The organism is Desulfosporosinus acididurans (assembly GCF_001029285.1).
Classification (GTDB): Bacteria; Bacillota; Desulfitobacteriia; order Desulfitobacteriales; family Desulfitobacteriaceae; genus Desulfosporosinus; species Desulfosporosinus acididurans.
Genome location: NZ_LDZY01000002.1, coordinates 57,672 through 115,342, shown reverse-complemented (window position 1 = coordinate 115,342; position 57,671 = coordinate 57,672). Strand labels below are relative to the sequence as shown.

The following is a 57,671-nucleotide window of genomic DNA, read 5'->3' as shown; positions in this document are numbered from 1 at the left end:
ATTTCCTCCATCATGGGCAGCATTTTTTCTGCTTGAATCTCTCAAATTGCCAAATTGTAACTATTAACCGAACTCTTCTTCCAAAACCATCTTGGCTAAGGGGAACGGTTCAAGAGCTCTGCTCATCAATCCCTGTACATAAGCAATCAAAATTCCATAGTTGACAATAGGTACACCGAGAGCTTTAGCACTCGCTATTCTGCTGAGCATGCCGGTCCGGTTCATCATACAGGCTCCACAGTGAACGATCAGGGCATATTTCTTGACATCCTCGGTAAAGGTTACTCCGGATGTGAATTCAAACTCTATCTGTTTCCCTGTTCTTTGACGTATCCACCTGGGTATCTTCACACTGCCGATATCATCGGATTGGCGGTGATGGGTACAACCCTCGGCAATTAATACTTTGTCTCCATCCTGGAGGCGGTCAATGGCCTTCGCTCCTCGGATAAATTCGGTGAGATCTCCTTTTTGCCGGGCAAACAGAATTGAGAAGGAGGTCATTAAGATATCCTTAGGTGTATCTGCAGCAACCTTTAAGAACACTTGGGAATCCGTAATAACAAGTTTGGGTTTTTTAGCCAGATTGCTTAAGGTTTCTCTCAGCTCATATTCCTTGGTCACAATCGCCATGGCGTCGCTCTCCAAGACATCGCGGATCGTCTGCTGTTGAGGCAGAATCAGACGTCCTTTGGGAGCAGCTTTATCGATAGGAGTAACCAGCACAACAAAATCGCCAGGATTAATCAAGTCTCCGACAATTTTGAAAGTATCCTCGTTCTCCGGAATAACCGAGGTAATTGCGCTTTTTAACTCTTTGATTCCTTGTTTCGTGAGAGCAGATAGGGCTACTACCGGAGTATTTAAAGTTTCCTGCAGTTGAGACGCTTTTTTCCCCGCCTCTGAATTGTCCAGAGTATCCATCTTGTTTAAGACAACAATGACCGGCTTTTTCTTATCTCTTAACGTTTTTAGAATTAAATTGTCATCGTCACTGATTCCAAGATTAATGTCTATGATCAGCAGGGCAACATCTGTCTTATCAAGAACCTCCAGGGTCTTTTTGATCCTTAACTCTCCTAATTCTCCTACATCGTCAAAACCGGCAGTATCAATGATCACACAAGGCCCTATAGGTAAGATTTCCATCGCTTTGAAAACAGGGTCTGTTGTAGTTCCTTTTACCTCGGAAACGATAGCCGTCTCCTGTCCAGTCAGGGCATTGATCACGCTGGATTTTCCAGCATTCCTTTTACCAAAAAGCGCCAGGTGAAGTCTCACCCCTCTTGGTGCATCATTTAAGCTCATTAAAATTCCTCCGGCAAATCATTTTTCCAGTCCTCCCGGTATACCCGGTTTCGTTACTTCCCAAGGATTAAGAATTTCAGCAATCCGGGAGTCCGATAAGGTTGTTTCTTCTTTTAAGACGTCGCCTATAGCTTTATTTTCCCTTAAGGCTTTTCCCGCAAGTTCAGAAGCCCGATCATAGCCGATATGATGGACAAGAGCCGCAGCTAATGCTGTTGACCTTTCAAGATTGGCTCGGCATTTTTCTTTTTGAGCCTGAATTCCCTCGATACATTTTTCCCGGAAGATAATAACTCCCTGATTCAGCAATTCAAGGGATTCCAATAAGCTTTCTGCGATCAAGGGCATAAAAGAATTAAGTTCCAACTGTCCGGAAGAAGCCGCTAAAGTAATCGCATAATCATTCGCCATAACCTTCATGGCCACTTGACCAATCATTTCCGCAATGACAGGGTTTACTTTGCCGGGCATTATGGTCGAACCCGCTTGCCTTTGAGGAAGTTCTATTTCTCCCAAGCCCCCTTTAGGTCCGGAAGCCATTAGACGCAGGTCATTGGAAATTTTCAGCAAATTTGTACTGCAAGCTTTTAAAAGGCCGGATACTTCAACAAAAACATCATTATTTTGGGTTATGTCTATCGGATAGTCGGACCGGGCTAAGCCCAGTCCTGTCAGTTCCTGAATAGTATCCGTGATCATAAAAATATAGTCATGCGAAGCATTCATGCCAGTGCCAATAGCGGTACCACCCAAGTTAATTTGCCTAAGCCGCTCTTCGCCTTTGTAAACTCTCCAGCGGTCCCTTTCGATGCCCTTGGCATAGGCACCGAATTCCTGCCCCAACATCATTGGCAGAGCATCCATCAGCTCTGTCCGGCCAAGTTTAAGGACATCACTAAATTCGTTTTCCCTCTTCTGGAGTGCTTCCTGCAGATCCGCCAGAGAATAGCTTAACCTTCGCAGCAGACGTATGGCTGCAATTCGCAAGGCAGTAGGGTAAACGTCATTAGTCGATTGAGACATATTTACATCGTTTAAGGGGTGGATAAGATAATAATCTCCTTTTTTTCCGCCAAGAATCTCAATGGCTCTGTTAGCGGCGACCTCATTGACATTCATATTCGTGGAGGTTCCCGCTCCCCCTTGCAAAGCATTGACGACAAATTCCTGATCAAATTTACCCTCAATGATTTCTTCGCAGGCTTTAATGATAGCTTGTGCCTTGTCCTTCGTCAATTTCTTTAAACGATGATTAACCATTGCTGCTGCTTTTTTAATTAAGGCTATTTCATAAATCAGCTTTCGATTAACACTTCTCGTCCCTAAATCAAAGTTTTCAAGAGCCCGTTTCGTATTAACTCCGTAATAACTTGATTCTGGAATTTCCCGTTCACCGATATTGTCCTTTTCTATTCTAACGTTCACTTTACATCCTCCAGGAGTTAGAAGCGAAAATCTCGCTTTCCATCCTTAATTTCGTTCAAATGCGTTGAAGCAATTGCCCGAACCTTTTCATTAGGTATATTGGGAATTTCTTTTTCAATGACTGCCTCACCCTTTTTCTTGGTATCCGGCGAAGCATAATCCTCCAGATATTCTTTGAGAGTCATTAAAGCATTGGGCTGACAGCAGTTGGCAATCTGCCCGGACTTAACAAGTTTCATAAACCGATCCCCTGTACGCCCTTCACGATAACACGCCGTACAGAAGCTGGGGATATACCCCATTCCCAGGAGCCAGTTTAAAATCTGATCCAAGGTACGGGTATCATTAACTTCAAATTGTGCTGAATTATCATCCTCTGTTTCCGGTTCAACATATCCGCCAACACTGGTGCTTGAGCCTCCGCTTATCTGGGATATGCCCAAGCCCAGTACACGCTCACGGGTTGCTTGCGATTCACGGGTGGAAATAATCATTCCCGTATAAGGGGTGGCAATACGAATTACGGCTACAATCTTTGCAAAAATATCATCTGAGATGGCATTGGAAAAGTTTTCAGGATCGATATCATCGGCAGGACGGATGCGCGGAACGCTGATAGTATGCGGACCCACGCCCATTGCTGCCTCTAAATGCTCAGCATGCATGAGTAGACCAACAAAGTCATAACGATACATATTTAAGCCGAACAAAACTCCGATTCCCACATCATCAATACCGCCCTCCATGGCACGATCCATTGCTTCAGTATGATAGGCGTAGTCGTGCTTTGGTCCGGTGGGATGCAGTTCCTCATAACTTTTTTTGTTATAGGTTTCCTGGAATAGAATATACGTACCGATGCCTGCTTCTTTCAGCTTACGATAGTTTTCCACGGTTGTTGCAGCAATATTAACATTGACTCGACGAATAGCTCCGTTTTTATGCTTAATACTATAAATAGTCTTGATACTCTCCAAAACATATTCAATGGGATTGTTCACAGGATCTTCTCCTGTTTCTAAAGCTAAGCGCTTGTGTCCCATATCCTGTAAAGCGATAACCTCTCGCTCAATATCCTCCTGCGATAGTTTTTTACGAGATATATTTTTATTTTTATGGTGGTAAGGGCAATACACACAGCCGTTTACACAGTAGTTTGAAAGATAGAGCGGAGCAAACATGACAATACGGTTGCCATAAAGCTTTTGCTTAATCTCTTTGGCGAGTTTAAACATTTTTTCATTCTCATCTTCCAGATCGCATTCCAGCAGAACGGCAGCCTCGCGATGAGTTAAGCCCTTGCAGTCTCTGGCACGTTCTATCAGAGCATCAATCAGTTCACGATTTCTTTTGTTTTCCTGCGCATAGGCAAGGGTGGCCAGAATTTCACTGTCATCTATAAACTCTGTTGCAATTTTTGACTTACAATTATACATAGTCTTTACTCCCCCGTCTTTTTAGTTAAAGCTGATTTGACGTTAACTCCTTTTATTTTTCCAAGTCTTCCTGTGAGAGCACTGATTTCATCAGTAGTGCCTTCAACAATCAGCGAAATAATCGCTATTCCTCTCTCCTTGCGTGGAATCCCCATTCTCCCAACAATTATGCTCGCCAACTCATGCAGCGTCTCGTTGACCAGATTTGCGCTTTCAAATTCTTCAATAACGATCCCTACCACTCCGATTCTACTATCCATGCTTTCAATTCCTCCAAATAAAGAAAGCCTCCCACAAAAGTAAGAAGGCTTTCTAACATTAGCTTTAATTTCACCCTTCTCCTCTTGCTCAGATTTATCTTCGCAATTAGATCATTGTTCTAATGAATCCACCATGACGGGAAACTCCCAACACAGTCGATGATTAATATGAAATTAGTCTCAGTTCTATGGGGTAGACATGGCTATGATCGGAGACAACCATTAAATTTTTCTGCGTGCCGTATAACTGGTATGCAGTAATTTGTGAGCTCTCTCTCCATAGGGTTCGCCTAAGTAATCCTTATACAAAGCGACTATTGCCAGGTTTTCGTGAGATTTACGCAATGGTTTGGCACGGTCTTCGCGGTAAATAGCAGCTGCACGGGATTTAAGAATTTCCATATTGCCATGATGATAGGGCTGACCGCCGCCGCCGATACATCCTCCCGGACAAGCCATGATCTCAATTACATCATAATCGCTTTCACCGGCCCGTATTTTCTCCAGCACAGTGCGAGCATTGCCCAGACCATGAATAACAGCGATTCGATAGTCTTTTCCTGCGATAGGGATAACGGCTTCCTTAATTCCATTCATACCTCTGAGGGCTTCAAACTCTACTTTTTCCAGAGCCTCTCCTGTCAGCATTTCATAGGCTGTTCTCAGGGCCGCTTCCAGAACTCCGCCTGTTGTTCCAAAAATAATGGCTGCACCTGTTGATTCCCCTAACGGGTGATCAAACTCTTCATCCTTAAGATGATCAAAATGGATGCTGGCTTCGCGAACCATGCGAGCAAGTTCACGAGTTGTGATGACGATGTCTACATCAGCAGTTTCGGCACTTTGAGCTAGTTCCGGACGAGCCGCTTCATATTTTTTAGCGACACAGGGCATTACGGAAACAACCGTGATGGATTTGGGATCAATACCTAACGTTTTAGCATAATAGCTCTTAATCAAACTTCCCATCATTTGATGCGGAGATTTACACGTTGAAGGGATGTCTAAGAGATCAGGGAATTGATGTTCAAAGAATTTAACCCAGGCAGGGCAGCAGCTTGTCAGCAATGGTAAACGGCCGCCATGTTGTATTCGGTGTACAAGTTCGCTGGCTTCTTCCATAATCGTCAAGTCTGCCGCGAAATCCGTATCGAAAACTCGATTAAATCCAAGGCGTCTCAGGGAAGCTACCATTTTGCCTGTAACAATCGACCCCGGTTCCATACCAAATTCCTCTCCCAGAGCAACCCGTACAGCCGGTGCAGTTTGAACAACCACAAATTGATTAGGATCGTTGAGAGCTTTCCAAACTTTATCCACTTGGTCTACTTCAGTCAGAGCACCAGTCGGACAGACCGCCAAACACTGTCCGCAGAACGTACAGGCCGTTTGGCTGAGGGGTAAATCAAACGCAGTTTTGATCACTGTCTCGAAGCCACGCCCCATTGCCGAGTATACTCCAACGGTCTGAACTTCATTACACATTGTTTCACAGCGGCGGCAGCGAATACATTTATTTGGATCACGAACAATTGATGAACTGGATTGATCAATTTCAAACTCGGATTCTACCCCTTCATAGCTGATGGCACGCACACCTAATTCTGCAGCCAGTTTTCTCAGATCACAATCCATGTTCTTGGCACAGGTTAAACAAGACTTTGGATGGTCCGAAAGCAGCAGCTCAACCATGGCTCTTCGAGCCTGAATAGCCCGCAAGGAGTCAGTTTTTACGACCATTCCCTCCATCACAGGAGTTGAACAAGAAGAGGCTAAATTGCGTCGGCCTTCAATCTCCACAACACAGACTCGGCAAGAAGCTATGTTATTATTATAATGCATTTCGTGGAGTTTCATATGACATAATGTCGGAATATCTATATTTATGGTTCGTGCTGCTTCTAAAATCGTCGTTCCTTCGGGAACGGTTAGGGGTATATCATTAATAGTTAGATGTATATCCACAGGGAGTCCTCCTTTACGGGCCTTAGTGACGAATAATGGCGCCATCGACTCGGCATTGTTCCATACAGGCCCCACACTTTAGGCAACGTTCTTGGTCAATAACATGACGTTTTTTCGGTGAACCGCTAATGGCGCGCGTGGGACATTGTTTGGCACAACGGCCGCAGCCAACGCATTTCTCGGTGATTTCGTATTTTAACAAACTCTTACATACGCCCGCCGGGCAGGTTTTATCAACAATATGAGCAATATATTCATCCCGGAAATATTTCAGGGTTGAAAGAATTGGGTTTGGAGCACTTTGCCCCAAGCCGCAAAGGGCAGTATCCTTGATGATATTGCACAGTTTTTCTAAGTTTTCCAGATCCTCCAGGGTGCCGCGGCCTTCGGTAATTTTTTGTAAAATTTCGTGCAGTCGTTTTGTTCCCACACGGCAAGCTGTGCAGCGTCCGCAGGATTCATCCATGGTAAATTCCAGGAAAAACTTGGCAATTTCCACCATGCAGTCATCTTCATCTAAAACAATAAGTCCGCCGGAACCCATCATGGATCCAATGGCCATTAATGATTCATAATCTATGGGAGAGTCCAAATATTTTGTCGGAATACATCCGCCGGAAGGGCCTCCGGTTTGAGCTGCTTTAAACGTTTTATGGCGTTTAATCCCCCCGCCAATGCCAAAAATAATTTCGCGCAGGGTTGTTCCCATAGGAACTTCCACTAAGCCAACATTATTTACTTTTCCGGCCAGAGCAAATACTTTTGTTCCTTTGCTTTTTTCAGTCCCGATTTTAGCGAACCATTCCGCACCCCTCAAAATAATGGGCGGAATATTAGCTAACGTTTCCACATTGTTGACACAAGTAGGCTTACCCCACAGTCCCTTTTGGGCAGGGAATGGAGGTTTGACTGTAGGTTCTCCCCTTGATCCCTCAATAGAATGAATAAGTGCCGTTTCTTCACCGCAGACAAAAGCACCGGCTCCGTATTTAAGTTCAATGTCAAAGTCAAAATCGCTGCCCAAAATCTGTTTGCCAAGCAAGCCGTACTCACGTGCTTGTTCAATAGCGATTTTCAAACGATGGATAGCGGCAGGGTATTCTGCCCGAACATAAATATATCCCTGTGAAGATCCAATCGCTGCACCTGCAATAAGCATTGCCTCAAGAACACTATGAGGGTCCCCTTCCAAAACTGAGCGATCCATAAAAGCACCCGGATCACCTTCATCGGCGTTGCAGATAATATAGCGTTGATCTGCTTCGCTCCTGCGAGTGAATTCCCACTTCACACCTGTTGGGAATCCAGCCCCGCCGCGCCCTCGCAGCCCGCTGACTTTAAGAGTATCGATAACTTCCAGAGGAGTCATGTGAAAAAGAACTTTGGCTAATGCTTGATAACCATCTGCAGCAATATATTCCAGAATATTTTCCGGCGCAATGTAGCCAACGTTGCGCAAGGCAATGCGCAGTTGGTTATTATAAAAGGGAATGTTCGCAGCAAAACGTTCTTTTGTGTTGGGATCCATAAATAGAAGGCGTTCTACTTGCTTCCCTTCAATTAAGTGTTCTTGCACAATAGTAGAGACATCCTCAGGAGAAACTTCACAATACGTAACATTATCAGGATGAATCTGGATCATAGGACCTTTTTCACAGAATCCAAAACAACCGGGTTCAAAAACCTTTATTTGATCCGCTAATCCTGCACGATCAAGTTCTTCTTCTAAAACTTCAGCAATTCGCGGACTGCCTGAGGAATGACACCCCGGTCCCCCACAGACCAATATATGTCTGACTAAACCGGCGGCATTTTTAGTATCCACCCCTTCTTTGGCTAGGCGGGCTTCAATAAGCTTGAGACTTTGAGCTTTCAAAACATTTAATTCTTCGGTATCTTTAAGTTTCATTTGGTTTCCCTTCCTTCGATGACGCTTCTCACACATCCATCTACTTTGTCAGCATATATTTATTTATCCTTCCGGACGATACTTCGCCAGAACCTCGTTGATTTCTTGGGGCTCATGCATTTTTCCATGGACTTCTCCATCAACGATCATGACAGGGGCAAGGCCGCAGGCTCCAACGCAGCGCAAAGTCTCTAACGTAAAGAGATTATCGGGAGTAGTTTCGCCGGCTTTAATCTTTAATTGATTTTCTAGTTCATTTTTTAATTTTTCAGCTCCACGTACGAAGCAGGCTGTGCCCATACATACGTTAACAACATGTTCTCCTCGAGGTTTCATAGTGAAATATGAATAAAAGCTCACCACTCCGTAAACCTTGGCCGAGGGTATGTCGAGCTTTTGAGCAATATGCCACTGAACGTTATCTGGTAACCAGCCATATATTTCCTGAGCATAATGTAGAATTGCAATCAAATTTTCCTTTTTATTAGGCAAGCTGTCAATATAATTATCTAACTTTTGCGCGAACTCATTTGGCGAATCGCTGTTGCACATTAAAATCCTCCTCCTCTTAAATTTATTTCAAAACAAAGTAGTGCTGTCCTTCATCTTCCTCCCCTAATCACTTTTTAGTTACTTGTTTTTCGCCCTTCGAGCAACCACTCAATAGATTGAAATTACTGAAAAGTTCCGCTGTATACATAGTTTAGCGTGATTAGTTTGAATTGTCTTGTTTGTTAACATAATTAAAATAATTAAAATGCTTTATTAAAGTGAGCTTAATTATTAAAGTCAATAAGACTTATATAATTCATACAGTTTTTAAGACCCCAACTTCTACAAGTGAGGGTAGAGTCCCAATGTTCAGTTCAATCCACAAATAAAAAGACGAGTAAAAATAAACTCGTCTTTTATTTCATAATAAAATAACCAGCTCCTTTGAGTCAATACCTCCCTAAATTCTCCGCAATGATTTTGTGCTCTATTTTTAAAGAGGGATGAAAATTTTCACAGGTCGTCCGACCGTCCCGCATTTCTGTTCAGATCTTAAAGCTCCACACTGTTCTAAAAATTCGAGGTAACGACGTACGGTAACTCGAGTCAGCTTAACCCCTTCTGCTACTTCTTCTGTAGAAATCGGCCGACGATTTTTTTCCAGATAGTGAACGATCTGGTTAAGAGTTGCTTTATTCAGCCCTTTGGGCAAGGCATCTGCTCCACTGTTCCATGGAGTATCCAGTCCAAATAATGGTTCATACTCTTGAGAGATAGTTTCTGTTGAGGGAAATTCATTACTTGGTTCAAAATCTTTGAGTTGCTCAAGCATAGTATTGAGGCTCCCTTTTGGCGGGCTGCTTTCATGAATGGTAGCTGTTGACTTATTGATTTCACCTGTTAAGGTTTGAATTTGCTCAGCCATCTGGATAAGAGCATCTTCAAGTTTCTCTATCTCCGCAGCACCAGGAGAACTGGATGGATTTTGCCCAGCGGCAGCTTCCTGCAGCGGCCTGCCTATGTCCTCCGGGAAAGAAGAGTGAATTAGTTTACGAAGAAAAAGTCCAGCGAAGAGCGCTATTAAGGCCGTTAAGGCCAGTCCTATCCCCCCCAGTGTTACCAAGGATCTTTTAAGAGATTCCTGCTCTGAAGCTTGAGAAATCCCAACATAGAGCATCCCAATAATTACGCCGTTTTCCGCTCGTAAGGGAGCATAAGCTGATTGGTACGGCTGGCCAATGACATCAGCATTCCCAAGATACACCTGACCATTTTTAAGAACTGTCGTAACTACATTATCTGAAGCCTTAGTTCCAATGGCTCGTTCACCATTGGAACTGCGAAGTGTAGTCGCCGATCGTGTATCTCCTAAGAAGACTGTGACAGTATCCCCCGTTATCTGGGAGATATGATCTACAATATCGCTGTTGAGACTCATTTTGGTAGTCCCTTTATACAGCTCACCGTCTCTTACGACCCATGAACCAGGATATTTCAAGTCAATAAATTCCTTACATATTGTCAAATCTGATTGAGCTTTTGAAGAACTATCAACTGTTAAACGGTCCTTCATATACCAGCCAAAAATCATGACTAAGCTCGCTGCCAAAATAATAAGTGAAACCAGCTGCAAGATTGACAGTTTATGTCTGAGCGAACGCAAGTGGGTGCACCTCTTTCGTTGAACCTAAAAAACTTTATACTTTATACAATATATTCACGAATTAATCAGAAAAACCTCTTTTTTTGAGAAATCAATAAATAATTTTATAGAGGGACAACTATTATTTAAGATTTGTCTCAAATTTCATGCGCCCTACTTGATTCGAAGATCACTTCGCTATCCGCATCATTCCGCTAATCACACAAAAGGGCAGGAACACTGCTTAATTTAAACAGTATACTCGCCCTTTGCCATGACCAGAAAACATATTGACTGACTACTTTTAACCTATAAGCCCTGTTGGAAGTTATTTAGTCTTATGATTGGAAAGGTCTTGCAATACCTTTAGTACCTCTTCATCATCCTCAAGTCCGATAACATTGTTCATAAGATGCTGATATCCCAGTGATGATTTAGATTGGTTTTCACTTCTGCTAAGAACCGTCCCTTCAGTAAACAACGCCTCCAGAGAAAAGGAATCCACTTGGGAATCTACCTGAGAATAATCTTCCTCAATCCCTTTGGAGTCGTAATGCTCATGAATACCATGGCTCTCGGAACGTTGCAGAACATCGCCGCTTCTCATCATGGCCGACTGTGGCAGAAATCTCTTCGCAGCGTGACAACATTTGAACATCATGCACAAGGCCTCTTTAATGAAATCATTTCGCAAATCCGGCTCAATTTGTTGCAAATCCTGCCAAAGTTCCGTGTCAGCCTCATTAAAATTCAGTAGAATAGAGGACGGTAAAGGCGTTATCATACTGTAGAATTTTCCTTCTTAGTTAATGAGTTGATTAAGGTCGAAGCCATTATTCTAAATCCCGCAGCATTCCCAAACTGTGGATTTTCAATTAAGGTTTTATTTTCTATTTGAATATGTGCAAATACCTTTTCGCCAACATTTCCGGCTACGAGAACCGTGTGTATTTTGCCAAGCATTGGTTTTAGGGTCTTCTTCACTTCTCGGGTAATATCTGCTCCCAGTTGAGCTAACATAGTTTGCATAATTGGATTAAGATTTAAGGAGCCATTATTCCATGGATATTGTCCTTGATTAACACGAAATATTTTATCCAGTTCTTTATCATCCGTCTCAATAGGATTGGCGTGAGAACTTGTCATTTCTTTAAGCTTTTCCGCCACACCAGTGTACGCCCATTTCAAGCCTTTCTCAATACTGAAAGAGTTTGGAGGATCAAGCATAACGCCGTCATAAAAAGTTGCGATATCCGTTGTTCGAAAACCGACATCGATGACAACAACATAGCCGTTAAAAAGCTTCTCATTCGTCGGAAGTCCGTATTCATCGAGAGTTTCTTTTATAAACACACCATAACTCTGCGGGAGCACTCGTGAGCGAAGAATATTTAGATGACGTGTTGTTCCTTCTAAAGGACCGGAGAGGAACTTTACAGAAAAGGATCCCTTTAACTCAGCTTCATACTTTTCCTTCAAGCTCGAATAGTATTTTACCGGTACACCTGTCCCCAGATAGACATTAACCTTTGGATTTTGTTGAGCTAGGGCTAAAGCAACTACTAATAATGAAGTAGCCTCCTCATCAGAAGATTTATCTTCATCCCAACAATAGTGAGCTTCATTAGGGTTTAAGCTTTCCGCCAAACTCCCCATAAAATAATGGTTTTCTACACCTGTTGAATTATTCTTAACAATTACATCAAGCGAAGAGACTTGGGTTTCAATGTCTGAACCCTTATCCATTATAATGTTCCCTAAGGTTGAGAAAATCCGTTCATTGCCTTTACAGATTACCGCAGGAAATAAGATCTTCGTATCGCGGGTGTCCAGTTTAATTGCTCCAAATCCCGGATCAGCTCCGGCTATGAGAATATCACTGTCAAGCACACTCGTTCCTCCTCGCCAAGATTCTATTAAAATCCACATAATCTTTGCCAAACTACTAATACTTACCATTATATATGAATTTTTGACGCTTGTAAAAATGCATGTATTTAATTTTGTAATCATTAAAGAATGTATTAAAATAGTATTGAAAAAAATAGTTATTGAGGTGACTGAGGATGAAAAAAATAGCAACGTTTATTCTTCTTTTTCTTCTGGTGGTTGGATTAACCGCCTGTAATTCAAAAACGCCATCTGACACTTCTCAAAATACGGTTACCTATATGAAAGAATTCTCATATTTTCCGGCTTATAACAATATGCAGTATCAGGGCTTAACCCAAATCGATCAGAGTCAAACCGCCAGGTATTTAATTAAAAATACAACCGTCGATAAAGTATTAACGGGATATGGGGATATCCTCAAAAACGATGGCTGGACTCTAAGCTGGAGTTATACGAAAGACAAAAAGCCCGCAAGCCTCGTTGCCCAGAAAAACAATCATACCATCGCCTTACTGCCGCGCCAAACGAATAAAGACGTTTTATTAATGATTTCGGGTCCTAAATAAAAACAAGATCAAACATGCCCACGACAAAGCATCTTCGTCGTGGGCATGTTTGATCTTGTTTTTAAGGCCCCCACTTCTATAAGTGGGGGTGGATCCTTCGTAAACTCTCTAATATTATTCCTTATAAAGATCTCTCAATAGGGCTATCTCTTGAGCGTAACCGTCTGTATCGTTTGGTGTTTCAAGGAAAAAGGGCAGATGACGGAGTTGGGGATGATTGATAACTCGAGTTATGGCTTCCAGACCAATCGACCCTTCACCAATTTTGGCATGGCGATCTTTATGGCTGCTCTTTGGATTCATACTATCATTAAGATGAATGGCATACAGTCTCTCCAAACCGATAACTTTGTCAAAGGAAGTAAGCACACCGTCAAGGTCATTGACAATATCGTACCCGGCATCATAAACATGACAAGTATCTAAGCAAACACCCATTTTTTCAGAGAGGGTTACACCCTCTAAAATCTGCTTGATCTCCTCAAAAGTTCGGCCCATCTCTGTGCCTTTGCCCGCCATGGTTTCTAGCAGTACTGTAGTTGTCTGCTCTGGCTTTAGGAGATTATTAAGTTGGTCAATTATTTGTTGAATACCAATGTCACTACCTTGTCCTCCATGGCTGCCCGGATGAAAATTGTACAGGTTGCCCGGTATATATTCCATTCGCATCAGATCGTCAGCCATTACTTCTGACGCAAATTCTCTCACTCTTCCTTCCGGCGAGCAGGCATTAAGAGTGTAAGGAGCGTGAGCCAAAATTGGCGCAAATTGACTTTCCAGGATTATCTTAAGTAATCCCTCAACATCTCTGGGATCAATTTCTTTGGCTTTGCTCCCTCTTGGATTACGGGTGAAAAATTGAAAGGTATTAGCGTTGATTTTAAGTGCCTCATTTCCAATCGCCTTAAATCCTTTGGAAATTGAAAGATGGCAGCCAATGTTCAGCATAGTTATCCTTCTTTCTTATGTTTGGTTAGACCGCGATAAATCCCTGTCTTTAATTCCTTAATGTATTCCTGTTTCTCAGGCATGTCGGTTAATCCGGCCTGGTTAACAGCCAGATCGATATCATACGGTACTCTTACAAGAGCTATAGTAAATGAGGATGGATGTTTGCTATTTAATATTCCTTCAATTATGCCATAAGAAGCTTGGGTTATATCAAGAGGATTACCCACACTTCCAACATTAAAAATTGTCTTTCCTGCGAAATAATCGACGTGAGCACCATGAATATCTCCATATCCAACCACATCTGCTTCGATATCAAGGGTAGGAGTGGCTTCAAATAGTTTTAGTCGTTCCCGGCGCTTCGTAGAAAGGTAAACTCTATGAAAAAGATCATTAGGGGAAGCATGACAGAGCCTTAGGAGCTTACCGCTAATATAAAATTCTTTGTACATCGGCAAGTCTCTCAGATACTTTAAACGTTCTGCTCCCAGCCTGCTCTGATGCCAGGTTAATACTTCCTGCCCTTTTTGTTCAGTTAAAAAATGATCCCAGTTGCCTTTAATGACGACTTCGCAGTTTTCCCTAATAGTATCGACTGCTTCTGCCGGGTTAGGTCCCTTCCCTGCTAAATCACCCAGGCAGTAAATGATCCGAATATTCTTGTTCTTGATATCAGCCAAAACCGCTTCTAAAGCAGGCATATTACCATGAATATCCGATATTATTGCAATTCTATCCATATTGTCTCCTTGCATCATCTTTTATACTACTTACTTTACACCTTTTTATAGTTACATAGAAGTATTTGGGATAACAAAACGTGGGGACAGGCATTACTGCTGTGAACAATAAGCCATCCCCACATTTTTTCTTCGTTTGCCAATTTTCTTTTCTCCAGGAATATATTTTATTCTTAACTATACAATGATTAATAAGGGCTTTATGTGCTCCCTTTTTTATTACTGTTATGTCATATCGCTGAAAATAAACGGGATAGATTAGGTATTAAATTCGGGGGAGGTGGAAATAATTCCAGAGCTTTCAAGAAAAACATTTGTCTCAGTTAATTCCCTTGTCTATAATTTTGGCGAAAGACAGTCATTCATCTCCACGTTAAATGAACTTTCCTTTGGGAAAAAGGTTCTCTTCGCCTGTATAGGTACGGACCGAGCAACGGGTGATTGTCTGGGACCACTGGTCGGCACAAATTTAAAGCGTTTAGGGTATACAGTATTAGGGACATTAGCCGAACCCCTGCACGCGCAAAATTTAATTTCAGAAATCAATAACGTTCTGGCGATTCAGCGGCCCGATATAGTTATTGCTATTGATGCCTGCCTCGGTAAGACTGAAGATATTGGCATGATCACCCTCGCTGATTTTCCCTTAACCCCTGGTTCTGCAGTACACAAAAATTTGCCCTTAGTAGGTGATATTTCTATTTTGGGGGTTGTGAATGTCGGAGGTTTTTTTGAATTTCAAGTTTTGCAAGGAACCCGTCTACATACGGTTATGAAACTCGCTGCTGATATTACCCATTTAATTTGGCGGGCAATACCAGTCTGCTCTGGAGCACATACAAACGTGAACTCGTTCAGCTAAGGCTGAAGTTAACAAAGGCCCCCTCCACTCACAAATTTCTGCTTAATGTCAAGAGGGGGATTTATAAACCCGAAACTGACTGTAAGATATTAACCCTTTCTTCGAGCTCTTTACTGTATCTGAATCTATCTAATAGTTCCGATTCTAAGCCAAGTTGATCCAGCGTTGATTTCCCTCGCAGAAACCAATAGATGCATCTGCAGTCTTGAACTTTGCAGCCCATTTCTAAAAGCTTTGAGCCTTCTTCAATTAAATTTTTTAGATCCTCTGCCTGAATCTCCATTCTTATCCTCCTTAGTTTACTTAAACTAAATGCTAAGTAAACAGTCAAATAGAACTAACTTAAAATAATTTATTGAACCTGAACTTGTTTTAAGCCGCTTAAGAAGTAAGAAGGCCGTAAATTCTGATTTCATCTCAGAGTACTGGCCCTTTAAGCATACTTAAATTTATGGATCTTGAGAAGTGACTAATAGCACAAAAACAGTATGCCAAAAGCACAATTTTGTAGGGTTAAAGAAAAATTATATTACACATTGTCGTATATTGAGGTATACTAAAATTAAATCGATTAAAAGGAGTGCCTTTATGAACTCCCCCTGTAGGTACGATCTTAAAGGTTTTTCAGATGAGCTCGGACTTCCTTTAAAAGATACAGCCGAGCTTTTCTCTGAGTTTATTAAAGAAATCAAAGACGAATTGTCTAAAGCAGAAAACGTTTTAATAAGCAATAACGTTGAGGAACTTCAACGGATTAACCATAACATCAAGGGAATATCAGCAAACTTTAAGATTTTAGACCTATATGAACAAACTTGCAAAATAAGTAAGACCTTAAAGAACAGCTGCGATATTCTATCTCTGCAATCCCAATTAAATGATCTTTTTATCATTTATGAAAATGCTGTTCAGGAAATAACAGCTTTCTTTGCGTATCACGGTATCGATATCAGATAATAATTCTATGGCTAACCTATTTCAATTTGGAAAAATTGATTATCTTGATACATATAAAGAGGTAATAATGTTGAAAGTTTTAATAGCAGATGATCAAAAGCTCTTAAGGGAAAGCTTCAAAACGATTATCGAAAAAAATAGCGAGATGCAGGTTGTAGCATGTGCTGCTAATGGCAAAGAGGCCATCGAATTATGTGCTAAACTTAAACCGGATGTTGTACTTATGGACATCTCGATGCCTTTATACAATGGAACCGAAGCAACTAAATTAATCAAATCTAAATATCCCAGCATAAAAGTTCTAATAGTTACTGCCTCTGACGACGAAAACGATGTTTCACAAGCTATAATGAATGGGGCAGACGGTTATATTCTCAAAACAGTTGGAACTGAAGAATTAATTCTTTCGATAAAAAGTACATATCTTGGCCTGCAAATTATTCACAAGGATGTTTTTAAACCCGAAACATTCGCCGGCTCTTCAGGAGAAACCAATATGCTACGACACAACCAAGTAACCATTGAGGGAATTGATATAAAGCTAACAGATCGAGAATTAGATATTGTCCAAATGATTGTTGAGGGAAAAGATAACAAAGAAATAAGCGCCTCCCTGTTCATTGCTGAAGGGACCGTTAAAAATATAATTACCACGATAATCTCTAAACTTCACCTTAAGGATAGAACACAACTCGCAGTATTCGCTCTCAAAAATTTATCCGGCTTTTAAGACCCCCACGTCTATGTAATCCTAAAGTTGAACAAAAAGGAGTAATTCAATTATCTTCGGCTTGTAAATACTTGTTAATTTTCTCCTTGAGCATAACTAGAGTAATTGGTTTACTGATATAATCATTCATTCCTGCTGCAAGGCATTTATCTCGATCGCCTCCCATAGCATGGGCGGTCATTGCAATAACAGGAGAGTTCTTGTTGAATAAACTCAATTTTCTTATTTTACCCGTTGCTTCGTAGCCATCCATTACAGGCATTTGACAATCCATAAGAATGATATTGTATGTTTTAGTATCACATAGTTCTACAGCCTGCTTCCCATTGCTTGCTAAATCTGCAGAAAAGCCAAGCTTATTCAGCATAATCATTTCCAACCGTTGATTGATCACCTTATCCTCGACAAGCAGGATGGAAATATCTGAAGCTTGTTGCCGGTCTTCCATGATAGTATAGGGCCTAACTTGCTCCTCCTTCGCTGCGGCAGCTTTTGGAAAGGCAAAACCAGAAATTGCATCAAGCAGCTCCAGCTTTCGGACAGGCTTGGAAATATAGCCATAAAAGCCCATTGTCTTGGTTAATCTTGCTTCACCTTGCAGAACAGCAGAATTAAGTAAAATCAGCTTGATATGGCTGAACTTTTTATCTTCCATCACCTGTTGGCCAAATTCAAGGCCATTCATTCCGGGCATCATATAATCAACAAGAATAAACTGAGGTAATAAATTCTCATCATCCAGCCCCTGAAGAAACTCAAGACCCTCTCTACCATTTGTAACACTTATGATCTCACAACCGAATTCTTTCAAGTATTCCCTAAAGATCATTCTATTGCTCTCATTGTCATCAACAATCATGATCTTTAATCCCTTTAAGCTGGTGTACAGAAGTTGGTGCTTTTCATTCCCAATGATGATTTTACTTTTTTTCATCTCGAGAGTTATGGTAAAGGTGCTGCCTTTGTTGATCTGACTATCTACTGAAATGCTCCCACCCATAAGGTCCATGATCCTACGGGATATAGCAAGCCCAAGCCCGGTTCCTTCGTACTTTCTTGTTGTGGAAGCATCAGCCTGAGTGAATACTTGGAATAACCGCTGCATATCCTCCTCAGAAATGCCTATGCCGGTATCCTGAACATCAATTTGCAAAAGGACCTTATCGTCATCTTCCTTGAGCGCTCTTGCTTTGAGAGTCACTTCGCCCTGGTCAGTAAATTTAACAGCATTACCGATAATATTATTCATGACTTGCCGCAATCTGGCCGGATCTCCTTGAACTTGACTGGGAACTCCTGCCGCAATAAAGGATAGAATTTCAATTCCTTTACCATGGGCTTTCGGCGAAAATAAAGAAACGGCGTCTTCGATTAGTCTGTGCAAGTTAAAGGGAATGTTGTCAATCAACATTTTACCGGCTTCGATCTTCGAGTAATCCAAAATATCATTAACCAGCACAAGAAGCGCGTCCGTTGACGCTTTAACCTCAGCTATATAACTTGCCTGTTCTCTTTCCAAAGGCATGGCGGAGAGGAGCTCAATATAACCAATAATCCCATTCATAGGAGTCCTTATTTCGTGGGACATATTGGCTAGAAACTGACTTTTAGCTCTGTTCGCTGCTTCAGCAACTTCCTTGGCCTTGACCAATTCTTCTTCCGTCTTTTGTTTTTGTTCGAGACTTTCCAAAAATACATTAAACCATCTATACAATTCTCCCATTTCGTCGCCTAATGTAACAGGTAAGCGAGTTTTAAAATCAATGCTGCCTTCTTGGATTTCCTTAAAATAATTCGTTACTTTCTTAATGCGACTGACAAATATCCTGCCAATAAGGAAAGCAGAAAGGAATACAAGAATTATAGAAATGCCGAAAAGCATTCCCAAACTTGTATCTTTTATTTTGTTAATAATGCTTTGTTCCGAGATCAGTGACAGAAGGATCCAGGAGTTCCTCTTTGATTTTTCATAAAGGACCACCTTATCATCGCCATCGAAATATGTTTTAAAACTTCCGGAACCAGCATTAACGCTTCGCAATAGATCGCCGTTCATCTTACTGCCGAGTTCAGACTTATTTGAGCTGTAAACGATCCTGTTTTCCTTATCCAGAATCAAATACTCCGTATCATTATAAGTGCTCGTAAAATGTTTGTAGAAAACATCAATATTATAATTCAACACAAGCAAACCAACGGGCTTTTCTTTGAGAGAATTTGGATCAATCGTTTTAAGAATTGTCCCGATAACAATAACCTTTTTAGAGCTTGATTGAAGGTTAATATTATCTTCAATGCCCTGCCAAAGAATCGGGGTTTTAGAGTTCAAGACCTTTTGATATAAAGCGGCCAAGGCCTTTTGATTAATTTTTTGTCCGCCCAAAATATCCCCGGCATGATAATGCTGGCCGTTTAACGAAAAAAGATCAATCGAAACGAGACCTTTAAGATTGGTGAAACTGCCAAGAATAGAATTTATCATGATTTGTGTCCTTTGTCTCTCCTGCTCAGAGACCTTTTTTTCATCCTTCGCCAACACTCTCTTGATAAAGTCAATGCTTGATATGTTAGCGAACAACCCTTCAATATTATCTGTCAGAACATCCAAGCTGCGCTGTTTCTCGGTCATCAAGTTTTGCGCAGACATGGTCATTTCGTTTGTCATAGCCGCTTTCGTTTTCACATAAGACATCCTGCCTAAAAGAGCCAAAGGAAGTACACAGGACAATACTAAAAAAACGGCGAACTTTTGAGTAATGTTTAATCTGATTGGCTTTTTTAACATAGACTTATCCTTTCGCTCCTATTACCACAAAGGCATAGGTGGGACCTCTGTCAATTCTGCGTTTTTCTAATATTTCCTGCAAGATTTTCATGGTATCACCCTGGTAAATTGCTTCCAAAATCAGATTCGCCACGCTCCCAAGTATCTAAATTGGACGGTGGTAAATAATAGAGATTAACAAATACTGCAAATTAGGGTGTGAAGAATGAGCGAGTCGAAAACGATGTTTGGAACCGAAGAACTTGGCCGGTTGAGAAAAGTCTTACTCCATAACCCCATCGAATCCCTCTCTGCAGTTTCTGAAGAGAATTACAAGTATCATTTGTTCAATTTTGTTCCCAACGTTGATCAATACCTGAGAGAACATGAACAATATGCTCAGATGCTGCGTGAACACGGTGTCGAAGTCCTGCTTGTGAGAGATTATGCCCGACAAACTAAAGACTTGTTGGCAAGGCTCCCCAATTTGCCCTATCTCCACGATACCGCTGTCATCACGAGCAAAGGTGCCATTTTATCGGAAATGTGTCCCGGTACCAGGGCCGGTGAAGAGCTGGTCGTTAAAGAAGTCCTTACAAATATTGGTATACCTATCTTTCATGAATTTAAAACTCAGGAACAGTTTGAAGGTTGTTTAATACTATCTCCCTCAACCTTAATGATCGTAAATACCGAACGATCAAGCCCCAATACTATTGAGGGTTTTTTCAGCAAAGCCCTGACGATTTTTGCGGAAGTCATTTATATTGAGGCACCACAAGCCCGCCGGTATATGCATGCAGATATGATTTTTAACAGAATAAGTGAAGACTTGGCGCTGTATTTTCCCCCGGCATTTCTTCATGCTTACTTAATTAATAGGCAAACGAGAAAAGAAATTAACTTTAAGACCTACTTAGTGGGAAAGTCTATAGAACTGATACCAATCAGTGATGAAGAACAAAGAAATTGGGGCTGCAGCTTTGTCCCTTTAGAGCCTAAAAAACTAATTCACTATGATCTGGCTTTAACTATTAAGACAAAGAAGTTGTTGAAGGAACGCGGTGTTCAAATCCATGAATTTCATCCCGCTGCTCTTTTAGCCGGCGGCGGCAGCCTTCGCTGTCTGACTTTAAGGCTATGGAGAACCACCTTTTGACACTCCCACGGCTAAAGCCGATGGGATTCTTGGGTGATTAAACCGAAGTACATTTCTGCTATCGGAGTATGACCCCAAGTTCAGGGCTATGCCATTAGCCCATCCTAGAGCAGTACACAATGGTACTCTAGGCTGATAGCCTGTTACCAGCTACCACAGTTTCTTTGAAAACGATCGTTTTAACGTCTTTTTTCTTGACGACACATAGAGTTTTACCTGATAGACGCATTAGCTATCAGAACCTCTTACTCTATCCAGTTTTCAAAGATCAAACTAATACTAGTTTATCATAGTGCTAAGACATTTACATGTACATGAAATTACGAAGCCGCCTTCATCCCACGATTAAAACCGTGGGCTTTTGGCTACGTTTCTGTAAACAGTGAGGCCAAACTATTCATTCTTCGGCAAACAGTATATAATGAAAAAAAACATGACACTCGGCCATCCACGGCCAGCGGCAGGTTAGCAACAGTTATGATAGAGGAAAGCAAGCAACTGAAAGTTAGACTTTATATAATATAAAATAGTCGAGAATGATCCTTAGTTAAGGTGGTTGATAGTCATGCACCCAATCGATAGGTCAATAGTACAACCGGCGCTGGACCGTTTTCTCAATCGGGAGGTTTATCTCCACCTTGAGACAACCAATGGGGCCTATGCCGCACATAGACAAGAGAGCAAGATGACAGTAGGGGCCTACATCCGCAATGGCCGTATTTCTTTTATCCGGGGAACCATCACGGGTGAAGGACCCTATCGGGTGGGACTGAAGATGCAAGACGGCTGGGTTTACGCCGAAGGGCTGACCGATTTTGATCTGGGACAAGAAGGAAAACTTTTGCTCGCCGGTCATGATGAAGAGGGGCGGCTGGCTGTAGCTCTGGAACTCAGTATGGAGCCCTTTGAGTTGTAACTTTCAAAAGTATACAAATTGTTTTTGGGGGTAGAACCTTCGATGCTGTAATTAATTAGTAAATTAACATGGGAGGAACATTCTTTGGGCCAACACATTCTAGTAGTTTTTCCTCATCCAGACGATGAAACCTTTGGATGCGGCGGAACTTTAGCACTCTTTGCCAAATCAGGAATTCCGATCACATATATATGCGGAACCTTAGGGCAAATGGGGCGAAACATGGGAAACCCTTTTTTCGCTAACCGAGAGACATTGTCTAAAATTCGGGAAGCAGAGTTGGAGAAAGCTTGCAAAGCTATTGGGATTCAACATTTAATCAAGCTTGGCTTACGCGATAAAACCATTGAGTTTGAGGACCCTGAACCTATCGTCAACCGAATTGAACAGATTCTCCGGGAAGTTCAGCCATCTCTGGTGCTTACTCATTATCCCGGATATGCAGTACATCCGGATCACAATGCCCTGGGGGAATTGACCATCAAGGCTGTATCTCGTCTTTCTACGCAAGATCGCCCTACCATCTATGCCCATGCTTTTGCCCGAAACTGTCAAGACGTGATTGGTCCGCCAGATATAGTCAACGATATTTCAGCAGTTGCTGATGTCAAATGCGCTGCCATCCTGGCGCACCGCTCGCAATCCCAAGTGATGTTTCCCCGTGATAACAAGACAGAAGTTAACGAACCGACGAAAAACGCTTATAGTCACATGCTCCAACGAGAATCTTTTTGGACCTATCGGTGTTTTTGAAAACGCCTTCAAAGGACTCAGCCGTGCAGCAACGACTGAGTCTCTTCTGTAGATTACAGTGAAATACCTATACCTTGAGAGGAGAACCTGTCGCATTTATGGATATCTTCAAACAATTCATCGGCTATTATAAGCCTCATAAATTCCTTCTGTTTACTGATTTATTCTGCGCACTCATTGTATCGGTCATTGACCTGGCTTTTCCGCAAATACTCAATTACCTGACTAAAACTCTCTTTACTCAGGATGCACCTGCGATTCTACATGCCTTACCTTTTATCGGTATAGCCTTAGTAGCGATGTATGTTATCAAATATTTCTGTCAGTATTTCATCATTTCCTGGGGACATGTCATGGGAGCAAGGATGGAGAACGCGATGAGGAACGATCTCTTCGATCATTATCAGCGTCTATCCTTCTCCTATTATGATAAAAATAATACCGGTGAAATGATGTCTAAACTTGTCTCGGACCTATTCGATATTTCTGAATTAGCGCACCATGGTCCGGAGAACCTCTTTATCTCCGCTCTGAAAATCCTTGGTTCCTTTATCCTCTTAATGCTGATCAACAGCAAAATGACACTGATTTTATTAATTGTGACGATAATTATGGTGCTCTACACCGTCCATAACAATATAAAAATGGCTCCTATCTTTACAGATAACCGTGTGAAAATTGCCACCGTTAATTCCAGCGTCCAGGACAGCCTTTCGGGGATCAGAGTCGTTAAATCCTTCGCTAATGAAGACGTAGAACGCGAAAAATTTCGCCAAAGTAATCAGGGGTACTTAGTTTCCAAAATAAGAACCTACAAAACTATGGGCAAATTTTTTGCTTGGGATTCTTTTTTTGAAGGATTACTCTACGTCGTCGTCATTGTCTCAGGCGGCTTATTTATCGCCCGAGGATCGCTCAAAATCACGGATCTGGCGATCTATGTTCTTTACATTAACATTTTTATTAACCCTATTGATGTCTTAATAAACTTCACTGAACAGTTTCAAAAAGGATACGCAGGTTTTAAACGTTTTGTCGAAGTATTGGAAACCCAGCCGGACATCTCTGATAAACCAGCGGCTAAGCCTCTTACCAAGGTCTTTGGGGATATTGAATATAAAGACGTATCCTTCCGCTATAATGATGACTATAATGTTTTAAATCATGTCAGCCTGTCAATAAAAGCAGGTAAAACGGTTGCTCTAGTGGGGCCTTCCGGTGGCGGCAAGACAACCTTATGTTCACTTTTGCCGAGGTTTTATGATGTAACCTCAGGTTCTATAACGATCGACGGAAAGGACATTAGAGATATTACTCTAAAATCTTTAAGAAATGCTATTGGCATTGTGCAGCAGGATGTCTATTTATTTGACGGCTCCATTAAAAAGAACATTGCTTACGGAAAAATGGATGCAACGGATGCTGAAATAATAGAGGCAGCGAAAAACGCCAATATTCATGAGTTTATCATGTCACTTGAAGAAGGCTATGACACTTATGTCGGAGAACGCGGCGTCAGGCTCTCGGGCGGCCAAAAGCAAAGACTTTCTATTGCTCGGGTGTTTTTAAAAAACCCGCCGATCTTGATCCTAGATGAAGCTACCTCGGCACTCGACAATGAAAGTGAACTCTATATTCAAAAATCGCTGGAAAAGCTATCAATTAATAGAACTACTATTGTGATTGCTCACAGATTAAGTACCATAAAAAATTCAGACGAGATTATCGTCGTTACCGATGAAGGTATTCAAGAAAGGGGCAGTCATAGGAAGTTAATTGAAAAGAACGGAATTTACGCTCATTACTATAATATGCAGTTTGAAGGTCTGGAATTAATGCCGACGTAATATAACTATCTTCCTGTATATGGGGATGTTTTTTTGAGCATTTTATCAATAATGGTTTTATCAAAGCAAACATTCAGCAATTCCAGGAAAGAAGGCGGTTCAATCTATGACCCAAAAGTTACTCTATGTTAAAGCCAATCCTAAAGCTGATTCGCAATCCAATACTCTTACTCTGGCAAATGTCTTTGTGCAGGAGTATCAAACGAAAAATCCAGAATCCGAAATCGTCATCATAGATCTTTACAAAGAAGACATTAAACCTTTGGATGCTGATACTCTGGCAAAAATGTTCAGCGGCGAGAAAAATAGGGCGCTTGACTATGCCAATCAGTTTGCCTCTGCTGATAAATACGTAATAGCTGCACCCATGTGGAACCTTGGGATCCCAGCTATCTTAAAGGCTTATTTCGATTATGTTTCTTACGTTGGTGTTTCCTTTAAATACACGGCAGAGGGGCCAATCGGGCTCCTTGCTGATAAGCCTCGTAAAGCAGTTCATATCAGCTCTCGAGGCGGTGTCTATAGCGAAGGAGCTGCTAAAGAATTCGATCTCAGTGATAAATATGTCAGAACTATTCTTGGCTTTTTTGGCATAAATCAAGTAGAATCCCTGTTCCTCGAAAATGCAAATGTATTACAAGGCGATGATTTACGAAAAGCCATCGACCAAAGCCACCAAGCGGCACGAAACCTCGCAGCAAATTTCTAAATACGTGCTGGACATTTTAAGGACGTCTATTTGTGGATACCCTTTATTATTCATTTATCTTAATCAAAAAGACATGCAGACATTAATTGCATGTCTTTTTCTTTTTGCATTTTTCTTCTGGCTTCTAGAATTATCGACTTTTTAAAATGGGGATAAATAGAACAGGCTAATTGACATATGCCCAATATTTAGTATAATTAACCTCAAAAGAACATATGACAATAACTAAAAAGGAGGTCTAAGCTTCACTTTATTTTATCTTTTGTTAGCTGTTGCCTTATTAATTTATTGTCTATATCATTATCATTTTTACTTTATCACTTAATTCACATACACATTAGTTTTTAATGATTACATAGTCCAACTAAATTATTCTAAAAGACATCGAGAACCTCACCATGAGTTTTTGAATGTTAACGTTGTGGAAGAGGAGAGTCAAGTATGATAGATCACAAAAATTTACGCCCCAAGGATATGGGACGATCGGATGAACAACTAGTCAGAGTGAATCCCCGACAGCTCATGCCTTTACTGCCGCCTTATGATCAACCGGGGATGGAACCTCCGCTTACGGATCCTAAACCTGCCTGGAGAGAAAAATTCTGTACTTCTTTGGATGGCTACGTAGGAATTGACACCTTAACACGCCCAAAAACTAAAGAAGAAGAGGACAAATTCGTTCAGACGTTTCTCAACGGCTTAGAGAAAAGTTTTTCGGATGGTAACAATGGGGCGCTTCAACCCTTCTTATTGTCCTTTGAATATTGTGCCAAGTGTGATACCTGTTCCTCAGCATGTCATATCTACGAAGCATCAGGGAAAAATGAACTATATCGTCCAATTTTCCGTTCCGAAGTCCTAAGAAAAATCGTAAAAAAATATTTTACCAAAAGCGGGAAATTGTTAGGAGGTTTTGTCGGCGCAGATATCGATGTGAACTGGGAAACCATAGCCCGGCTCGGCGAATTAGCTTATCGCTGCAATCTTTGCCGCCGTTGTGCCCAAACCTGTCCCCTGGGTTTAGACAATTCTATTCTTACCAAAGAGATTCGTAAAATCTTCAGCCAAGAAATGGGCATTGCACCTCTGCCTCTCCACACTAAAGGTACTGTCCTGCAGCTTAAAACAGGCTCATCGACAGGAATTACCAAGCCTGCTTTTTTAGATACCATCGAATTTATGGAAGAGGATATCGAGGAAAAGTATGGTTATAAAATCAAATTCCCCATTGACAAAAAAGGTGCCGATATTCTTCTCATCCACAATGCTGGTGAATATATGGCTTGGCCTGAAAACCCTATTGCTTTTGCCATTCTTTTTGAAGAAGCGGGTATAGACTGGACACTTAGCAGCGAAATTGCGGGCTATGATAATGTAAACTACGGTATATGGTATGATGATTTTCAGGCCAAGAAGCTTGCCTTGCTGCAAATGAAAGTTGCCAAAGAACTGGGAGTCAATCGAATTGTTATTGCGGAATGTGGTCATGCTCATAAAGCTTCCATGATTGTAGGCGATCGCATGACTTACGGTGATGACAAGATTCCGGTGGAAAGCTGCCTGCCTCTGCTTTGGAATATGGTGAAGGACAAACGTTTAAAGTTGGACCCTAGCAGAAATAATTTCCCGGTGACCCTTCATGACCCCTGTAATTATGTTCGGGGCATGGGAATTGTTGAGCCACAGCGCAATGTCCTGAAGGAGATTTGCCCTCAGTTTAGAGAAATGACACCTCACGGAGTAAATAATTATTGTTGCGGCGGGGGCGGCGGCTTTGCCATTACAAATTCCGTCAACTTCAGCGAATGGAGAAATAAAGTAAGCTCGCGCATGAAGTTTAATCAGATCCTTGGAGCCTTTCAGGATACAATGGCGAACTCCAATCAGCCTAAATATGTATGCGCTCCTTGTTCTAACTGCAAAGGAGCAATTAGAGATATTCTGGAGTTTTATGAAGCAACGGCAAAGTTCAATGTTCAGTATGGCGGTTTAGTAGAATTAATGGTCAATGCTCTTGTGAGTATGAAAAAGCCGTTTATGGAGTTTTTAGAAGAATAATTTCAACGTTTTCCGGCGGACTATTTAAGGGACTATTTAAACAAACGCCTTCTGGAGCAGATTACTCGAATCGACTCCAGAAGGCGTTTTAATCCTATTGAATTGTATGTTAGCCGCATACCTAGCGTGTACCATATGTGAAGCAAAAGATCAAGACTATGCCCTTTTTAGATTAAGCTTTTACAGCAAACTTACTGTCTGAGCAAAAATATCCTTGACGGCACGCCCAGAAGCGCAATCCATCTCGACAATACTCTTCCCCTCATTGATTGCTTTGACAGCGGCAGGATCAAAGGGTATTTTTCCTACGATAGGAAGTCTAAGTCTTTGGCAAAACGATTCAATTTTTTCTGTATTCTCTTGACTTACATCAAATTTATTAATACAAATTGCGATTCGCGTTTGAAATTTCTCAGCAGTTTTAATGATTCGTTCCATATCACTAATGCCTGAGATAGAGGGTTCTGCCACAATCAGTACCATATCAACACCGTTCAACGAGGCGATCACTGGACAGCCAATCCCCGGTGATCCATCAATGATCGCCAGGTCGGCGTTAATTGCTGTATACTTCATATACCTTTTTACTTCGGTTACCAGCATCCCCGAATTACCGCTTCCCATTTTCAGCCGCGCAGTGGAAAACACTCTATCACCAGAATAAAGCATAAGTTCGCCTGCTACAGAAGGTTGATAGGATATAGCCTTTACAGGGCAGATCGCTTCACAGACACCACATCCTTCGCAGGCGAAGCTATCAACGTTATAAGGACTACCTGCCTGAATTGCCTCGAAATGACAATACTGCTGACACAAACCACATTGCACACATAATTCCGGATCAATCGCTGCTTTGGACATACCGTAGAAGTTGGCTCGTCTGGCTTCCGAAGATTGATGTAAAATCAAATGCAAATTGGGAGCATCGACGTCACAATCTGCAAAAGCCCTGGCTTCAGATAGCTTAATAAAGGCGCTGGCAACCGTTGTTTTACCGGTACCGCCTTTGCCGCTAAGGATGAGTAGTTGCTTCATTTTGCACCCCCTTAGACACTATTTGAAGCATCGAAGAGAAGAATTCCCGATACGTTTCATTTTTTCTAACGGCAATATGCCCTTGCGCATTTAGGGTTCCCAACTCATTTTCAAAAGGGATCTTGCCTATGATATTGATACCTTTTTCCAAGCAAAATTCTTCCGCCGGATTGTCTCCTTCCTGGCACTTATTGAGGACCACACCGTGTGGCTTACCAAACAAAGTCACCAGCTCATGAACCATATTTAGATTGTGAACCCCAAATAACGTAGGTTCAGCCACCAGTAGGCAATAGTCCGCGTCCTTAATACTTTCCATAACTGTGCAGGCGCTGCCGGGAGGACAATCAATAACTGTGAATTTCTTATTCCCCTGGAGATTCTCTAAAAGTGTCTTTATAATCGGAACGCCCGATTCTTTCCCAGTATGTAATATTCCTGTAATGACTTCAACATTCCCGGAAACACCTCTTTGAACCTCGCCAACAGCATAATCTTTCTCCGACAGAGCCTTTTCCGGGCAGAAGAGCACACATCCGCCGCAGAAATGACAAACGTCGTCAAATATAAGCAAATTATTCTTGATATAGGCTAAGGCGTTAAACCTGCAAAAATCGATACATTTCCGACATCCGCTGCAGAGTTTATTATCCACACTAGGAATTTTGACAGAAACGTTCTCCGTTTTTATATCCTTGGGGTTAAAAAAAAGATGCCCGTTAGGCTCTTCAACATCGCAGTCGATATAACAGGAATCTATAGCAGAAGCTGCCAAATTAACGGATACCAGTGTTTTGCCTGTGCCGCCTTTGCCGCTGAGCACAGCGATCTTCATCTTAGGTTCCTCCATGGCCATGAAATCCAGCATGAATCTCTTCTAATAAAGCTAACTTTCCTTCAACGAAAGCTGTAAGATTATCCTTAATTGAGTCGTTAATCGTTTTAAATAGTTTAATATTAGCTGCTTGAATAATTTCTGCTGCATTTTCACCACATCGTGGAGTAATCAGAGCGTTCACCCTATTATCCACAACAATTTGTGCAGCCTTTATCCCTGCACCGCCTTGACTGGCAATTGCACTATTATCAAGAAATACACTTTCCTTTGACTCGGTATCATAAATCAAATAATAGGGTGTCCGTCCAAAGGATTCACTTACACTTGCTTCCATTGACTTGTCATTAACCGGAATTGCAACTTTCATAAAAGAATCCTCCCAAATTGCGCATTTAGAATATTTTGTTGAAAATGGCATACACTAGTTTCTTGATCAATTTTATTTTTCCTGAAAAGCTCGGTTACATCGATGCTTCTGACAGCCGCCACAACCACAGTACGGTTCAAGGCCGTCACAAAGTTGATAATCTCCGCCTTCAATCCTTAGCACTTTCCCTTTGACTAACGACTCTGCAAGCTTTTTCCGAGCATCATTATAAATACGCTGAACTGTTGTACGTGCTATCTTCATTTGGTCTGCAGACTCTTCCTGAGTAAATCCTTCCAAATCAATCAACCGTATCGTTTCATACTCATCAACAGTCATAGTCAGAAAATGTTCTTGATTAATAGGAACGTTAAGCGGCCCAAATTGGTTACTTTCCGGCAAACAACATACTTTTCTCCATTTTCTTGGTCTTGGCATAATTCGTTCTCCTCTGCTTGTGACGTAAGGAACAGAAGCGTTCTCCTGCTTCTTTATCTTATATCATTATTTTACGATTATGTCATCCCCTTGCCAGATATAGAAACAATTTCGCCGAAAAACTATGCCCCTTTGATTATGCACTACGACCCATTAACCTCCATCACGGATAGTCTCCTTTCAGATTATTGACATATGCCTTTTTCAAGCTTAATTATACATCATTAAAAACATATGTCAATAATTACGATTCTAACTGACATGCTGTTCTCTAGAAAGTGAGTAAGTGAACTCGTTTCAGCAAAAGCTGAACATCGGATAAAAAGCCTTCTGATAAATTGTTATATACAATCTCTCAGAAGGCTGGATGAAAAGCCTTATTGCATTCATAGACTAGGTTACTGAATAGGATAGGCTCCTCTGCTGCTAAGGTAATTAAATAAGTCTTCGCCATGCTGCTGCTCTTCCTTTTGGATATGATTTAGGGCCTGGCGAATATTATGATCTTGGCACTCGAAGATAACCGTATCATAGGCGCCCGAGATATACTTCTCTGTTACAAGCATATCTTTGGTCAAGGCGACATCATTAGGATTTACAGTTTGTCCGGCAGGATTTGTTTGCGCTGCTTGATTCTGCCCTCCGGTCTGCTGACCTTGGCCTTGACCGCTTATGGTTGGCGTTTGGCCGTTTAAAATTTGGTTGAGAGTGTTAAAATGTTGTTTTTCATGAGAAGCATGGTCATTGAATAACTGTTTGAGTTGTTGATCTTGAGCCTCATTAGCATATTTCGTGTATTTTTGAACACACATTTCTTCATGGCTTTTTTGATCTTGAAGCATCATCCGTTCTTTTTGACTGATCATGGAGAACCACCTTCCTATGTATACGTATAGGCGCACCTACCTGACTTATAGTATTCACTTGGTCGGATGGAACTATGTATTGTATTCAGACCCTAAAGCGATAGCCTGCACCCCATACAGTTTCTATGTATTGAGGATTGGAGGGATCGCTTTCGATTTTCTCCCGCACTCTTGCAATATGTACCGTTACTGTCGATGAGTCCCCTAAGGCTTCTAAACCCCAAACACGCTCAAATAACTCTTCGCGTCCGAACACACGATTGGGATTTTGGGCCAGATATAAAAGTAAACTAAATTCTTTCTGAGCTAAGCATACTTCCCGGCCGAGCACAAAAACTCTATGGGATTCTTGATCGATCTTCAGCCCACGAATCGTCAACGTTTTCCCCTTTTTGACACTGTCTCGGAATCTCTGTTTTAATCGTTCATAATTCTCCAGATGAGCTTTTACTCTAGCGACTAATTCGCCGGGACTGAAGGGTTTGGTAATATAATCATCGGCACCCAGGCTGAGGCCTTTAATCTTATCGATTTCTTCCTTTTTGGCAGAGACTAAAAGAACGGGAATATCTTTATCCACTTTCATGCTCTTTAAAATTTCCAAGCCATCCATTCCCGGAAGCATGATATCCAAAATCAACAAATCAATATCGTTTTCCTGAAAGATTCTTAAACCCTCTGAGCCGTCTGCGCACACAAGAACCTCAAAACCGGCAACTTCAAGATAGTCTCTTTGCAATTCTGCGATACTCAAATCATCTTCAATTATCAAAATCTTTTTCTTCATTTAACCTTCTTAGTATTATGATTTACTTAAGGAAATCATAATACTCGTTCCCTCCTCCCCCTGACTAGTAGCCCAAATTCTCCCTTCATGGCCCTCAATAATTTGCTTAGCTATTGCCAATCCCAGACCGCTTCCTTTACTTCGAGCCCTGTCAGATCTATAGAATCGGTCAAAAATATAGGGCAAATCCCCTTCGCTGATACCCGAACCATTATCCCGCAGTTCAATAATAATGCTGGTCGGCGTATCTCTGAGAAGAATTTCGATTTCGCCTTGATCTTTGTTCATATATTTACGAGAATTATCAAGAATATTCACGATGACTCGTTTCATTCTCGCACGATCTAGAAAAACAAATTGCTTTTGGCGCAGATCATTTCGCAAAGAAACCTTGATCTGACTCCTTTCCAATTCCGGCTCACTTTCAAGCAGGCAGAGTTTAAGATAATCCTCAATATCCGTTTTTTCAAAATCAAAAGGAATTTGGTTTAAATCTAGTTTAGCATAAAGAAGTAAATCATCAATCATTTGGTCAACTTGATGAGCCTTCAAAGAGATTGTTTTGAGATAACGTTCCCTTTTCTCGGGTGTATTGGCAATCCCGTCTAAAATTCCTTCAATATATCCTTTGATAGAGGTTACAGGGGTCTTTAAATCGTGAGATATACTTGAAATTAACATTTTTCGATTATCCTCATACTTCAGTTGCGTATGAACAGAATCCTTTAGTCTGAGGCGCATAACTTCAAGGTCGCGGCATAAGGCCTGAATTTCTTGATCCCCTTCTTCAACAATGGCCTGATCGAGATTTCCTCGGCTAATTTCCGCAGCGGCACTTTGTAAATTACGAAGCGGTTTAAGAATTGTGCGCGAAAAATGATATGATACAAGACTATTCGTTAACATAAAGACAAGCACAAAGGTTACTCCAATGATGATTATAAATCTCGTAAAGTTTATTGCCGCTTGATCTAAAGGTGCTAACAACAAAACGTTTCCCTTCGTACCATCCTTGAACTGCAGGCTTATCGATTGAACGGTATAGGTATTGTCTCCAATCACAACGGGTTCTGTTCTCTTCATATTCCCTGCATCCAAAGCCTTTTCCATATCGATTTTACTTAGATTGAGGGAAGAAAAGATTACCTTTTCATCTTTTATAACCACAAGCTGCCCATGAATCTCTGCCAGCCGTTCTTGTAGATGTTTTTGAACCCCCCCGTCTTCGATGAGTTCTGGAGTTTGTTGAAGAACATTGGTTTCGGTATTTAAAAGCTCAAACTTAATTTCCGACAAACGTTGATAATTTTTGAAGGATAGATCATCGCCGGAAAGCTTGCCGTAAATAAAAAGAAAAGCCACGGCAATAAAAACAGTAATCACCGTTGGAATGATGACTGTTGAAGCGTTGGCTAAAATCATGCGTTTTTTGAGGTCCATTAATCGTCACCCTATAATTCCTTTTTATCAAATAAATAGAATCCCGCTGTAAATAACATAATGCTTGACCCCAGCATAATCAAGAACTGTCGCATAATTTTTGCTAAGGGAAAGGATTTCATAAGAAATAAATTATACCAGTCCAGTTGCGTAGTCATCAAGATACTTGAGTATTGTGAAAAGAACACTCCCAATACTTTTAAGCCTAAAAAGATTAAAATTGATACAAAGAAAACAGAAATTCCACTCTTAAGTAAATTTGTCAAGAGAACAATTCCTAAAGCCAAAACAACCATAGGAAACAAGCTAACGATATAAGAGAATACAGTTCTAACAAAGGAATCCAGAGTTGCTGAATTGGTATTGAAAATAAAACCCGCCATGATCGAAAAAAATAGCAGCAAGAGCAGAGTTGCTAAAATGAATATACTGATAGCGGTAATTTTAGCAGCGAAGATTTTTAAACGGCTCACGGGCCGGGTTAAGGTTATGCGCATATTATTGTGAGCAAACTCTCCTGAGAAACTATCAATAGTTACTAACGCAGTAAACAGGGGCAAGATAGTGTTGACAACAACTGACAATACAAGCATGGGAAATTCCATACTGCCTGCCGTTCTGAGCCCAAAGCCGCTCCTTACCCCTACAATAATAATTTGACCTATAACAATAACAGCCAGAGAAAGCAAAAGGGCGGCCAAAGCCTTTTTCTTTTTATAAAGTTTCTCTAGTTCATTAACCAACGCTGCTTGAAAGACGGCCATTTCGTTCTACCTCACTTACAAAATAGTTCTCAAGTGTCGCATAGTTTCTCAAAATTGTCTTAGTGCTCTCGACATTAAGTATTTCACCATTATAAATCACCCCAATACGATTACACGTCAACTCGACATCATGAATCAGATGACTGGAGATAAAAAATGTGGTCTTTTCTTCATCAGCTAATTTCTGAATCAGCTTACGGATATCGATCATTCCCTCGACGTCAAGACCATTTAAAGGTTCATCCAGAATAACGACTTTAGGCCGGGATAAAATAGCTGCCGCTAAACCAAGTCGCTGCTTCATTCCTAAGGAGAATTTCTTCGGTTTTTCATGTTTATATTTAGACATACCCGTTAGTTCCAGAACTTCATCAATGCGTTGATAATCCACATCCGGGTAAAATCTTGCCAGCTGTTTCAAGTTATCAAAAGCACTAAGATAAGCATAAGCTTCAGCGATTTCGATCAGACAGCCAACCTTAGCCATCGCTCGTTCATAGTCTTCCGTTATGCTGTGTCCGAAGATTTTTACATCACCATAATCAGGGTGAATAAGTCCTGTCATAAGTTTCATGGCGGTGGTTTTTCCGGCACCGTTCGGCCCCAAGAAGCCAAAAATATCTCCTTCAGAGATTTCTAAGTTAATATTCTTAATTCCCCGCCCATTTTCATATTGTTTTGTTAAATTCTTGATCTCTATAATCGGTTCCATACCTGCCTCCTTCAATGGTAAGAGGACTGCCGGGTTAACCGGCAGTCATAACTGTTTTCCGCTGTATATTAGGGCAAATGGGCTATTCCAAGTCCGGGCTGAAGGTGGAATCGAAGATAATACCGCCCTCAGAGAATGTAGTGCTTTCATTTAAATATATTTTCCCGGCATGTTCGTCGAGGAAGAAAGCCTCATTTATTCCTGCATCTGTTCTAAACTTATATTCTGGAGAATTTTTATCCTTCGACTTCGTGGCCGTAAAACTAAAATCTCGTTTCGTAGTAGCATATTGATCAAATCCCGTTTTATACACCTCATAATATCGTCCGGTCGCCGATGTTTGATCAATTTGTGTAATCTCAATAATTCGTTCCCCGACTTTAACAAACTTACCGTCTTTCGTGATTAGAATGTCATTTTTAAACTTACCCATAAACTCTTGAGGGTTCGATATTTCAGGCCCGGAATTTTCATTTTTAATAACATTTTTAACAACTTTCTTTCCACTCAGATCAGGTTTGGTTACTACCGTGGAGTTTATGTTGGTCAGCTTCGCTAAAACCTCTATCGTTATAGCATGAACGGTTCCCTGCTCATCCTTCCCGGAGACAACAGCTGACCCCAAAATACTCTCCATTACACCATCTTTATTAATCTTTGCCGTCCCGTCAATAGTTTTGACAAAAACATCCTTGCTGAGATGGGGTAAATTGTTGTCTTGTTGTCCATTAAACTGTTGTTTCATTTCAAAGGAGGCGAGTGCATTGATCAACGAAGGAATTTGCACTTCTGTGAGTGAGCCGGAAAGGACTTTGCTTCCGTCCGGGTTCTCCGTAACCACAACATTATCCTTAAGATTTCCGACAATAGCATCTGCTATTTTTTCAGCATCATCAGCATTATTTTCTTTGAAAGGATTGGAAAAGGCCATATCTTTTCGCTCTTGAGTATATTCCGTAACATAGTAGGTGGGATCATCATTAGACAACCTAATATACGTTGCCTTATCGAAATAGGTTTGACGACTGTAATTATTTCCGTTGATAGTTTGTTCGGATGTCGTCTCTTCTCTGGCAGTCTTTGTCCTATCGCACTTCTCGGTTTGATTCATAAAAGATAATGTTTTCCCATTATCTTTTACATCATAAGATATATCCATTGTAAAACTCTTAAGGTTATCACTGCATTGAGCAGCCGTAAATTTAAGGGCATCTTTCAATTGATCATATCCGCTCTTGGCTGCTATATCGGCTATGGCCGTCGTGGCAAGCAGCATTGCCCCCAGGGTAAAGCTCAAAACCATGGTCGTTTTCTTGGTTAATTTCATGGATCCAACTCCTTATCCGTTTTCCAGAAGCTTCCGTAACTTTATTTTAGCAGTTTGCCCTTGAATTTCTCTAAACGATTTATTAACAAATTATTAACTGTTCATGCCAATATCAGTAGATATACCAGAAATCCTTTTGGAAAATTATATCATAGGATCTGTTAAATACGCTTGCACTATTACTTAATCAACTGATCAATTCATTTTTCTTGCATGACTATTATGATTAGAGATATAACAAAAAAAGAAAGAGCATCATGTGCTGCAAACTCATCATGCTCCCCTTACAACGAACCGCTCTAAATGGGTGGCTAAATTGGGACGACGCAAAAGCCGAGAAACAGTCTTACCTTTAATAAAGGGGAAATGGCCGTTTATTTTTTTATACAAAAACTCCCTCTTTTCCAATTATCAGAATGGCAATTGAGAACTCTGAAGCTCAAAATCATTCAAATTAATTCAAATCTCCCCTTGGTATTAATTTAGCTGTTATTTATAATAAATATTTCACAAGAGCTTGTGAATAAATAGATTTTGAACAACTATGAATCTTATGCTATATTAAAATCAGTCGGTCTGATGGTCTGACCACATACTAAATTTCACAAACTTTATTCCTTCTTTTCATTATTCAATCTCTTTTAAACCCATCTTAAATCAACAGGGAGGTTTTACTCATGGAAATTCTCGTATGTATTAAGCAAGTTCCAGGAACCTCAAAAATTGACGTAGACCCAATTACAGGTGTCTTGAAACGCGACGGCGTTGACTCCAAAATGAATCCTTATGATCTATTCGCCCTTGAAACTGCCTTAAGACTTAAAGAACAACATGGCGGAACTATTAAAGTCATTAGCATGGGACCGCCACAGGCTAAAGACGTTATCAGAGAAGCTTATATGATGGGCGTTGACGAAGGGGCTTTAGTTTCAGACCGGAAATTTGCGGGAGCCGATGTTTTGGCCACCTCTTATACAATTTCTCAAGGAGTTCGCCAGCTTGGCAGCTTCGATCTCATACTTTGCGGCAAGCAGACAACGGATGGAGATACAGCCCAAGTTGGCCCGGAGATGGCTGAATACTTGGGCATCCCCCATATAGCTAATGTCTTAAATATTATTGAAGTCAACGATACTTCCATCCTTGTCGAAATGGATATGGCTAATACCATAGAAGTTGCCGAAATTAACTTCCCTTGCCTCTTAACTGTAGAAAAGGATATTTTTCAGCCCAGACTTCCTTCCTATAAGAGAAAATTAAGCACGAAGGACAGGGAAATTAAAATTATCTCCTTTAAGGATTTTGAAGATCAAAATGAGCATAGGTATGGACTCGCAGGTTCTCCCACTCAAGTAGAACGCATATTCCCGCCGTCCGCTAACACTGACAGAGAAACCTGGACAGGCACTCCAGAAGAGTTAAGCTCTCAAATTGTCAATAAACTTAGACAGTTTAAGTTTGTTTAGGGGGGAAGATTTATGAGTAAATTAATTTGCCATCAAGAAAATCTGGACGAATCCAAAATTCAAGAATTAGTGGCTATTTGCCCTTTTGGAGCTCTTGAAGCTAACAACGGGACCCTTGAAGTCACAGCCGGATGTAAAATGTGTAAGTTATGCGTCAAAAAAGGTCCCAAAGGGGTTATGGAATTTATCGAAGATGCTGTACCTTCCGTCGATAAAAGTTTATGGAAGGGTATTGCAGTCTACGTTGATCATATCGAAGGAGAAATTCATCCTGTAACCCTGGAACTAATCGGTAAGGCCAGGGAACTTGCCTCTGTTGTCAATTTTCCCGTTTATTGCATTTTTATCGGTTGTAACATTAAAGATAAAGCTCAAGAACTGCTTCATTATGGTGTCGACGAAGTATTTGTCTATGATTATGAAGAATTAAAACATTTTCGTATTGAACCTTATACCGCAGCCTTTGCAGACTTTATTCAAAAAGTAAAACCATCGTCTTTGCTCGTCGGCGCAACTACTATCGGGCGTTCTCTGGCTCCCAGAGTAGCGGCAAGATTTCGAACCGGATTAACCGCTGATTGCACAACCCTGGAAATGAAGGAAAATACTGATCTGGTGCAGATCAGGCCCGCTTTTGGAGGCAACATTATGGCTCAGATTATTTGCCCTAATACAAGACCTCAAATGGCAACGGTTCGCTATAAGGTTATGACTGCTCCGGAAAAGCAAGATGAGCCCAGCGGTAAGGTTACGCTTTGTGATTTAGATCCGGCAAAATTAGCGTCTGGAATTAACGTTTTAAAGGTAACACGCAAAGAGATTGAAGAAAACATCTCTGATGCTGAGGTAATTATCGCTGTCGGACGAGCCCTCAAATCCGAAAAAGATTTGAAGATGATTGAAGAGTTGGCTCAATTATTAGGCGCCCAAATTGCAGGCACGCGCCCCTTAGTTGAAGCAGGTTGGTTAAATGCCAAACGTCAAATCGGCTTATCTGGACGAACTGTCAAACCCAAGCTGATCATTACCCTCGGAATTTCTGGTGCTGTCCAGTTTACTGCCGGCATGAACGGTTCAGACCAAATTTTCGCTATCAACAAAGACCCACAAGCCTCAATTTTCAATATTGCTCATTATGGAATCATTGGAGATATCTATGAGATTGTTCCTCAACTCATTGAAAATTTAAAAAGATCCGAGACTCTGGCTTGTGCGCGCTAAGAAATAAAGCCAGTAAACTCAAGAAAAAACTATACGGACCGCCTTTTCTCGCCATCCCTGACTTCAGAGATATTCAGGCAATCCACTCTTGAAGAAATATACGTAATGAGCTGCAAGGTGCCGATAAGCCCGTCCGCTTACCGGCATGAGCAGGAGTTGTTGTACTTTCGGAAAGTAAAAACGCGGAGGTATTTTCATGAATAACTATAAAACGCTGGATGCTCATGATAGAGAATTTTTAGTCTCGTTACTAGGTGAAGAACGAGTTTTCACGGGTGAAGCAATTAGTGATGATTTCAGCCATGATGAATTAGGAGGCATTAGTAAACTTCCGGAGGCTTTAGTCAACGTTTTGACCACCGATGAAGTCTCTAAAATTATGCGCTATGCCTATGATAACAATATTCCTGTTGTAGCACGCGGTTCGGGAACAGGTCTTGTTGGGGCTTCAGTTCCTATCTTCGGAGGGATCATGCTGAACATGTCCGGCATGAACAAGATCCTGGAACTGGATGAAGAAAACTTAACCCTCACCTTAGAACCCGGAGTACTCTTAATGGAAATCAGCAAATATGTTGAAGATCATGATTTGTTTTACCCGCCGGATCCTGGTGAAAAGTCAGCTACCATTGGGGGAAACATTAATACTAATGCCGGCGGCATGAGAGCCGTTAAATATGGTGTAACCAGGGACTATATTCGCGGTCTGGAGATTGTCCTGCCTAACGGCAGCGTTATTAATGTCGGCGGAAAAGTTGTCAAAAACTCATCCGGTTACAGCATAAAAGATTTAATATGTGGATCAGAAGGAACACTGGGCATTGTGACCAAAGCAACCTTGAAGTTAATCCCGCTGCCGAAAAAAGCAATTTCTCTCTTAATACCCTTTCCTGATCTTGATAAAGCCATTAGTACTGTTCCAAAGATTATTAAGTCCAAAAGTGTTCCTACGGCCATAGAGTTTATGCAGAGGGAAGTTATTCTTGCAGCCGAGGAATTTCTGGGCAAAAAGTTCCCTGACAACTCTTCCGATGCCTATCTCTTGCTGACTTTTGATGGCAATAGCATCGAAGAATTAGAAAAGGACTACGAGAAAGTGGCGAATATTTGTCTCGAGGAAGGCGCTCTGGATGCCTTTATTATTGATACCGACGAGCGAAAAGAAGCTGTCTGGTCTGCTCGAGGCGCATTCCTAGAGGCAGTGAAAGCTTCAACCACTGACATGGACGAATGTGATGTTGTTGTTCCGCGTAATAAAGTTGCCGAGTTTATTAAATACACCCATCTCCTGCAGGAAGAATTTGAGGTTAGAATTAGAAGCTTTGGTCATGCCGGTGATGGCAACCTGCATGTCTATGTGTTAAAGGATAACCTTTCTGATGAGGCTTGGCCAAAGAAACTTGCGGAAGTTTTTGACGCAATGTATCGAAAATCTCAGGAACTTCATGGACTGGTATCTGGAGAGCATGGCATTGGCTATGCCAAAAAGCAATATATGTTCGACCAATATGAACCTGAATTTGTAGAGCTCATGAAAAATATCAAATTAGCCTTTGACCCTAAAAATATTCTTAATCCCGGTAAAGTATGCGAATAAGATTGTAATATGATTGATGAGTTGCGGCAAATGACAAATTGTTTGCTGCAACTCTTTTTATTTTTCGCTAAAGATAATTTTAGATTCCTTAATCTACACTTTGCTAAGTACTGATTTTAGTGATTGGAGACTAGACTATTTGATCTTGTCCTAATGTACAAGAAACGGTCTAACATCTTCAAGGGCTTTTCTTAATTCTTCAAGGGCATGTTCATCCATTCTGCCGGAATTTCGCATTCTTTGAATTAAGTCTTCAGGAGTAATTCCTTGCATTCGCATAGCTGATATAATCTCTTTTTCGTCTTTCGTTAAATCCTTCCATTCTCGCACGGTAAGCACCTCCAAATAATTGAAACGGGTTGTCGTTTGAAATCTAGTCTTTGAATTGACGTTCGGTTCTATTCATAGATTTTAAAGTGAGTAAACTCAGGGCTGCAGCAAAACTTGTTGGCACCCTCATTGAATCCCCATCGGGACTTCAGTGACGAAATTGCTATTCCATAACAAGTGCTATCGCGCTGAAGGGTACGTTGGTTTTCACAAATTCTTGACATTTTCTTAAAATTTTCTCCTCCAATATTGGGCATTCTAAACAATGTTCCAGTTAAATAACTACAAGGAGGAGTGCAAATTGTTAAAAAAGTTTGCAGTGGCTTCATTAACCGTAGCTTTTCTGGCTTTAGGTGCCGGAACCTGCTTAGCTGCTCCGGATCCTGCGAAACTTGATGAGCTTAAAGCCTTAAACCAGCAAATGTTCACGCTGAAAAAGCAAATGGTGGATAAACAATTGGAAGCTGGACTCCTTGATCAGGAAAAAGCAGCCAAAATCAAAACCTTCATTGAAGAGCGTCAAAAGCAGGTTGAAGAGGATTTTGCTAAAGGACAATATTCCGGCTTCGGAAAGAAACACGGTCATGGCTTTAGTAAACCAGGCCCTTCTCCAAGTAACAGTTAGTCTTAAGTAACCTTACAGATTATCAACTGGAACAGCCCCTCGGCTTATAAGCTGAGGGGCTTGCTTAATTTATCCACTGGTAACAAAGAATATGGTTAACTTATTGCAAAAATGCCATAAAATGTAAGGTTCTATCGTAAGAATTACATAGGAGTATTTAGGAGGAATAAATGTGAGACATATTCTTGCCAGAAGCGAACTTTGCCTCGGATGTAAGAGCTGTGAACTGGCTTGCGCCGTTGCCCATTCAACCAGCAAAACGTTGTGAGCCAAAATTCGGTTGACTTTTTCGGCCTCTCAGTCATGTCTGCCGGTATTACCAAGCTTAATAAAACCATGGAAACAGGAGGTTGGGAAGAAGAATCATCGCAAAGAATCATTGATGGCAGAACCATCTACCAAAAGCTAATTTGGCAGGGGGACGTCCTTAAGGGCTTTATCCTCGTTGGTGACACCTCCCAGTGTGGTGTTTTGACAGCTTTAGTCAAATCAGGGCGGCCTTTAACCCGGGCTCAAAAGAAAGTCGCACTAGGGAAACGGGGAACCTTAGCAGCGGAACTAATAATTTAAAACGAAGCAACAATCCTTTAATGCTTTCTGTACAAATTAAGAAGGAGAATTCGACAAATCCTTAATTTTAGCGATTAGTTTCGTATAGACCTTATGCATATGAGGTTCGGTACTATAGGTGTTGATTTCAGCTAACGGAATCCATTTAACGCCGCTGTTTTCATCTTCCTTAACCCTAAGCAAATCCTTTTCATCCGCTTCGATTAAGAAAGCAACGGATAAATGCAAGTGGGGGGATACGTAAATTCCGCGTTTTATGTGCCCTAAAACAGTCAATATATCCAAGGAGAAAATATCGTTGGAAAGCGGACGAATAGTCTTTACGCCCGTCTCTTCCCGCAGTTCTTTTATTGCTACAGCCAATAAATCTTCGTCCCCGTCAGCATGGCCTCCTATCCATGACCAGGAGTTATAAATATTATGATGGACCATAAGCACTTTATCTTTGCGACTGTTGACCGTAAAGGCTGAACAGGTAATATGTGCCACCTCATTGTTCCTTGTCAAAATATCTTCAAATACTTCAGCACAGTCTAAAAAGACCTCTTTATCCTTCGCTTCTTGTTCATTATAGGGAGAATATTGCTTTACTAATTCAAACATGGTCCTCTCTCTTTCTTTATAACTTCTAGTAAGTTATTCTGGTAATTAAATCAGATTAATCTTCCTTACTAAAAATATCCCCTTATTTTTCCTTATCATAACACAAAGCGGTCTCAATGATATAGGATTGGATTGGATTGGATTGCCACACCTAACATTGACACCGCGGCGAAACATTCAGCATGGCCAGGGGCTGCCTCACTGCCTTTGCTCATAATTTTATAATCCCTGATATTAAAAGAGACCGGGATTAAACCCGGTCTTTGGCGACATCTTTTCCAATTTTATCAGAATCGAAGGGCAGGGGAATCTTCTCAGTGTTATCTGGCTTCCGCGACTTGTTGTTTGTTTTTTTAGCCATAACCAATTTACCCCCTTTAACATTTCACAAATAGGATTCTCTGAATAATAAATTCTATACATTCCTTTTTCCATTCAACAAATCCAACAAGTGTTTTTTTATGTTAATTGCTCCACCGGATAGGAGAAGGTCCTGCTCACGAGGCCTGGAGAAGGGAACGTGGATCTTATCTAAAATTCGAGCAGGGCTATGGCTTAATACAACAACTTCATCTGACAAAAGAATTGCTTCTTCAATATCATGGGTAATAAAAACAACCGTCGGGCGGCTCTGGCTCCACACATTAAGAAGCCACTCCTGCATTTCTCGCCGGGTCAAAGCGTCCAGTGCTCCAAAGGGTTCGTCCAAGATCAAGGTGTTCTGTCCAAATAAGAAGGTTCTTAGAAGTGCCCCCCTTTGCCGCATTCCGCCGGATAATTGATGCGGGTAATGCTCTGCAAACTTACCCAAGCCGAAACGATCGAGCCAGTGGCGTGCTTTCTCCCTGGATTGACGTTTATCCTCACGCCGAATATCGCTGCCTAAGGCAACATTGTCCAACAAGGTGCGCCAAGGCAATAGTAAATCTTTTTGGGGCATATATCCCACTTGACCCGGGACACCCTTAATGGATCGGCCTTCTAAGAAAATATCACCTTGAGCAGGCACCTCAACTCCGGCGATTAAATTACAAATCGAACTCTTTCCGCAACCGGATGGACCAATCAGAGAAACGAATTTTCCCGTTTCTACCTCTAAGTTAATGTTTTTCAAAACATCCAGAACAGATTTCCCGCCGTCCTGATACGATAGCGACACATCTTTAAGTATTAGCATAATCTAAGCCTTGGGTAAGAAATCGTTTGTAAACGCTTTGTTCGTATCGATCATTTTATCCAGAAGCTTGTGTTCGAACATCCATTGAGCATAATTGTGCCAGACAGAGGCTTTCTGAACACCCCATTGCGAAGCATCTGCCTGATATTGCTTGCTAATCCAAGCTTGGCTTTTCTTAATAAGCTTCTGGTCTTCCTCCGGAGCATTTTTGATCAGGATATTTGCCGCATCATCGGGGTTTTTAATAGCATATTGGTATCCTTCACTGACGGCTTGAGTAAAGCGGCGAACGACATCGGGTTTTTCCTTAATCATTTTTTCACTTGTAACTAAAACCGGTGTGTAATCATCGAGAGCCGGATTAATATCTTTAATCCACATCATGTTTAGAGGCGTACCAGCCAGTTCGGCCTGAATCCCTTCCCAGCCATAGAAAATCCAGGTCAGATCGATAGAACCTTTTGACATACTGGCAATGGGATCAGCATCACCAATATTTATTATTTTTACCTTATTAAAATCCGCATGTTCCTTTTCCATCAAGGCTTTAATGGTCTCTGTCTCCGACGGCAGACCCCAGCCGCCGTAAGTCTTGCCTTCAAAATCCTTCGCCGTCTGGATATTCTTACTCTTCAGGGAAGCAAAACCCGACGTGTTATGCTGTAAGATTGTGGCTATAGAAACTAAGGGCAGCCCTTGGACGCGGGCATCTGTGACTTGTTCCTGAGCGCTTATCCCGAAATCAGCTTTGCCGGTGGCCACCAACTGTTCCACCGTTCCTTGACTCGAAGGAGGAACAATTTGGACATCCAGGCCCTCCTTGCTAAAATAGCCTTTGTCTTTAGCCACATAGAGGCCCGTATGATTAGTATTCGGTGTCCAGTCCAACATAATTGTCACTTTGTCAGGCTTTGCTGCCGGCTTTGTCTGCGCAGATTCTGCTGCTTTCTGCGTACTTGTGCTGCATCCGGTTAACAAAAGGAGGGCACATAAGCTTGCAGCCAGCGTTACACTTAATACTTTTTTAACATGCTTTATTTTCTTTCGTCCGCCGACAACTTCTGATTTAAACAATGGTTTAATCATAATTCCTACTCCTTTTCCGCAACTTCTTTCCCAACATGGGGATGTTCTCTAATCTTCCTTAGTATGTAACCAAGGTAAAGCAAGCCGTCGAATTCCCGCGATTAAGACAAAGTAAAATAGACTTAATATCGTAATAGCGACAATTGCGGCAAATACCTGATCTGTTCGAAATGAATGAGACGAACGGGTTAAATATACTCCTAAACCGGAACTAGCTCCAAGCCACTCACCAATCACTGCTCCCATAACACTATAGGTTGCAGCTATCTTCAATCCCGCAAAAAATGATGGTAAAGCATTAGGCCAGCGAATCATATACAAGATTTGCCAGCGTGTTGCTCCCATACTCTTAAGCAGATTAAGCAGGTCATCATCACTGACCTCTAATCCCTCTATTAAACTCACGGCGATTGGAAAAAAACACACTAAGACAACAGTAACAATTTTAGGCAGCAGGCCATATCCCAGCCAGAGAATCAAAAGTGGGGCAACCGCGATAAGAGGCACTGTTTGGGACACAATCAACAAGGGATAAAACAAACGCTTAATCAGAGGCGAAAGTACCATTGCCACCCCTGCCGCTAATCCTAAAGCTATTGCCAAAACGAACCCCGCAGTTGTTTCCAAAAGTGTTGTCAACGTGTGTGCCCAAAGCAACTCTCTAGTATTCCAAAAGGCTTTCAGTACATCTATAGGAGATGGAATCAGCCAGAGAGGCAATTTGAAATAGGAGACAATGATTTGCCAAAGGGCCAAACAGATTACTAGAAATACGATTGTCGGAATACTATCACGCCATTTTTTCTGGAACCGCCCTGATTTGAATGGCATTTCCTTACTTCTCCCGGTATTTTTTAATCTTTTCTTCGATGGTCGTTTTACCAGGATTATAGTCCATCTTAATATACGTCATAACCCGCCCCGCCCCGGCTTTTATACAAGCGTCCTGTGCCTTTCGTATAATCGCCCACAGTTCATCGGGTTCCCCCTCCATGGTAGTTTCCATCGGCCCAACCTCATAGGTCACACCACTGGCAGCCACAACAGCGATTGCTTCATCGACAACTTCAAAAAGCCGATCGTCTTCAACTTTTGGCAACACCTGAAATGCCATCATAATTTTAGCCACTCCAGACCACTCCTTTTAATTAGTATCATTTAGCAATCAGACTAAAACCTTCCCAGTACAGATTTCTTTTGGCATATCAACTAAGATACTTCCCATCCGAAAATTCTGCCCATTTTCTGGTGAAAATACGAAAACCGCACATGACATGCGCGGTTTACTTCTTCTCAACACATTTCCTCCGCTGGCATTATCCAGATCAGGTTCGGTCGGCAGTAACTCTAACCACCCTCTCAGCCTAATTTCTTAAGCTCCCGTTATATTCAGTTTATGCCTTTCTTCTAAAGTAGCACACATGGGGGTATTGTGCAAGCCTATTTAGTGACATACTCCCACTACCTACGCTCTTCAAACACTTTTAACATTTGCTCAACCATCCTCACATCTTAAGATGGTAAAATAGATCATATCTTCAAGGGTTTTAGCATTGACAAGACCTAACTCTTCATATAGACTAGTAAAAATTCTTCGATTGAAACCTTTAGAACAGGGAGTGTTTAAATTGGCTTATTATTATGAAGATGCGTCAAGAACGTTTAGCGAATATTTGCTCGTTCCAAATTTGACAAGGACAGATTGTGTTCCCAGTAATGTAAATCTCAAAACACCTTTGGTTAAATTTAAGCGCGGCGAAAAATCCCCGCTGCAGTTAAATATACCCTTTGTATCTGCAATCATGCAATCGGTCTCTAACGATAGTTTAGCCATTGCTTTAGCAAGATGCGGGGGGCTTTCCTTTATTTATTGTTCACAGTCGATAGAGGAAGAAGTCGAAATGATTAAGAAAGTCAAACGATTTAAAGCCGGTTTTGTGGTTAGTGATGCCAACCTTACACCTGAACATACACTGAAAGATGTTATCCAGCTTAAGAAGAAGACGGGCCATTCGACCATTGCCATTACTGAAGACGGCACTTCCTCAACAAGATTAATGGGACTCGTGACGACTCGGGACTATCGGATTAGCCGGGATGTTCTGGATAAGAAAGTTTCCGAGTTTATGACCCCGTTATCGAAACTAATCGTAGGCCAAGAGGGAATTAGTCTCAGTGAGGCAAATGATATTATATGGGAACACAAACTCAACAACCTGCCTATTATTGACAAAAATCAAAACCTGCTCTATTTTGTATTCCGAAAAGATTACGACGATCATAAAGAAAATCCTTATGAATTACTGGATTCGGAAAAACGCTTTGTCGTTGGAGCCGGAATTAATACCAGAGATTATGAAGAGAGGGTCCCCGAATTAGTAAAAGCCGGCGCCGACATTCTGTGTGTTGATTCCTCCGACGGGTTTAGCGAGTGGCAGGGGAGAACCATTTCCTATATTAAGAATAAATATCAGGGAAGCGTCAAGGTTGGCGGCGGCAATGTTGTTGATCGTGAGGGATTCATGTATTTAGTAAACTCCGGAGCTGACTTCGTTAAAATTGGAATCGGCGGAGGCTCCATTTGCATTACCCGAGAACAAAAAGGCATCGGAAGAGGCCAGGCCACTGCGGTTATTGAAGTCGCTAAAGCACGCGATGACTATTATAAAGAAACAGGGATATATGTCCCCATATGTTCTGACGGCGGAATTGTTCACGATTATCATATTGTCTTAGCCTTGGCCATGGGAGCAGACTTTGTTATGATGGGAAGATATTTTGCTCGTTTTGATGAAAGCCCTACCAAGAAGGTAAAACTCGGCAACAATTATGTCAAAGAATATTGGGGCGAAGGCTCTAATCGTGCCCGCAATTGGGAAAGGTATGATCTAGGTGAAGGAGATAAACTCCATTTTGAAGAGGGAGTCGACAGTTATGTTCCTTATGCAGGCAGATTACAAGATAATTTAGAGGGAACTTTAAGCAAAATCAAATCAACAATGTGCAGCTGCGGAGCAATCAGCATTGAGGAATTACAGCGAACAGCCCGTATGTCGTTAGTTTCTTCTACAAGTATTATTGAAGGCGGCGCCCATGATGTAATCCTAAAAGAGAACAATTATTAATGCTTCTTTTCTTGGAAAAGACTTAAAAGATCACTAAAACAAAAGGCCAGGTTCAAGTCCTGGTCTTTTGTTTTAGCTTTGCAACCTTATATCCAACCTCTCACTTAAAAAGGTAGAACCTAGGATCAAAACACCGCCCATGATTTGCAAAGGACTCATTTTTTCTCCCAGAAAGACAGCCGAGATGATCACCGCCGTGATGGGGTCAATATAGCTTAATGCGGCGATAGTCTGTCCTTTTAATTCTTTGATCGCTGTGAAATATAAGAAGTAAGCAATCCCTGTATGAAGAATACCTAGAATAAGGATGAAAACCATTGAGCGTAAGGTTAACCCAGAAAAATCTACTGTATCACCCAAAACAATATAAGGCAGGAGCACCAGGCTTGATACCATCAATTGCACGAGGGTAGTTTCAAACCCAGTTAGGTTTTTTATAAATTTATTCATGATGATGACACCCGCATAGAGTACTGCTGCTGAAAGACCATATGCTATACCGAGAAAATGATTACTCCCACTGCCTGTATCGCTGCCTCCCAGGTTAATTAGAAATAATCCGGCCATAGCAATAATAATGCATCCGACCTTAGTGAACGTTAATCGTTCCTTAAGGAGAAAGGGAGCCATTATCATGACAAAAATCGGAGCAAAATAATAACTTAAGGTTGCATTGGATATGGTCGTGTATTTATAGGCTTGAAACAAGAAAATCCAATTACATCCGATGGCGGCGCCCGATAAGACTAAAAGTAACCCATTTTGTTTAATAGCCTTAAAGGATGGCCTTTGTTTAACAAGAATACTTGCCAAAATCAAAAAGGCGCTGCCAATAATTCCTCTAAGAAAGGCGATCTCACTGGAAGACAAAGCAATATTGCGGACAAAAACCCCGATACTACCGAATATCAACATGGTTGTAAGGATTTTTAATTTTCCCATTATCGTTCCACCCCTGTCTGATCTCTTTAGGTCAAGATGCTGAATCTATACTATTCTCTCTTTTTCAGCGAATACCTTTTTATCCAGTTTTTAAGACCCTCACTTCTATAAGTGGTGGGCGTTGATCCTTCGTTAACTTCAGGTGGGGTAGAGTCCTCCTTCGCCGCTAAGTATTCCTATTGAGAGAGGCGGCTCGGCAATAATGTCCACCGGACATTATTGTATCTGAAGCCCCGATGTTCAGCTTTAGCGTAAGCGAGTTCACTCCCGTTTTATCCAATCGTAAAACTCCCACCCCTACAAGTGGAGCGTTTCCCATACCTTGCCTCTCTTTTACTTACTCTCAAAGACTTCTCCTAGACTAAAAAACCTTTACACATAAAAAAGGCACCGGTGATTACACCGCTGCCAAAGCTCTTGCCTTAAGCTTAATGCTCATTTAGTCCTGAATAATGAGAATGACTTCTATAATTTAGAAGGACTAATTTCTCTCAATCAAATCAAGGTACTTTTGTCGTCGCGCCACACTTTTATAAGCCGGCCTAATAATTTTTCCGGCATTAACAATTTCCTCAATACGATGGGCACTCCAGCCTGCGATTCGAGCAATAGCAAACATGGGTGTATACATTTCAACAGGGATATTAAGCATTTTATAAACGAATCCGGAGTAAAAATCGATATTGGCACTGACTGTTTTATACATCCTATTAAACTTAGCGATTACTTGAGGAGCTAACCTTTCTACCGATGCGTAGAGTTTAAATTCATCATCCAGTCCTTTTTCCTGAGCTAGTTTGGCTGCATAATCCTTAAGAATAACGGCTCTCGGATCTGAAATGGAGTAAACGGCGTGGCCTATCCCATAGATCAAGCCAGACCGGTCAAAGGCATCTTTTGTTAAAATCCGAGTTAGATATTGCTCAATTTCTTCATCATCATTCCAATCCTTGAGCTGATTCTTCATATCTTCAAACATTTTAATTACTTTAATATTAGCTCCGCCATGCCGCGGCCCTTTAAGAGCACCTATAGCTGCCGACATCGCCGAATAAGTATCTGTGCCGGTAGAAGTTACGACATGAGTAACAAAGGTCGAATTATTTCCCCCGCCATGTTCAGCATGCAGCACCAAAGCGAGATCCAGGAGCGCAGCTTCAAGTTTGGTGTACTTACTGTCCGGTCTCAGCATTGTCAGAATGTTCTCGGCTGTGCTTAACTCCGGACGCGGGCTGTGAATAAAGAGACTTTGATTGCTATAGTAATGGGATAAGGCGTGATAAGCATACACCGCTAAGGATGGAAAACAGGCTATCAGCAGCAAGCATTGTTTTAAAACATTGCTGATGGAAGGATCGTCAGGGTTATCGTCAAAAGAATATAAGGCAAGGACACTTCTGGCAAGAGCATTCATAATGTCTTTGCTGGAGGACTTCAAAATAAAATCGCGGGCAAAATCTTCCGGCAGCTTCTGATAACCAGCCAAAATTTGTTTGAAATCCTCTAGACCTTTCTGATCAGGAAGATGGCCAAAAAGCAATAAAAAGGCAGTCTCTTCGAAGCCGAATCGGCCATCTCGTGTGAATCCATTGACCAAATCGGAAATATCATAGCCACGATAAAGTAATCGGCCTGGAACTTGGATAATTTCACCTTCGTCCAGGATATAGGAGTGTACTTCACCAATTTCTGTCAGACCGACAAGGACACCTCTTCCGTCAAGATCCCTAAGCCCCCGTTTGACTTGGTATTTGCTGTATAATTCAGGATTTATCAAACTGTTCTTTTCGGCAGTCTTGCTCAAAGTGACAAGTGTTTTCCCTTCGGTTAGTTCGTAATTTGGCATCATTTATCCTCCCTCAAATAAAATAAAACACCCCAGACACAATGTCTGGGGTCAGCTAAGTCGAAAAAGTAAAAGAATAATAAGGCGGGGCAATAAGAGCCTAGCCTATCGTTCTTTCCTTTCAACGCTTACGAAGTTAGCTGACGGATTCGGGTCGAAAGTAACCCTACCTCCCACAGGAAAAAATTCCTTTGGAGGATTCACCCCAGATAAATGGTTCCCCCGCTTCTAAAAAGAATTAAGCGATTTAGGACATTTAGATGATACATTTATTGGAATATATTATATCACATCTATAGATTATAATCAATTATATAAAATAGAGCTGTATTGATACTAACCTTCAGCCCCGGTGATATCTTAAGTAATGATATATATTAATTGATACTTAGTATATATTATTGTATATATAAAATAATTGTTATTAAAAAGGGATTAAGGCTAATTTGTAGAACTACTATTTATTCAGCTTTAGCTGAACGAGTTCACTGATTAGTACGTATTAGAGTTATAAGGGCATTAGATATGATAGATGCAGAAAAGGAGTTAGCTTTGGATACAAATATTCCAGAGGTTTCCTTAAAGGAGCTTCTTAAGCTGAAAAAAGTCTTCTTAAATTTCAATTATGTCTTTATCATCAATTCCTTAGATGGACGGACCCAGTACAGCAATCCAGTTTTGCCAACACTTCTTGGAATTACCCAAAAAACCATAGAAAATCTAACAGCGGCAGAGATCATCCGACAATATGTTCATCCTGATGACCAAAAGTCTTCAATCCAAGCAATCACAGAAGTAATGAAAGGAAAGAGAATTCATGGTTTAACGAATCGCTACTGTCTTTCTAACGGCACCTATCAGCAATTTTCCTGGATGCTGATCCCCATTCCTACGGAGGAAGTTTTTTATGCAATTGCTTGCCCGACTGCTGACGGTATAATTCCTAACAATAAGGCTGCTGATAAACCAGATATCAGAATCCACAGCATCTTTCACAATATATCCGATTACTTTTATGTTCTCGATAATTCATGGAAGTTTGTTTATGTCAACGGTTCTGCTGCCCAACTTTTCTTATCGTCAAAAAAGGAAAAAATTCTGGGGAAATATTACTGGGATATATTCCCTGAATCAGATGATCTGTACTTCCTGAAATTCACAGAAGCCAAACTTACCCAAAAACATATCTATTTTGAAGCTTTCTCAGTGCTTTCATGCGGCTGGGTTAGGGTTAACGTTTATCCTTCTCCGGAAGGCCTCTCTGTCTACTTTCGAGATATTTCCGATCAGAAGTGCTTGGAGAAATCCCTGGCAGATGAGCAAAAACGTCTTCACGCTATTTTAGCCGGACTCCCCGGTTTAGTTTACCTGCGTACCTCTGAGGGAAACGTTGTTTTTGCTAATCATAAGTTTAAGGAGATTCAGGGCGAACCTGGTAATAAAAAATGTTTTGAACTCCTTTTTAATAGAAATCGTCCTTGTAAGGACTGTAATATGGAATCGAAAACCCAATCCTCCAGCCCCCTACAATGGCAGTGCATTATCAAAGATGTTATTTATGAAGTATATCAGCATCCTTTTGAGGATTTTGACGGAACTCAGTTATTTCTAATGCAGCTCCTGGATATTACCAAACGCAAACTTGCTGAAGAAGAAATAGGCCGTTTAGATCGGTTAAACCTCGTTGGTGAGCTGGCAACAAGTATTGCCCATGAAGTAAGAAACCCCATGACAACCGTTCGCGGCTTTTTGCAACTCTTAAAAAGCAAAAACATTTCTCAGGAAAACACTGATTATTTTGATCTTATGATCAGCGAGTTAGATCGGGCTAATGGCATTCTTAATGAATTTTTATCTGTTGCTAAAATTAATGCCAAATTGCGGACACCAGTCAAACTCAATAACTTAGTGGATTCTTTATACCCTTTAATTATGGCTGATGCAACCAATCAAGATAAACTTGTCGTCCTTGAGGCAGAGAAAGTCCCTGAACTCATGTTAGATGAACGCGAAATGAGACAACTCGTCCTTAATCTCACAAGGAATGGCCTTGAAGCAATGAGCCCTAAGGGAACTTTAAACTTAAGGACCTATCAAAACAAAAATAGTATTGTTCTGGAGGTAGAAGACCAAGGCTCTGGCATCAGTCAGGAAATTCTAGAACGTTTGGGCACTCCTTTTCAAACAACGAAAAAAGGCGGAACAGGGATCGGCCTGTCTACGTGTTTTAATATTGCCGAAAGACATAATGCTAAAATTGAAGTGATAACTTCTCCTTCCGGCACAAAATTTATTGTGCGTTTTAAGGATCCCAGTCTAAAGGAAATACCCTCTTAGTGAAAAGCTCCACTCAAGAAAAATGAGAGTTCTAGTCTTAAACTTTACACAGGTTTGAATGCCTTCTTACTGGCTCCGCATAATGGACATCTCCAGGTATCCGGCAGTTCCTCGAAGGGCACACCCGCAGGTACTTTACTTTTTTTACAACCCTTTTCCGGATTATAGATATACCCACAACTTTGCATTTGACATTGCCACATTTTGTTCTCTTCGCTCATCTTAACTCCCCCTTTTATCTTTATTTTATCATTAAATTATAATAATTTAAATATAATAGCAAAGCCTTATAAGTATTATTTTAAACCTTATTTGAAAAATTTAATAATATCTCCATTGAAGGATTAAAGGGGCTGCGCAAATTGAATCTGCAACAGCCCCTATTGCTATAGTCATTCTTATAAGTTGTAGCCTTTAAATCACCAGTCCAAGGGGATAAACACTTTATCACTGTTAGTAAGTGTCTTATAGACTACCTATGCCCGCGAAGCTTAAGCAAGCAATGCTGCGCCTAACGCAGCGAACAACTAACTTTGTATTCACTGAGCCGAGATGCAATCCGACTTGCCTCATACACGAATCATCTCTAGTAAAGCTTCTATTCGAGTTAAAAGCTGACCTTGATCTTCTTCAGAAAAATCGCTTTCCAGCCGCAGATATGGAATATGTTTTTTCTCCATTTCTTTGCCCACGAAATAACTTTCCACACCATAGGGCTGACAGAATTGAAGCGAAAAATCGATTACAGCATCCGCTTTTAAGTTTTCAGCCATGTGCACAATATCTTCGAATCGTCCTTGATTCGGGGTAAAGCAAGCGCAATTCACTTTTAAAGGCCGCTTGGCAATATTAGTAAGCATATCCCCGACGTTATCGGCACGTTCAGTAATATCCTTATAATAACGTTCTCCGGTACAGGTTTCCTCCCCAACAACAACAGCCCCTGCCTGTTCAATTAAAGCATGAAGTTTCCATGCTGGTAAGGGCTGGGGAGTCCCCGTTACTAATATCCTCGGAGCATCGGCAGGTGCGGCACCAATGCCCTCTTTGACCCGCTGATCAAGTTCATCGCACAAGGCATTTACTTGTGCAGCAAAACGTACAGGATCATCAAAGAATGAGAGCTGATTAATTAAGAGGACATCCAAGCCGTGAATCGGTGCCGGGGTATGTTTTCTTAAGTCAGCCAATCTTTGTAGGGCAAGGCGTTTATTGTTAATCGTCTCAATTCCCTGAGCAAGATTCTCAGCAGTTAATTTCACCTTTGTTTCGCGTTCAATAAATGAGGCGAATTCCCGCACTTCTTCTTCCCAAAGGGAAACATCTTTGGTTTCCTTCTTTTGCGGCAGTTCCATGACATATGTAGGGATATACTTGTTAAGAATTTCCCAGGCCTTCTTCTTTCCATCACAAGTCGTTTCCCCAATGACCCAATCAGAAACTTGGAAATAGGGGCATATGCGGTCTAATTTGAAACCCATTGTCGATTTAATCAAAGGACATAGATTACGGGGCAGAACCTTTTCCCCCGAAGGAACAGTATACTGAGCCCCGGCACAGAGGCCAATGCTGGCACTCCCCGTCGCCACAATAATTTCCTCCGGCACATATACGCAAAAGGTTGAAAACACCTTCCCACCGGCTTGCTTCTTAGCATAAAGTTCATGAACACGAATTCCATGAACATCACCAACCACTGTATCAAAATATCCCATCCCTTTGGGACGATTAGGCCGATCTAAAAATAAACTCGTAAAAACTGTGGGTATCGGTGCCAAAAAATCATCGTGTTTTTCTAAATCCATATCCAATGCTGTCCATAATTCTCGGTTATCCATTAATTTTTTCCCCTCCCCAATCATAACTTTTTGCTTATTATATATTATCATTAAATACCCATGACTAGAAGAGTAGTTTTACTAATAGTGTTAAATATTAATAGCCGGAGCGCATCAAAATGTGTTCCGGCTTTTCTTTAGGAGTTGCTCATTTCTTATAGTTTTTTGTAACAGTCGGACATATTATCCCCCAGCCTTCATGCCTAAATGTTTTATGACTTCATATAAAGTGTTAAGCTCAATTATATCAAGATTCTTAAACCGAGAAGAATCGCGTACGGTATTTCTCGCCACGTAGACACGCCGGAATCCCATTCGGTCTATTTCTCGTATCCTCGCTTCAATAGCCGGAACTTTCTTTAGTTCTCCAGTCAGCCCGACGTCGGCTACGAACACTGTGTCATTAGGAATTGCTTTATCCATAACTGAAGAAACGATACACATAATAATTGCTAAATTAACCGCCTGCTCTTTGAGTTGAAGACCCCCTGTTGTTTTTATCACAACATTTTTATCGTAGAGGCTAATCTTTCCGCGTTGTTCCAGAATAGAAATAAGAGTATTTAGTTGGTCACGCCTTAAACATTCAGCAATTCTGGAGGGATAGGGGGTAAAGGATTTTGAAACAAGGCTTTCAACTTCCACGATAATTGGGCGTGTTCCTTCCTTTATAACGGCTAAAGCGCTTCCTGAAACCGTTTGGCCTTCTTCCCTCTGGGTCATGAAGAATTCTGAAGGATTATCGATGGATAACATTCCCTTTTCTGTCATAGAGAAAAAACCGATTTCTCCCGTACTCCCAAACCTGTTCTTCGAACACCAGGCTCCTCGTAATTCTTCCCCGTTTTCCCCATTCAAGATCAAAACAGCATCAACTAGGTGCTCTAACGCTCGTAACCCGGCAATTTCATCATCCTTCGTCATCTGACCAACCATAATCACTGCTCTGGGGCGTTCATTGTTTTTGGCAACTTTTAAAAGTTCATTGGCACAGCCCATAGTTTGAATGGGAGAACCAGGACGTGAATGGTGTTCTTCCAACGTAAAGGTTTGAATACTATCGATAATAACTAAATCCGGATCCAATTCATTGACTGTAAGGAGCACATGATCCATACTTGTATTAGAATATATCCAAATATCACCATTTATTCCCTTTAAAATTCGATCGGCTCTATTTTTTATTTGCGTATCGCTTTCTTCTGCCGATGCATAAAGCACCTTATATCCTTGAGATGCCACATCATCAGCTACTTGTAACAACAAGGTTGACTTTCCGGCTCCCGGTCTTGCTGTAAGTATAATAATCGAGTCTTTAACGATGCCACCGCCTAGAACTCGGTTAAACTCAAGAATGCTGGTAACAATTCTGTCACTATTAGCGGCTGAAACTTCAGATAACCTCTTGACAGAACCCGTCTGTTTCACTGTTGGACTCTGAGAAGATATTGGTTGGTTAATAAGTTCTTCAAAGGTGTTCCATTCTTCACAGGTTGGACATTTTCCCATCCATTTTGGGCTCTCACTGCCGCAGTTCGAACAACGATAAATGATCTTAACTTTCATACCAAACTCCATTTCATAATCCCTTAGGATGCTTACCAGTACCTCAGGGATATCACTGTTTTAATACTACTATCTATGGATTATGTCTCTCACTTTTGGATCTTACTCTTATTATAATGCTTTATGAGAAGGAGAAGTATATAGTATCAGCTCACAAATGCGAATCAAAAAACCAGGTAAGTACTGTTTGCACATTTCAAGTCTTACCCGGTATTAGTCGATAGATTTCTTCAATTGTTTTAAAATTAATCAATGTAAATAGGTCTGTTTTTGATCCGTACTCAGACCATTTTCGATCAAGTACTGATAATCACCCTTCGTGTCAAACGTTGTTGGATTTAGACGTTCACGTTTTTCAAAAACATTTGAATCAGCCATCATTAACATAGCCTTGGCAGAAGTTATTCCATAAATCAAATTATTGAACATCGCCGAATACTGAGACTTTGTTAGGTGGGTCTTTTTATATAAGCCCACTTTTTGACCACCCGTATATAAAACACCCCAGGTTATGATAGATGATACTAGCCCTTTGGCCACATAATGGTCCTTACCTGTCTTCTTTAAAATGTACATTAGTGGAAGGCCAAAAATCGAACCTGTTGCCAAATGTAGAATTTGCCCTAGAATGAAATTCTTTTTCTGCTTCGTTCTGATTGGACTTACAAACAGCTGACCTGCCATTGTTGCATAACGTCCTTCCGTTTTCCCAGCTCGATAGATTACTTCATTTGATATATCCATAAAGATAGTCCCAACCAGACCTCCCAATAATCCTGTCAAAATGGAATCTTGAGTTTTGCCCAGTCTATTGAATAAACTTATTGCTTTCATGAGCACTGATACCACCTCCTTATTAATTTTTAGTATGTTCACTTTTTTAATAATCATTTAGTAATAATCTGGTGTATTTAGGTGCTGTTTTACATTTTCTCGTGTATTAAACATTAATTACTATTGAAGGTCCATTTATTCAGTTCTTAAGGCCCCTGCTTCTATAAATGGGGGTTGTTTTCCGGCTGATGTTTAAAAACGAGGTTGTAATCAAAGTTACAACCCCGTTTCTCAAAATTCATTATTCCTTAATATCTGCCATTTAATACTTTTGCAGAAGTCCGCTATCAATTAGCAGTGCGAGAAGACTATTTTATCCTCATCTGCTCGTGCACAAATTTTGTCTCCAACTTTAAACTCACCTTGAAGGATCTTCTCAGACAATGCATCCTCAATTAAGCGTTGAATTGCCCTGCGTAAGGGGCGAGCTCCAAAGGTTGGATCATTGCCATCTTTGGCAATTAGCTCAATGGCACTTGGATCGATCTGAAGCTCCAGGCCAAACTCCTTCAGACGTTTATTCATCTGCAGAGTAAGAATTTCCGTAATTTTCGCCAGATGCTCTTTCTTCAGAGAATGGAAGACCACCAGT

The 57,671-nt window shown here is 41.1% G+C and carries 56 protein-coding genes, 1 pseudogene and 2 riboswitches (1 of these 59 only partly in view); of the genes and pseudogenes, 18 read left to right on the top strand and 39 right to left on the bottom strand.

Annotation, left to right across the window (positions count from 1 at the left end; genetic code table 11):
* Nucleotides 1-63: 63 nt before the first annotated feature.
* The 10 genes from hydF to DEAC_RS02540 form a co-directional block, all read right to left on the bottom strand.
* Nucleotides 64-1,308, bottom strand: coding sequence for a [FeFe] hydrogenase H-cluster maturation GTPase HydF (gene hydF, locus DEAC_RS02585; RefSeq protein WP_047808490.1), 1,245 nt, complete (start codon nucleotides 1,306-1,308; stop codon nucleotides 64-66).
* A gap of 18 nt (nucleotides 1,309-1,326) precedes the next feature.
* On the bottom strand, nucleotides 1,327-2,733 hold the full coding sequence (locus tag DEAC_RS02580; RefSeq protein ID WP_047808489.1) for an aspartate ammonia-lyase: 1,407 nt from the start codon (nucleotides 2,731-2,733) through the stop codon (nucleotides 1,327-1,329).
* 17 nt (nucleotides 2,734-2,750) lie between these two features.
* Complete coding sequence (gene hydG / locus DEAC_RS02575) at nucleotides 2,751-4,169, bottom strand: [FeFe] hydrogenase H-cluster radical SAM maturase HydG (RefSeq protein ID WP_047808488.1); 1,419 nt, start codon at nucleotides 4,167-4,169, stop codon at nucleotides 2,751-2,753.
* A gap of 5 nt (nucleotides 4,170-4,174) precedes the next feature.
* Nucleotides 4,175-4,429, bottom strand: a complete 255-nt coding sequence (locus DEAC_RS02570) for a TM1266 family iron-only hydrogenase system putative regulator (RefSeq protein WP_047808487.1) — start codon at nucleotides 4,427-4,429, stop codon at nucleotides 4,175-4,177.
* A gap of 222 nt (nucleotides 4,430-4,651) precedes the next feature.
* On the bottom strand, nucleotides 4,652-6,394 hold the full coding sequence (locus tag DEAC_RS02565; RefSeq protein ID WP_047808486.1) for an NADH-dependent [FeFe] hydrogenase, group A6: 1,743 nt from the start codon (nucleotides 6,392-6,394) through the stop codon (nucleotides 4,652-4,654).
* A gap of 22 nt (nucleotides 6,395-6,416) precedes the next feature.
* Nucleotides 6,417-8,303 carry an NADH-quinone oxidoreductase subunit NuoF gene (locus tag DEAC_RS02560; protein ID WP_047808485.1) on the bottom strand — a complete coding sequence of 629 codons (1,887 nt, stop codon included), beginning with the start codon at nucleotides 8,301-8,303 and terminating at the stop codon, nucleotides 6,417-6,419.
* A 63-nt stretch (nucleotides 8,304-8,366) separates the two neighbouring features.
* Nucleotides 8,367-8,855: an NADH-quinone oxidoreductase subunit NuoE gene (gene nuoE, locus DEAC_RS02555; RefSeq protein WP_047808484.1), complete on the bottom strand. Its 489-nt coding sequence runs from the start codon at nucleotides 8,853-8,855 to the stop codon at nucleotides 8,367-8,369.
* A gap of 433 nt (nucleotides 8,856-9,288) precedes the next feature.
* A complete protein-coding gene (locus DEAC_RS02550; RefSeq protein ID WP_047808483.1) occupies nucleotides 9,289-10,458 on the bottom strand; it encodes a cache domain-containing protein in 1,170 nt (389 codons plus the stop codon).
* Nucleotides 10,459-10,765: 307 nt separating this feature from the next.
* On the bottom strand, nucleotides 10,766-11,221 hold the full coding sequence (locus DEAC_RS02545) for a hypothetical protein (protein WP_047808482.1): 456 nt from the start codon (nucleotides 11,219-11,221) through the stop codon (nucleotides 10,766-10,768).
* Nucleotides 11,218-12,327, bottom strand: coding sequence for a ParM/StbA family protein (locus DEAC_RS02540; protein ID WP_047808481.1), 1,110 nt, complete (start codon nucleotides 12,325-12,327; stop codon nucleotides 11,218-11,220). Before DEAC_RS02540 ends, DEAC_RS02545 begins: the two co-directional genes overlap by 4 nt.
* A gap of 176 nt (nucleotides 12,328-12,503) precedes the next feature.
* On the opposite strand from DEAC_RS02540, the gene DEAC_RS02535 reads away from it, so the two are divergent.
* On the top strand, nucleotides 12,504-12,896 hold the full coding sequence (locus tag DEAC_RS02535) for a hypothetical protein (RefSeq protein WP_047808480.1): 393 nt from the start codon (nucleotides 12,504-12,506) through the stop codon (nucleotides 12,894-12,896).
* Nucleotides 12,897-13,010: 114 nt separating this feature from the next.
* Here DEAC_RS02535 and DEAC_RS02530 read toward each other — a convergent pair whose 3' ends face one another.
* Nucleotides 13,011-13,844 (bottom strand): deoxyribonuclease IV, encoded by an 834-nt coding sequence (locus DEAC_RS02530; RefSeq protein ID WP_047808479.1) that lies wholly within the window; start codon nucleotides 13,842-13,844, stop codon nucleotides 13,011-13,013.
* 2 nt (nucleotides 13,845-13,846) lie between these two features.
* On the bottom strand, nucleotides 13,847-14,587 hold the full coding sequence (locus DEAC_RS02525; protein WP_047808478.1) for a metallophosphoesterase family protein: 741 nt from the start codon (nucleotides 14,585-14,587) through the stop codon (nucleotides 13,847-13,849).
* Between the two features lie 280 nt (nucleotides 14,588-14,867).
* Between DEAC_RS02525 and yyaC the strand changes: the two genes are divergently transcribed.
* Complete coding sequence (yyaC, locus tag DEAC_RS02520) at nucleotides 14,868-15,449, top strand: spore protease YyaC (RefSeq protein ID WP_047808477.1); 582 nt, start codon at nucleotides 14,868-14,870, stop codon at nucleotides 15,447-15,449.
* Between the two features lie 61 nt (nucleotides 15,450-15,510).
* Here the strand turns inward: yyaC and DEAC_RS02515 are convergent, their stop codons facing one another.
* The gene (locus tag DEAC_RS02515) at nucleotides 15,511-15,732 is read right to left on the bottom strand and encodes a hypothetical protein (RefSeq protein ID WP_047808476.1); all 222 of its coding nucleotides are present in this window, start codon (nucleotides 15,730-15,732) and stop codon (nucleotides 15,511-15,513) included.
* Between the two features lie 305 nt (nucleotides 15,733-16,037).
* Between DEAC_RS02515 and DEAC_RS02510 the strand changes: the two genes are divergently transcribed.
* Complete coding sequence (locus tag DEAC_RS02510) at nucleotides 16,038-16,406, top strand: HU family DNA-binding protein (protein ID WP_047808475.1); 369 nt, start codon at nucleotides 16,038-16,040, stop codon at nucleotides 16,404-16,406.
* A gap of 67 nt (nucleotides 16,407-16,473) precedes the next feature.
* Nucleotides 16,474-17,136, top strand: a complete 663-nt coding sequence (locus DEAC_RS02505; protein ID WP_047808474.1) for a response regulator transcription factor — start codon at nucleotides 16,474-16,476, stop codon at nucleotides 17,134-17,136.
* 46 nt (nucleotides 17,137-17,182) lie between these two features.
* Here the strand turns inward: DEAC_RS02505 and DEAC_RS02500 are convergent, their stop codons facing one another.
* Nucleotides 17,183-19,921, bottom strand: a complete 2,739-nt coding sequence (locus tag DEAC_RS02500; protein ID WP_047808473.1) for a HAMP domain-containing sensor histidine kinase — start codon at nucleotides 19,919-19,921, stop codon at nucleotides 17,183-17,185.
* Nucleotides 19,922-19,925: 4 nt separating this feature from the next.
* Nucleotides 19,926-20,054, bottom strand: a complete 129-nt coding sequence (locus tag DEAC_RS24490; protein ID WP_282434435.1) for a hypothetical protein — start codon at nucleotides 20,052-20,054, stop codon at nucleotides 19,926-19,928.
* A 72-nt stretch (nucleotides 20,055-20,126) separates the two neighbouring features.
* Between DEAC_RS24490 and DEAC_RS02495 the strand changes: the two genes are divergently transcribed.
* The 6 genes from DEAC_RS02495 to DEAC_RS02470 all read left to right on the top strand — a co-directional run bounded on the left by DEAC_RS02495 (nucleotide 20,127) and on the right by DEAC_RS02470 (nucleotide 27,342).
* Nucleotides 20,127-21,059 carry a dimethylarginine dimethylaminohydrolase family protein gene (locus tag DEAC_RS02495; RefSeq protein ID WP_047808472.1) on the top strand — a complete coding sequence of 311 codons (933 nt, stop codon included), beginning with the start codon at nucleotides 20,127-20,129 and terminating at the stop codon, nucleotides 21,057-21,059.
* A gap of 565 nt (nucleotides 21,060-21,624) precedes the next feature.
* Entirely contained in the window at nucleotides 21,625-21,975 is a 351-nt protein-coding gene (locus DEAC_RS02490; protein WP_047808471.1) for a YojF family protein, read from the top strand.
* Nucleotides 21,976-22,059: 84 nt separating this feature from the next.
* On the top strand, nucleotides 22,060-22,728 hold the full coding sequence (gene bshB2, locus DEAC_RS02485; protein ID WP_047808470.1) for a bacillithiol biosynthesis deacetylase BshB2: 669 nt from the start codon (nucleotides 22,060-22,062) through the stop codon (nucleotides 22,726-22,728).
* Between the two features lie 98 nt (nucleotides 22,729-22,826).
* Nucleotides 22,827-24,575, top strand: coding sequence for an ABC transporter ATP-binding protein (locus tag DEAC_RS02480; RefSeq protein WP_047808469.1), 1,749 nt, complete (start codon nucleotides 22,827-22,829; stop codon nucleotides 24,573-24,575).
* Nucleotides 24,576-24,681: 106 nt separating this feature from the next.
* Nucleotides 24,682-25,284, top strand: coding sequence for an FMN-dependent NADH-azoreductase (locus tag DEAC_RS02475; RefSeq protein ID WP_047808468.1), 603 nt, complete (start codon nucleotides 24,682-24,684; stop codon nucleotides 25,282-25,284).
* 441 nt (nucleotides 25,285-25,725) lie between these two features.
* Nucleotides 25,726-27,342, top strand: a complete 1,617-nt coding sequence (locus DEAC_RS02470) for a (Fe-S)-binding protein (RefSeq protein WP_047808467.1) — start codon at nucleotides 25,726-25,728, stop codon at nucleotides 27,340-27,342.
* 180 nt (nucleotides 27,343-27,522) lie between these two features.
* Here the strand turns inward: DEAC_RS02470 and DEAC_RS02465 are convergent, their stop codons facing one another.
* The 10 genes from DEAC_RS02465 to DEAC_RS02420 all read right to left on the bottom strand — a co-directional run bounded on the left by DEAC_RS02465 (nucleotide 27,523) and on the right by DEAC_RS02420 (nucleotide 35,916).
* On the bottom strand, nucleotides 27,523-28,377 hold the full coding sequence (locus DEAC_RS02465) for an ATP-binding protein (protein ID WP_047808466.1): 855 nt from the start codon (nucleotides 28,375-28,377) through the stop codon (nucleotides 27,523-27,525).
* A complete protein-coding gene (locus DEAC_RS02460; protein ID WP_047808465.1) occupies nucleotides 28,355-29,212 on the bottom strand; it encodes a nucleotide-binding protein in 858 nt (285 codons plus the stop codon). Before DEAC_RS02460 ends, DEAC_RS02465 begins: the two co-directional genes overlap by 23 nt.
* Before the next feature lies 1 nt (nucleotide 29,213).
* Nucleotides 29,214-29,582, bottom strand: coding sequence for a NifB/NifX family molybdenum-iron cluster-binding protein (locus tag DEAC_RS02455; RefSeq protein WP_047808464.1), 369 nt, complete (start codon nucleotides 29,580-29,582; stop codon nucleotides 29,214-29,216).
* A 72-nt stretch (nucleotides 29,583-29,654) separates the two neighbouring features.
* Nucleotides 29,655-30,020, bottom strand: a complete 366-nt coding sequence (locus DEAC_RS02450) for a DUF134 domain-containing protein (protein WP_047808463.1) — start codon at nucleotides 30,018-30,020, stop codon at nucleotides 29,655-29,657.
* A 398-nt stretch (nucleotides 30,021-30,418) separates the two neighbouring features.
* Entirely contained in the window at nucleotides 30,419-30,886 is a 468-nt protein-coding gene (locus tag DEAC_RS02445) for a DUF892 family protein (protein ID WP_047808462.1), read from the bottom strand.
* An 85-nt stretch (nucleotides 30,887-30,971) separates the two neighbouring features.
* The gene (locus DEAC_RS02440; protein WP_047808461.1) at nucleotides 30,972-31,673 is read right to left on the bottom strand and encodes a response regulator transcription factor; all 702 of its coding nucleotides are present in this window, start codon (nucleotides 31,671-31,673) and stop codon (nucleotides 30,972-30,974) included.
* A gap of 15 nt (nucleotides 31,674-31,688) precedes the next feature.
* Nucleotides 31,689-33,113, bottom strand: coding sequence for a sensor histidine kinase (locus tag DEAC_RS02435; protein ID WP_047808460.1), 1,425 nt, complete (start codon nucleotides 33,111-33,113; stop codon nucleotides 31,689-31,691).
* A gap of 11 nt (nucleotides 33,114-33,124) precedes the next feature.
* On the bottom strand, nucleotides 33,125-33,877 hold the full coding sequence (locus DEAC_RS02430; protein ID WP_047808459.1) for an ABC transporter permease: 753 nt from the start codon (nucleotides 33,875-33,877) through the stop codon (nucleotides 33,125-33,127).
* Nucleotides 33,849-34,589, bottom strand: a complete 741-nt coding sequence (locus tag DEAC_RS02425; protein WP_047808458.1) for an ABC transporter ATP-binding protein — start codon at nucleotides 34,587-34,589, stop codon at nucleotides 33,849-33,851. Before DEAC_RS02425 ends, DEAC_RS02430 begins: the two co-directional genes overlap by 29 nt.
* Nucleotides 34,590-34,671: 82 nt before the next feature.
* The gene (locus tag DEAC_RS02420; RefSeq protein WP_047808457.1) at nucleotides 34,672-35,916 is read right to left on the bottom strand and encodes a hypothetical protein; all 1,245 of its coding nucleotides are present in this window, start codon (nucleotides 35,914-35,916) and stop codon (nucleotides 34,672-34,674) included.
* 677 nt (nucleotides 35,917-36,593) lie between these two features.
* On the opposite strand from DEAC_RS02420, the gene DEAC_RS02415 reads away from it, so the two are divergent.
* From DEAC_RS02415 to DEAC_RS02405, 3 genes are all read left to right on the top strand, one after another.
* Nucleotides 36,594-37,382 carry an electron transfer flavoprotein subunit beta/FixA family protein gene (locus tag DEAC_RS02415; RefSeq protein WP_047808456.1) on the top strand — a complete coding sequence of 263 codons (789 nt, stop codon included), beginning with the start codon at nucleotides 36,594-36,596 and terminating at the stop codon, nucleotides 37,380-37,382.
* Between the two features lie 12 nt (nucleotides 37,383-37,394).
* The gene (locus DEAC_RS02410; RefSeq protein ID WP_047808455.1) at nucleotides 37,395-38,603 is read left to right on the top strand and encodes an electron transfer flavoprotein subunit alpha/FixB family protein; all 1,209 of its coding nucleotides are present in this window, start codon (nucleotides 37,395-37,397) and stop codon (nucleotides 38,601-38,603) included.
* A 196-nt stretch (nucleotides 38,604-38,799) separates the two neighbouring features.
* A complete protein-coding gene (locus DEAC_RS02405; RefSeq protein WP_047808454.1) occupies nucleotides 38,800-40,200 on the top strand; it encodes an FAD-binding oxidoreductase in 1,401 nt (466 codons plus the stop codon).
* 150 nt (nucleotides 40,201-40,350) lie between these two features.
* Here the strand turns inward: DEAC_RS02405 and DEAC_RS02400 are convergent, their stop codons facing one another.
* Entirely contained in the window at nucleotides 40,351-40,530 is a 180-nt protein-coding gene (locus DEAC_RS02400; RefSeq protein WP_047808453.1) for a hypothetical protein, read from the bottom strand.
* A 301-nt stretch (nucleotides 40,531-40,831) separates the two neighbouring features.
* Here DEAC_RS02400 and DEAC_RS02395 point away from each other — a divergent pair, with 301 nt between their 5' ends.
* The 3 genes and pseudogenes from DEAC_RS02395 to DEAC_RS02390 all read left to right on the top strand — a co-directional run bounded on the left by DEAC_RS02395 (nucleotide 40,832) and on the right by DEAC_RS02390 (nucleotide 41,725).
* On the top strand, nucleotides 40,832-41,155 hold the full coding sequence (locus DEAC_RS02395) for a DUF2680 domain-containing protein (RefSeq protein ID WP_047808452.1): 324 nt from the start codon (nucleotides 40,832-40,834) through the stop codon (nucleotides 41,153-41,155).
* A 172-nt stretch (nucleotides 41,156-41,327) separates the two neighbouring features.
* A pseudogene (locus DEAC_RS24090) lies at nucleotides 41,328-41,420 on the top strand (4Fe-4S dicluster domain-containing protein); the annotation flags it as partial.
* Nucleotides 41,420-41,725 (top strand): hypothetical protein, encoded by a 306-nt coding sequence (locus tag DEAC_RS02390; protein ID WP_282434434.1) that lies wholly within the window; start codon nucleotides 41,420-41,422, stop codon nucleotides 41,723-41,725. The pseudogene DEAC_RS24090 and the gene DEAC_RS02390, both read left to right, overlap by 1 nt.
* 36 nt (nucleotides 41,726-41,761) lie before the next feature.
* On the opposite strand, the gene DEAC_RS02385 is transcribed toward DEAC_RS02390, so the two are convergent.
* The 6 genes from DEAC_RS02385 to DEAC_RS24485 form a co-directional block, all read right to left on the bottom strand.
* Entirely contained in the window at nucleotides 41,762-42,328 is a 567-nt protein-coding gene (locus tag DEAC_RS02385) for an NUDIX hydrolase (RefSeq protein ID WP_047808450.1), read from the bottom strand.
* A gap of 415 nt (nucleotides 42,329-42,743) precedes the next feature.
* A complete protein-coding gene (locus DEAC_RS02380; RefSeq protein ID WP_242847058.1) occupies nucleotides 42,744-43,505 on the bottom strand; it encodes an ABC transporter ATP-binding protein in 762 nt (253 codons plus the stop codon).
* A gap of 3 nt (nucleotides 43,506-43,508) precedes the next feature.
* A complete protein-coding gene (locus tag DEAC_RS02375) occupies nucleotides 43,509-44,591 on the bottom strand; it encodes an ABC transporter substrate-binding protein (RefSeq protein ID WP_047808448.1) in 1,083 nt (360 codons plus the stop codon).
* Between the two features lie 48 nt (nucleotides 44,592-44,639).
* Nucleotides 44,640-45,422: an ABC transporter permease gene (locus DEAC_RS02370; RefSeq protein ID WP_047808447.1), complete on the bottom strand. Its 783-nt coding sequence runs from the start codon at nucleotides 45,420-45,422 to the stop codon at nucleotides 44,640-44,642.
* Nucleotides 45,423-45,426: 4 nt separating this feature from the next.
* Nucleotides 45,427-45,708: a thiamine-binding protein gene (locus DEAC_RS02365; RefSeq protein WP_200903088.1), complete on the bottom strand. Its 282-nt coding sequence runs from the start codon at nucleotides 45,706-45,708 to the stop codon at nucleotides 45,427-45,429.
* Nucleotides 45,709-45,756: 48 nt separating this feature from the next.
* On the bottom strand, nucleotides 45,757-45,888 hold the full coding sequence (locus tag DEAC_RS24485; RefSeq protein ID WP_282434433.1) for a hypothetical protein: 132 nt from the start codon (nucleotides 45,886-45,888) through the stop codon (nucleotides 45,757-45,759).
* Nucleotides 45,876-45,985, bottom strand: a riboswitch (TPP riboswitch). Its footprint overlaps the gene before it by 13 nt.
* A 234-nt stretch (nucleotides 45,986-46,219) precedes the next feature.
* Here DEAC_RS24485 and DEAC_RS02360 point away from each other — a divergent pair.
* Nucleotides 46,220-47,716: an IMP dehydrogenase gene (locus DEAC_RS02360; RefSeq protein WP_047808445.1), complete on the top strand. Its 1,497-nt coding sequence runs from the start codon at nucleotides 46,220-46,222 to the stop codon at nucleotides 47,714-47,716.
* A gap of 72 nt (nucleotides 47,717-47,788) precedes the next feature.
* Here the strand turns inward: DEAC_RS02360 and DEAC_RS02355 are convergent, their stop codons facing one another.
* Together DEAC_RS02355 and DEAC_RS02350 are read right to left on the bottom strand one after the other, a co-directional pair.
* Complete coding sequence (locus tag DEAC_RS02355; RefSeq protein WP_047808444.1) at nucleotides 47,789-48,658, bottom strand: DMT family transporter; 870 nt, start codon at nucleotides 48,656-48,658, stop codon at nucleotides 47,789-47,791.
* 481 nt (nucleotides 48,659-49,139) lie between these two features.
* A complete protein-coding gene (locus tag DEAC_RS02350; protein WP_047808443.1) occupies nucleotides 49,140-50,504 on the bottom strand; it encodes a citrate/2-methylcitrate synthase in 1,365 nt (454 codons plus the stop codon).
* 110 nt (nucleotides 50,505-50,614) lie between these two features.
* Nucleotides 50,615-50,759: riboswitch (cyclic di-AMP (ydaO/yuaA leader) on the bottom strand.
* Between the two features lie 270 nt (nucleotides 50,760-51,029).
* Here DEAC_RS02350 and DEAC_RS02345 point away from each other — a divergent pair.
* The gene (locus DEAC_RS02345) at nucleotides 51,030-52,841 is read left to right on the top strand and encodes a PAS domain-containing sensor histidine kinase (RefSeq protein ID WP_053006259.1); all 1,812 of its coding nucleotides are present in this window, start codon (nucleotides 51,030-51,032) and stop codon (nucleotides 52,839-52,841) included.
* Nucleotides 52,842-52,885: 44 nt separating this feature from the next.
* On the opposite strand, the gene DEAC_RS02340 is transcribed toward DEAC_RS02345, so the two are convergent.
* The 5 genes from DEAC_RS02340 to DEAC_RS02320 form a co-directional block, all read right to left on the bottom strand.
* Nucleotides 52,886-53,062 (bottom strand): rubredoxin, encoded by a 177-nt coding sequence (locus DEAC_RS02340; RefSeq protein WP_047808442.1) that lies wholly within the window; start codon nucleotides 53,060-53,062, stop codon nucleotides 52,886-52,888.
* A 348-nt stretch (nucleotides 53,063-53,410) separates the two neighbouring features.
* Nucleotides 53,411-54,679 (bottom strand): double-cubane-cluster-containing anaerobic reductase, encoded by a 1,269-nt coding sequence (locus tag DEAC_RS02335; protein ID WP_047808441.1) that lies wholly within the window; start codon nucleotides 54,677-54,679, stop codon nucleotides 53,411-53,413.
* 183 nt (nucleotides 54,680-54,862) lie between these two features.
* Complete coding sequence (radA, locus tag DEAC_RS02330; protein WP_083995876.1) at nucleotides 54,863-56,245, bottom strand: DNA repair protein RadA; 1,383 nt, start codon at nucleotides 56,243-56,245, stop codon at nucleotides 54,863-54,865.
* 249 nt (nucleotides 56,246-56,494) lie between these two features.
* Nucleotides 56,495-57,079 carry a DUF6789 family protein gene (locus DEAC_RS02325; RefSeq protein WP_047808729.1) on the bottom strand — a complete coding sequence of 195 codons (585 nt, stop codon included), beginning with the start codon at nucleotides 57,077-57,079 and terminating at the stop codon, nucleotides 56,495-56,497.
* Between the two features lie 291 nt (nucleotides 57,080-57,370).
* Nucleotides 57,371-57,671, bottom strand: partial view of an ATP-dependent Clp protease ATP-binding subunit gene (locus DEAC_RS02320; protein WP_047808439.1) — the 3' portion only. 2,141 nt of this gene lie beyond the right edge of the window; only the last 301 of its 2,442 coding nucleotides appear in the window; the start codon falls outside the window, past its right edge — the gene reads right to left on this strand; it ends in the stop codon at nucleotides 57,371-57,373.

Excerpts from the sequence above, each read along its gene's own strand:
- DEAC_RS02525 (WP_047808478.1), bottom strand. The coding sequence starts at position 14,587 with ATGGATAGAATTGCAATAATATCGGATATTCATGGTAATATGCCTGCT.
- radA (WP_083995876.1), bottom strand. The coding sequence starts at position 56,245 with ATGAAAGTTAAGATCATTTATCGTTGTTCGAACTGCGGCAGTGAGAGC.
- DEAC_RS02410 (WP_047808455.1), top strand. The coding sequence starts at position 37,395 with ATGAGTAAATTAATTTGCCATCAAGAAAATCTGGACGAATCCAAAATT.
- DEAC_RS02325 (WP_047808729.1), bottom strand. The coding sequence starts at position 57,079 with ATGAAAGCAATAAGTTTATTCAATAGACTGGGCAAAACTCAAGATTCC.
- DEAC_RS02475 (WP_047808468.1), top strand. The coding sequence starts at position 24,682 with ATGACCCAAAAGTTACTCTATGTTAAAGCCAATCCTAAAGCTGATTCG.
- DEAC_RS02425 (WP_047808458.1), bottom strand. The coding sequence starts at position 34,589 with ATGGAACCGATTATAGAGATCAAGAATTTAACAAAACAATATGAAAAT.
- DEAC_RS02490 (WP_047808471.1), top strand. The coding sequence starts at position 21,625 with ATGCACCCAATCGATAGGTCAATAGTACAACCGGCGCTGGACCGTTTT.
- DEAC_RS02435 (WP_047808460.1), bottom strand. The coding sequence starts at position 33,113 with ATGGACCTCAAAAAACGCATGATTTTAGCCAACGCTTCAACAGTCATC.
- DEAC_RS02450 (WP_047808463.1), bottom strand. The coding sequence starts at position 30,020 with ATGCCAAGACCAAGAAAATGGAGAAAAGTATGTTGTTTGCCGGAAAGT.
- DEAC_RS02415 (WP_047808456.1), top strand. The coding sequence starts at position 36,594 with ATGGAAATTCTCGTATGTATTAAGCAAGTTCCAGGAACCTCAAAAATT.
- DEAC_RS02480 (WP_047808469.1), top strand. The coding sequence starts at position 22,827 with ATGGATATCTTCAAACAATTCATCGGCTATTATAAGCCTCATAAATTC.
- DEAC_RS02455 (WP_047808464.1), bottom strand. The coding sequence starts at position 29,582 with ATGAAAGTTGCAATTCCGGTTAATGACAAGTCAATGGAAGCAAGTGTA.
- DEAC_RS02445 (WP_047808462.1), bottom strand. The coding sequence starts at position 30,886 with ATGATCAGTCAAAAAGAACGGATGATGCTTCAAGATCAAAAAAGCCAT.
- DEAC_RS02505 (WP_047808474.1), top strand. The coding sequence starts at position 16,474 with ATGTTGAAAGTTTTAATAGCAGATGATCAAAAGCTCTTAAGGGAAAGC.
- DEAC_RS02500 (WP_047808473.1), bottom strand. The coding sequence starts at position 19,921 with ATGTTAAAAAAGCCAATCAGATTAAACATTACTCAAAAGTTCGCCGTT.
- DEAC_RS02530 (WP_047808479.1), bottom strand. The coding sequence starts at position 13,844 with ATGCTGAACATTGGCTGCCATCTTTCAATTTCCAAAGGATTTAAGGCG.
- DEAC_RS02440 (WP_047808461.1), bottom strand. The coding sequence starts at position 31,673 with ATGAAGAAAAAGATTTTGATAATTGAAGATGATTTGAGTATCGCAGAA.
- DEAC_RS02545 (WP_047808482.1), bottom strand. The coding sequence starts at position 11,221 with ATGATAACGCCTTTACCGTCCTCTATTCTACTGAATTTTAATGAGGCT.
- DEAC_RS02370 (WP_047808447.1), bottom strand. The coding sequence starts at position 45,422 with ATGCCATTCAAATCAGGGCGGTTCCAGAAAAAATGGCGTGATAGTATT.
- DEAC_RS02560 (WP_047808485.1), bottom strand. The coding sequence starts at position 8,303 with ATGAAACTTAAAGATACCGAAGAATTAAATGTTTTGAAAGCTCAAAGT.
- DEAC_RS02345 (WP_053006259.1), top strand. The coding sequence starts at position 51,030 with ATGATAGATGCAGAAAAGGAGTTAGCTTTGGATACAAATATTCCAGAG.
- DEAC_RS02510 (WP_047808475.1), top strand. The coding sequence starts at position 16,038 with ATGAACTCCCCCTGTAGGTACGATCTTAAAGGTTTTTCAGATGAGCTC.
- DEAC_RS02465 (WP_047808466.1), bottom strand. The coding sequence starts at position 28,377 with ATGAAGCAACTACTCATCCTTAGCGGCAAAGGCGGTACCGGTAAAACA.
- DEAC_RS02405 (WP_047808454.1), top strand. The coding sequence starts at position 38,800 with ATGAATAACTATAAAACGCTGGATGCTCATGATAGAGAATTTTTAGTC.
- DEAC_RS02495 (WP_047808472.1), top strand. The coding sequence starts at position 20,127 with ATGAGCGAGTCGAAAACGATGTTTGGAACCGAAGAACTTGGCCGGTTG.
- DEAC_RS02430 (WP_047808459.1), bottom strand. The coding sequence starts at position 33,877 with ATGGCCGTCTTTCAAGCAGCGTTGGTTAATGAACTAGAGAAACTTTAT.
- DEAC_RS02385 (WP_047808450.1), bottom strand. The coding sequence starts at position 42,328 with ATGTTTGAATTAGTAAAGCAATATTCTCCCTATAATGAACAAGAAGCG.
- DEAC_RS02380 (WP_242847058.1), bottom strand. The coding sequence starts at position 43,505 with ATGCTAATACTTAAAGATGTGTCGCTATCGTATCAGGACGGCGGGAAA.
- DEAC_RS02340 (WP_047808442.1), bottom strand. The coding sequence starts at position 53,062 with ATGAGCGAAGAGAACAAAATGTGGCAATGTCAAATGCAAAGTTGTGGG.
- DEAC_RS02460 (WP_047808465.1), bottom strand. The coding sequence starts at position 29,212 with ATGAAGATCGCTGTGCTCAGCGGCAAAGGCGGCACAGGCAAAACACTG.
- DEAC_RS02515 (WP_047808476.1), bottom strand. The coding sequence starts at position 15,732 with ATGGAGATTCAGGCAGAGGATCTAAAAAATTTAATTGAAGAAGGCTCA.
- nuoE (WP_047808484.1), bottom strand. The coding sequence starts at position 8,855 with ATGTGCAACAGCGATTCGCCAAATGAGTTCGCGCAAAAGTTAGATAAT.
- DEAC_RS02365 (WP_200903088.1), bottom strand. The coding sequence starts at position 45,708 with ATGATGGCATTTCAGGTGTTGCCAAAAGTTGAAGACGATCGGCTTTTT.
- DEAC_RS02570 (WP_047808487.1), bottom strand. The coding sequence starts at position 4,429 with ATGGATAGTAGAATCGGAGTGGTAGGGATCGTTATTGAAGAATTTGAA.
- DEAC_RS02535 (WP_047808480.1), top strand. The coding sequence starts at position 12,504 with ATGAAAAAAATAGCAACGTTTATTCTTCTTTTTCTTCTGGTGGTTGGA.
- DEAC_RS02470 (WP_047808467.1), top strand. The coding sequence starts at position 25,726 with ATGATAGATCACAAAAATTTACGCCCCAAGGATATGGGACGATCGGAT.
- DEAC_RS02335 (WP_047808441.1), bottom strand. The coding sequence starts at position 54,679 with ATGGATAACCGAGAATTATGGACAGCATTGGATATGGATTTAGAAAAA.
- DEAC_RS02355 (WP_047808444.1), bottom strand. The coding sequence starts at position 48,658 with ATGGGAAAATTAAAAATCCTTACAACCATGTTGATATTCGGTAGTATC.
- hydF (WP_047808490.1), bottom strand. The coding sequence starts at position 1,308 with ATGAGCTTAAATGATGCACCAAGAGGGGTGAGACTTCACCTGGCGCTT.
- hydG (WP_047808488.1), bottom strand. The coding sequence starts at position 4,169 with ATGTATAATTGTAAGTCAAAAATTGCAACAGAGTTTATAGATGACAGT.
- DEAC_RS02375 (WP_047808448.1), bottom strand. The coding sequence starts at position 44,591 with ATGATTAAACCATTGTTTAAATCAGAAGTTGTCGGCGGACGAAAGAAA.
- DEAC_RS02420 (WP_047808457.1), bottom strand. The coding sequence starts at position 35,916 with ATGAAATTAACCAAGAAAACGACCATGGTTTTGAGCTTTACCCTGGGG.
- DEAC_RS02350 (WP_047808443.1), bottom strand. The coding sequence starts at position 50,504 with ATGCCAAATTACGAACTAACCGAAGGGAAAACACTTGTCACTTTGAGC.